The sequence below is a fragment of the Flaviaestuariibacter amylovorans genome, assembly GCF_039541815.1.
GTDB classification, from domain to species: domain Bacteria; phylum Bacteroidota; class Bacteroidia; order Chitinophagales; family Chitinophagaceae; genus Flavisolibacter; species Flavisolibacter amylovorans.
Genome location: NZ_BAABGY010000007.1, coordinates 858608 through 916278, shown reverse-complemented (window position 1 = coordinate 916278; position 57671 = coordinate 858608). Strand labels below are relative to the sequence as shown.

The following is a 57671-nucleotide window of genomic DNA, read 5'->3' as shown; positions in this document are numbered from 1 at the left end:
GCAGTACTCTGAGTGCCAGACCCCCGAGAACCAGAATGGCTGGGGCTGGAACGTACCGAGCCAGGACCTCGTGAGCGCCTTCACGCAGGCGGGCGACAACACCCGGATGAATGCGACGATCATTATGGTGCCGGAATCGGTAGGAGGGGACAACATCGTGCAAAACGGCAACAACAACAGCCGCTACAATCAAAAGAGCTATGTGCCCTCGAGCTACTACGTATCCGGTTATCCGCGGGGCTGTCAGAAGAACATCCTCGCCATCCGTTATGCCGACGTGCTCCTGATGCATGCGGAGGCGCTCAACGAGCTCGGGGAGGCCGCTGCGGCCGCATCCGCGTTGAACCAGGTCAGGGCGCGGGCCGGGCTCAACCCCACTACGGCCGCGGCACAGGAGCCCCTGCGCACGGCGATCTGGAACGAGCGAAGGCTGGAGCTCGCTATGGAGAACGACCGGTACTTCGACGTCATCCGGCAAGGTAGGGCGGCCACGGTGTTCGGTCCCAAAGGCTGGACCGCCAATAAAAACGAGCGCTGGCCGATACCCTATAACGAGGTCCTGCTGAGCGGCGGTAAGCTGGTTCAGAACCCGGGTTATAACTAAGCGTCGTCAGAAAGCCCGGACCGGTTCCAGTTGTGAAGCACGGGCAGGAGCCCGCTACGATCGGGCGCCTTTTTACCGGCCGGACGCTGCACCTGGAAAGGGAAACCGGTCAACGTCAAGCACCAGAAACACATTCACCATTCATTCAAATACATCCACTATGATGCACAATATGCTTACGCAATTTAAATCCGCCCGTTGGGTGCTGCTCGCCGCCATCCCGCTCGCGTCGTCCTGTCACAAGAAGTACGATGCGGGCGAATACGCTCCCCTGTATGTCCTGAACGGCTATTCTTCGGTCAGCGAGATCGCGCCGGATAATCTGATTGCCCATTGGGATTTCGAGAACGACCTGGTCGAGAACGTGTCCGGGACAGCCGCGGCCGGCACCAACACCGGCTTTGCCGACGGCTATGTGGGCAAGGCCCTGCAAGGATCCGCCAACGGGTTCGCCGTCGCGGACATTTCCAGCCAGATCGCCAAGGTGAACGGAAGCTTCTCGGTAAGTCTCTGGACCTACTACCCGCGTACCACCGGCACCGACGACAACTGGGTGAACATCGTCGCAATCACGAACCCTGCGCACTACCAGAGCTGGAATGCGCCCTTTTGCGGCAACTTCAACTTCCTGAAGTATCCCGGCTCCGACCGGACCAACGGCGCCCCTTCGCACTTCGGCTACCACGTCCGGAGTGTGTCCGGCACCGGCAACTGGTGGGATGGCCCCGAGCATTGGTTCAATAACCTCTGGACGGCTTCCGTGTACGACAATTGGGTGAACTGGACCTTTACCTACGATGCCGGCAACAAGCGATTCAATATTTATAAAGACGGCGCCCAGTGGAAGAGCGATGGCTGGCTGGACCCGGCCGGCGGCAATACCTACCCGCAGGTGCTGGGCAACTTCTCCAACCTCCAATTCAACGACCCGCCGACCAAGATCATCTTCGGCGGAAACACCGACACCGGCGTCACTTCGGACCTCACCTGGGGTAAGTCGAACAAGGGATACGACGGGAAGCTGGACGAAGTGCGCATCTACAATACGGCGCTGACACAGCCGCAGATACAGGCGATGATCGGGCTGCAAGGCAAGGGTAAGCTGTAATGGGATTGCACGTGCACAACAAACAAACGAGGCCGGCCCTCTTCGGTATGCTCCTGCTGGCAGCGGCGCTTGGCTCGGGGCTGGCTTGCGCCAAACGCGTAAAGGACCTGCAGCGCGCGCCGGCGGCCTCAGGCGGGCTAAGCATCGTACAGCAGCAGCTGAACGATCGCCCGGTCAGTACCGCCCCGGTGCAGCTGACCGCCAACGTGGCCGTACTTCGGCTCCGCTTTTCCGACAAGGTAGACCGGTCCACGGTGGGCGCTGCGCTGTCGTGGAAGGCGACGGCCACTTCGTCGGATGTGCCCGTCGGGGTGGGCTATGCCGATGGCGACTCCACGTTGATCCTTACGCCCGGTACGCCCCTGGCGTACCTGAGCGGCTATTCAGTGCGCCTGTCAAACAGGCTCCGGGCGGCCGGCTCCGGAATGCCCGCTTCGGCTTTCACCCTGAGCATCCGAACCGGCATCGACCCGGCAGACAAGTTCCCGGTGATCCCGGACGAAGCCTTACTTGATTCGGTTCAGAAGAGAACGTTCCGGTATTTCTGGGATTATGGTCATCCGCTGTCGGGGCTTGCCCGCGACAAGACGCAAACGACCGACCTGGACGATTGCTCGGTGGGTGGAACCGGGTTCGGAATTCTTTGCCTGCCGGTGGCCGTGCACCGGGGGTTGATAACGCGGGAAGCGGCCCTTGCGCGGCTCCGGAAGATCGTGGACTTCCTCACGGTGAAGGCGCAGCGCTATCACGGCGCATTCCCGCACCGGATCAACGGCACTACGGGTGCTACCATCGTATGGCATCCGAAAGACGATGGCGCCGACCTGGTGGAAACCTCCTTCCTGATGATGGGGCTGCTCACGGCCCGGCAGTTTTTCGATGGTGCCGGCGACGCGGAAGGCGCGCTGCGCAGCGGGATCAACACCCTGTTCCGGGAGGTAAACTGGCAACGCTTCCGCAAAGACGATGAGCAGGCCCTATACTGGTTGTGGAGCCCGAATCATGGATGGGACATCTCGTTCCGGGTACGTGGTTGGAACGAAACGCTCATCACCTACATCCTGGCGGCTGCGTCGCCCACCCATGGCATCGGGAAAGAGGCCTATGACCACGGTTTTGCCGATCGCGGCGCCCTGCGGAACGGGCAGCAATTTTACGGGATGACCCTGCCGCTGGGACCCGCGTTCGGAGGGCCGCTCTTCCTGTCGCAGTATTCGTTTCTCGCCCTGAACCCGATCGGGCTGAAAGACACTTATGCAGACTATGAAGTGCAGGCCAGGAATCATGCGCTCATCAACCGCGCCTATTGCATCGAGAACCCGAAAAGCTACCTGGGTTATTCCGACTCGGGCTGGGGCCTCACAGCCAGCTCCACCCACGCGGGGTATACGCCCTGCTCGCCCACCTCGGACGTGGGGGTGATCGCCCCGACGGCAGCCCTGGCCTCGTTCGGCGTTACGCCTCATGAATCGTTGGCCGCGCTCCGGTATTTCTACTACCGGCTGGGCGACCGCCTCTGGAAAGACTACGGCTTTGTCGATGCGTTCAACCTGAATACCGACCCGGTCTGGATCGCGCCGCAGGAGCTGGTGTATAACCAGTTGCCGGTCATGATCGCAATCGAGAACCACCGCTCTGGGCTCGTGTGGCGCCTGTTTACTTCCTGCCCGGAGGTGAAAGCCGCACTACGCCGCCTGGGCTTCACCGCTCCCTATCTGTGAGCATTTTTTAACCTGATCCCGAACCGGGTGGGCGCTCCGGCTTGCTCCTGCATGGTCGACGCAGCGCGCCGTGCAGGAGGGCAGCTCCCTGCGCGCTTTCCAACCCGGATCACCAGCTAAAGCAATAACTCTATGAGCAGTGTACGATCTGTACTTATGTTTCTCGGATGTATGTGTATGCTTCTTGAGGCAGGCGCACAAAAGGCCGCGCCCCGGGGATCAGGAGGGGGGCTTCCTTTCTTGCGCGCCCGGGCCACCCACACCGAGCTCGTGGTGGACGGCAAGCCCTTCCTGATGGTGGCCGGCGAGCTGCACAACTCCACCTCGTCGGCTCCGGCGTATTTCCGCGAGGCCATGCAGCATGCGAAAAGCATGAACGTCAATACCGTGATCGCGTCTGTGGCCTGGGAGCAGTTTGAGCCGCAGGAGGGGAGGTTCGATTACTCCTTCATCGATTTCATCCTCAAAAGCGCCCGGGAGCAACAACTAAAGATCGTGCTGATCTGGTTCGCCACCTGGAAGAACGGGGAATCATCGTACGCGCCGCTATGGGTCAAAGCGGATACGAAGCGCTTCTTCCGGATCCGGAACCGGTCGGGCGAAACCATGAGCGCCATCTCACCGTTCTGCACGGCAGCGATGGAGGCGGACGCCAAAGCCTTCGCCGCGCTGATGGCCTATATCAAGGCAAAGGACACGCACCACGACATCATCATGATGCAACCCGAAAATGAGGCCGGCGCCTTTTCCGAAATGGATTACAACGAGGTGGCCCTGAAGAAATACGGGGAGGCCGTTCCGCAGCAGCTGGTCGACTACCTCGTAGCCAACCGCGACGGGCTGGAGCCCGAGCTGAAAGCTGCCTGGAACCAAAACGGGGCCAGGCGGCAGGGGACCTGGGCGGAGCTCTTTGGCGGGCAGCACTACGACGCGCAGAACTTTTTCATGACCTGGCAATACGCCACATTCATGAACGAGGTATGCCGGAGGGGCAAGCAGGTACTGCCGCTTCCAATGTATGTGAATGCCTGGCTCGTGCAGTTTCCCGGCGAGCTGCCCGGCAAGTACCCGAACGGCGGACCCGTGTCGCGCGTGCTCGACATCTACCGGGCGGCGGCTCCGGCCATCGACTTCCTGGCCCCGGACATCTACCTGCCGAATTTCAGGGAGGTGTGCCGGATGTACTCCCGGCCGTCGAAAAAGAATCCCCTGTTCATTCCCGAGTGCGAGCGCACCAACCCGGGCAAGGCCTATTATGCGCTCGCGGAGCACGATGCGCTCGGCTTCGGCCCCTTTGGTATCGAGTCGCTGGCTTCCGACGATGCCTACGCCCTGAGCTTCCGCATACTGAGGGATGAATTGCTCCCGCAAATCCAGGCCCACCGCGGCACCGGGAAGATGCGGGCCATCCTCAAAGAAGGCAACGAGGACACTGCGAGCGTGACCATCGGCTCCAGCCGGCTTGCCATCGAATACCTCGACAAAGGGAAGAACGCCTATGGTATCATCATCCAGACCGGCAACGACGAGTTCCTGGTCGCCGGCATCAATTTCAGGGTCGCCTTTGGGTCCACGACCGGGAAGAAAGTGGTCATCGGGGAAGTGCAGGAAGGCGGTTTCGAGCAGGGGCGTTGGGTGGTGCACCGGTACCTGAACGGTGATGAAACGTACCACAATACATTCCTCTTTGCACGCGGCCGCAGCTATTCCGTACGTGCATCGGGAGGGAGCCGGGTGGCTACGCGCAAAATGGTACCGTTACCCGTGCTCCACCAGCACCTGGAAGCGGGCCTCGTGCAGCAGCAAACGGAAGGGCCGGGGATTTACCGGGTAAAGATCTATGAGCTGAGGCAGTAGCCTGTTGCCGGGGGGGAAAAAGTCGTAGAAGGGCAGAGCCGTAGGGGGCGGTGGCTGAGCTTACGTGCGTGTCTCTGCCGGCGCCGGCAGCCCGCATTTCTACAAACCTAGGGACGGTTCGGAAAACAGGTGGGCGGGCGACCAGCAGGACAAGCCGTCGGGAGCAAGGAGGCGGGCTGCAGCCTGCGCTGCCGGACGATCGGTGCCGGGTCGGTGTTTCTGGCCTATATTCGGTGCGCGTCGTTTTTTGAACCGTCCGCTAAAGTTCTTCTTTTGTGACAAAACCTTCCAGGCAATCCGCGACTCCGGACGAAGCTTTTGCTTTGCTGCGGATGCTTGGTGCCGTTGCTCCGGTCAATAAAGCGTTGGCGAGCTTCGTGCTGAAGAGCTCCTTTCCCGTTTCGTTGGCAAAAGGAAAACTGTTGTTGAAAGCCGGCGATACCTGCACGCATATCTATTTTATCCGGAAAGGCGTGTTGCGTGGCTATATCCGGGACGGCCAGACCGACACCACAACCTGGATCACCACCGAGCACCAGATGGCCGCTTCGATCAGCAGCTTTGTACGGCAAGAGCCGGCACCCGATTACATACAGGCGCTGGAGGATTGCGAGCTCCTCGCCATTGCCTATACCGATATGGAGGCTGCCTACGTCCGGTTTCCCACGTTCAATCTGATCGCGCGCAAGATCTACGAAACCTACTATGTGGATGCGGAAAACCGCGCCCTTCTCGTGCGGCTCAAGAGCGCCGATGCGAAGTATGCCAACCTCCTGCGCACCCAGCCCGAACTGGCCAACCGCGTCTCTCTCAAATACATCGCCTCTTACCTGGACATCACCCTCGAGACCCTGAGCCGGGTGCGGCGGCGACTGGCGCAACCGCCGCTCTCCGACCCGTTATAAGGCCCGCGTGCTGCCGGGACCGCTCGTCGCGCGTGCGTCGCGCAAGGGCAGCGAAGAAGCGGTGCCCTCCGGCAGGCGAAGTGCACAGGGAGGCTGAAGGGAAAGCAGCACTTTAGCCTGGAGCTGATGGACCAGTTGGCCCGGACGGCTGTGTCCGGCAAATACCATGACCTGGTGATCTCGGCGGGTTATTATTTCCGGTTTTAAACGGGAGCCGCGGCCTGCTCCGTCCTGCTTGATGGACCTGGCGCGACGGCACGTCGGCGCTCCCAAAGCTTCGGGAGCGCCGACGTGCATGGAGGCCGCTTGCGGCCGACTATTTCCCTGTTTTCTGCGGCTCATGTAAATCAAACAGCCTCTGAGCGCGATCGCTTCCATGGCATCCTATAACGGAACGCTTATATCGTGCTTGATCGTATCGAGCACGATGATGCTTTGCAGCTTGGCAATATTGGGTACCTCGCCCAGCTGCTCCACGAAAAAGCGACGGTATTGTGCCATGTCGCGCACGATCACTTTGATCATGAAGTCGTGTTCGCCACCGATGGTATAGCATTCGACTATTTCCGGGAAAGCGGTGATCCTGCTGATGAAGGCCGCGCCAAGTTGGGTTGAATGTTCCTTCAGGTTTATGTTTACATAGAACAGGATGAACTGCTCAAGTTTGCTCCTGTCTACGATCGCCGCATAATGGCTGATGACACCGGCGGTTTCAAGGCGCTTGATCCGGTCATGAACCGGGGTTGCCGACAGGTTCACCTTTGCGGCAAGCTCCCTGACGGTCCATTTACCATTTTGCTGGAGGAGCTTCAAGAGCTGGATATCCGTCTTGTCGAGGGTAATCTGATCGTTGGGTGCTTGTTCTTTTTTCATAAGCGGAAGGGCTCCGGAAAGTGCTATCGTCTTGTTTGAATGATGAGAAAATGGCTGTTTGTTCTTTTTTGTGTGCAGGTGTCAGAACAGGGGTGATATCGGGTAAGTTACGGATAAATGCTGCGTCCGCCGGCACTCCAACTTACTAAAAGCACGTTATGTTACCGATTGAAACCGATCACATCCATGGATTCATTTACGAAGTAGGACAGTTGCGATTCGAGACCAGGCATGGCTGGCTGCGCCTGTTGCGCCCCTACGATAATGTGGCGGAGTATACGTTCCGAACTTCGGTGATTGCCTACGTACTTGCCCTGATGGAAGGGTACCCGCACCCCGAGCAGGTCGTTACGATGGCCGTTTTTCATGACCTGTACGAAGTGCGCACCGGGGATACCGATCCGTACCAGAAGCGCTACCTCCGGATAGATGAAGAGAAGGCAATCCGGGAACAGGTGGGCGCGCTCTCCTTTATTGGGGAAAAGATACAGGCGATCTGGACGGAGCTGCATCATCAGGAAACGCAGGCAGCAAAGATCGCCAAGGATGCCGATCTGCTCGAATGTGCGTACAGTGCCAGCGAGCTTGCCTGGAAAGGGATACCCGAAGCGAAGAAATGGCTCCCGCCCTTAGCAGAAAGGCTGCAAACCGAATCCGCAAAGACATTGATCGGGACGGTACTTGACGTAAGCCCTACTCGCTGGTGGGAGCACCTAAGTAGCCTGGTGTGCGGTGATCGGGGAGGGGGCCGGTAGCAGGCGGGCCAGCGTGCGCGTCTCCGGAATTAGAAAGCTACAGTTCGTCCGGGCCTTCGCACGGGAGCGTGCATGCACCAATCCTTTCCGGCCACTGTGCAAGCTGCGCCACCCTTGCCGACTCCATTCCCGGGCTTTGGCAAGCATCAGCCCGCTGTTCCAGGATTCGTACCGCTATTTTAATATGAACGTCGAAGACGCAGCCTTCGACCGTCTGAACCCACGTTCACTGATCGTGGCGGTGCCGGGTCCACGCAACGGAATTATGAAAGAAAAGAAGGCGACGATTGAAACTGACGCTCCGATGGAAATGTGCCTGATGCGATCGCCGTGCCGTCAGGGCATTCACCAGCTACCCGGCAACGCCGTTGAATATTAATCCCGACATCCCCAACTCACCTTCGGGTATCCGGAGAAATGGTTTCCTGCAAAGAGGTGGAGGTAGGCTGCTATCCGTGTTGGAAAGCAACGTCTGTATTGATGTTTCGGACAATGGAAGCGGGTTTGACCCGAAGTGCACGGAAGCGATCTTCCGGATTCCTGAAAAGCTCCATTTCATTGAGGATTATCCCGGCACTGGTATCTGCCTCGCCACGGTAAGAAAGATCATGCGTCGTTATGGATGGTTTTTGCTGGCCGCCGCTGCCGCTGGCGTAGGGCTACTTTCCGGCTTTCTTTCCCGGACCGCGGGAGATTACCGGGCGGCGCAGTGGGAACCGGCGCGTTGGTATTTGATGGATGAAAACAAAGGCTCTTAGCTACCGGGGCAACGGGGTTGCCACCGATCGTTAAGAGCCTTCGAAGAGGATACCGTAATTGTACGGGAGTCGATTAGCCGGATGCATTCATTGAGCCGGCAGGGTAGGATTCGTCAGGGTAGTTCGGACGAATCCGCATCGGGTCAATTTCTTCCGTCTTTTTTGTCCTGGGCATTTCCGATCACGGCGCCGGTGCCGGCTCCCAAGAGTCCGCCCACAACGGCACCTGCTACACGGTTCTTTTTATTGATGATCGCACCGCCTGCCGCTCCGGCTACGCCGCCGATGATCGCTCCTTTGGCGGTACTGCTGATTCCTCTTTTAGCAGGAGTTCCCGTGGTGCCTGTGCCGCTGCCGTTACTGGCGCCGGTGCTGCCGGTTGCTGCGGCCGCCGGCCTGGGACTGGACACATAACGCACCTGCTGCGGGGCTACCGGCTTTTTCCCGGTAGTCTGCGCGGTTGAATCGAGCTCGCTTAGGTTCATGGAGGCTCTTGCTTGCGCAAGCTGATAGGCAGAAAGACCGGTCGTGTCGGGGATCTGGGTCTGCGCCGGCGCGGTCGGATTGGAATTGCAGGCAGAGAGGGTCATAAAGGCGCAAAGCGCCAGGGTAATTTGCTTCATAAATTGTCGGGGGAGATTAAGAGGGGATGAGGGTAGGATACTCAATAGATGGGAATACCGTGCCACGAATGATCCATTCCACCGGTAATCCATATTAATGGCCGATTGTGCATAAGTAAGTGCTTCCCCCGGTTACCGGAGGGATTTAAATAATCATTGCGACTTACCGGATTGCTATCATCCATGAAATTGAATGTGCGCGTCCGTCTTCACCTGCATCGGCGGATGATCGATCCTTCCGTGAAATTATTTGGCGGCGGGCGCTTCTTCCGGTACCACTGGATGTTATCGATTGTTTCCCTCAAGGCTTCCCTGCTGTTCTCGTTTACGAAAAAGCGGTTCACAGACTTACTGCTGGTGTCGATCACGATCGGTTGCGACACGGGTGTGGTAATAGAGTGCAGGGGATGCATTTCACCTGCGGCCTGCCGTCTCCGTTACCTTGTTGCGGAGGGTAAAACAACCCGGCTTGGACCTAATTAAATTCCGGCAATTGATCGACGGACAGGGGAAGACCCGGTTGGAGCCGGACATCGATCCCGCTCACGGCAGCATCCACTTCATGCGCCGGCCGATCGTCAAAAGGTTGGATCGCGCTACCAACTACAAATCATTTCGTTTATGCTGAAAGAAAAGGAGCTGGCGGTGCCTGGCCATGGCGCCGTGCCGTTCTCGTTACCGGCTGCCTTCTTCGCCGATCCTTCGGCTCCCGGATCGTATCGGGGTATTCCCGCGTCAGAAAAAATGACGGTCAGGCACAAAAAAAGGGGATACATCTCTGTATCCCCTTCGTTCATCGTGCCCAAGACTGGATTCGAACCAGCACACCGTTACCGGCGCTACCACCTCAAGGTAGTGCGTCTACCAATTTCGCCACCTGGGCATCGTTTGTAAGAACTGTTTTCCCGTTTCGGGAGTGCAAATATAATCACTTCTTCAATACAATGCGAAAAGTTGTTCCTTTTTGCGGCTCAGAATTTTTTACGAAGAGGGTACCGCGGTGGTATTGCTCCACGATCCGCTTCGAGAGTGAAAGCCCGAGGCCCCAGCCGCGCTTCTTCGTGGTGAAGCCCGGCTTGAACACCTTGGCGATATTGGCCTTGCTGATGCCCTTGCCGCTGTCAGTCACGTCGATCTGCACCGCACTGTCCGTCTCCTGGATATCGACAGCGATGCTGCCTGTGCCGTCCATCGCGTCGAGCGCATTCTTGAGGAGGTTCTCGATCACCCAGTCGAACAACGGGCCGGAGAGCGGCGCCACGATCGATTCCCGTCCATGCGTCTCGAGCGAGAAGCGCACCTTGCCCGAAGCCCGCTTCCGCACGTAGTCCATCATTTGCCGTACCTGATCCACCACGTCGCGGGGCTCCAGTTTCGGCGTGGAGCCGATCTTGCCGAAGCGGTCCGACACCAGCCGCAGCCGGCTCACGTCTTTTTCCAGCTCGGCAACGAAGGGCTCATGGCCGTGGGTTTCCTTCAGCAGCTCGATCCAGCCTTCGAGCGACGACACCGGCGTGCCGAGCTGGTGGGCCGTTTCCTTGGCCATGCCTGCCCACACCTGGTTCTGCGTGGAGCGGTAGGAGGAGCGGAGGGAGAGGAGAGTGAGGGTGATGAAGAGACCCACGATCACGAGCTGCACCATCGGATAGTAGCGCACCTCGGATAGCAGGCGGCTGTTGCCGAAGTAATATTTATTAATACGCGTCGAGTCGAAAGGGTCGAAGTAGGTGATGGGCGCGCGGGCCTTACGGAAGGAGCGGAGCTGCTCCTGCAGGTAACCCGATGTCTTGTCCTCGGCCTGTGCCGAGTCGAGGTTTTTATAGCCGAAGACGGAGTCGCGCTCGTTGGTCCAGATGATCGGGATGTCGTCGTTGTCCTGCGTGATCTTGAAGGCGAGGCGGGTATCCGTGTTGGTCGGGCTCAGCAGGGCATTGCTAGCCTCTACCCATTGCTCCACTTTCTGCCGTTCCTCGCGCTCGATCTTGGCCGCCAGATAGGAGGAGTACCAGATGGTGCCGCTGACGATCAGGATGGCGACCAGTGCCAGCAGCGAGCGCACGTTGAGCAGAGAGCGGATCATGCCGCCGAAATTAGGAAAACGGCCCCGGACCCTTATTTTTGGGCAAATTTTTCTCCCGCCTTGACTGCTGCGCCCCTTGTTGCGATCGTGATCCTGAACTGGAACGGGAAACATTACCTGGAGCAATTCCTGCCCTCGGTGCTGGCCACGCAATACGCTAATTATAAAGTGGTCGTGGCCGACAACGCCTCTTCCGACGACTCGCTCGCCTTCCTGCGTGCCCGGTACCCGCAGGTGGAGCTCGTGGTGCTCCCGCAGAACTACGGCTTTGCCCGCGGCTACAACGAGGCCCTCCGCCAGGTGACCGCCGATTATTACGTGCTCCTCAACTCCGACGTGGAGGTAACACCCGGCTGGGTAACGCCCATCATCCGGCTGCTCGAGAGCGATGCGCGCGCCGCGGCCTGCCAGCCCAAGCTGCTCGCCTTTCACCACAAGCACCTGTTCGAATATGCCGGTGGCGCCGGGGGCTGGCTCGACCACTTCGGCTACCCCTTCTCGCGGGGCCGCATCTTCGACGTGTGCGAGGAAGACAGCGGGCAGTTCGAGGAAACGCAGGAAGTGTTCTGGGCCAGTGGGGCGGCGCTCTTCATCAAGGCTTCTATCTTCCACGAGCTCTCCGGCTTCGATGATTTCTTTTTTGCACACCAGGAAGAAATTGACCTGTGCTGGCGCCTGCAGCGTGCGGGCTACCGGGTGTATTGCTGCCCGGAGTCGGTGGTGTACCACGTGGGTGGCGGCACGCTGCCGAAAGGCAACTCGCGCAAGACCTTTCTCAACTTCCGCAACAACCACATCATGCTGGCCAAGAACCTGCCGGCAGGAGAAAAGTGGTGGAAGATCCCGTACCGCCTGCTGCTCGACCAGGTAGCTGCGTTCAAAGGCGCGCTTGGCGGCGACAGCGGCTATTTTGTGGCCATCAACCGCGCGCACATCGCCTACTATAAATGGCTCTTCTCCAAACGAAAGAAGGACGGACTGCCCAAGCCGCCACTGCGCCGGCTTGCCGGGGTATACCCGGGCAACCTGATCTGGGAGCATTTTGTGAAAGGAAAGAAGTCGTTCCGTGAGATCGTAAAGAGGAAGTAGTGCGAAGTTGTCTTGACTGGCACCCTTGTTTCTATAGTTTGCAATCGAGCCTGGCGTGATCCTTTATACAGGTTTGTACGGTGAAGTTTCCCGTACGATCAGCATGTCCTGCGACGGCTTACGGCCGCCGTTATTGCTTCGCTGCGCTCGCAATGACCTGGTTGCAGAACACCGTGCGCATGTGTCGCATATACCGCTGCCGGAATGGACAACCGAAGACATCAAAACAACCGGCAAACTTTTTTCCACATTGCCGATTTTTTCCTTGGTGATTACAGTACGCCCCCCTTATTTTTGCACCACAATTTTTGCACATGGATCATCAGCAAGAATATCAGGAAGAACTGCAGAAGGTACAGGATCGTGACTTCACCCACAGCTGGGTTTCGTCGTCGGCCTTCCTGTTCTATCTCTCTGTTTTCTGCCTGCTTGCTTTCTTCTTCGGTAGCTGCTATAAACTGTATACGAAGCGGTACGAAAAGAACCGCATCGAGGCCGTGCAGACGCCGAGCACGCAGTATACCCCGCAGTATAAGTAAGGCCCCGCCGCCAAAAAAAATCTAAAAAAGTTTTGGCGGTAAAAAAGAAAAGCCCTTATATTTGCAACCCGAAGTTCTTAACAAATTCAGTGATAACAAACTGATAATCAAGCGGAAGTAGCTCATTTGGTAGAGCACGACCTTGCCAAGGTCGGGGTGGCCGGTTCGAGCCCGGTCTTCCGCTCCAGACAAAAAGCCCGCTCGCAAGAGCGGGCTTTTTTATGCTCGGCACAACGGGCTCCAACGATGTGCCGGAGGCCCCGGTGGTGAAACTGGTAGACACGCCGGACTTAAAATCCTGTTCTCCGCAAGGGGAGTGCCGGTTCGATTCCGGCCCGGGGCACGCACCAAGCACAACGCCTTAACTCAAAAAGTTAAGGCTTCTTTTTGCCCAACCGGCAACAGGGCGATCCGCGCTACCTTTAGTGCCTATGGCCCCCGATGATTTCCAGAACGTAATCACCACCGCCGACGAGCTCCGAGCCCTCGTGGGCACCCCCAGCGAACTCGTGCAACATAAGGCGATCACGCACCTCGACGCGCACTGCACCGATTTCATCGGCCGCTCCCCACTGCTCTTCATTTCCTCCGCCGATGCCTCGGGCCGCTGCGACGTGTCGCCGCGCGGCGATGCACCCGGCTTCGTACAGGTGTTATCCCCGCAACGCCTCCTCATCCCCGAGCGGCCGGGCAACAAGCGCCTCGATACGCTCCGCAATATCCTGGAGCACCCGGGCGTCGGGCTCGTGTTCCTGATCCCCGGGCTCGGAGAGGCGCTGCGGGTAAACGGCACGGCCAAGCTGGTGCGCGATGAAGCCTTGCTGCGGCGCATGGAGGCGCAGGGAAAGGTTCCGCTGCTTGCGATCACCGTGGAGGTGGAGGAGTGCTACCTGCATTGCGGAAAGGCCTTTAAGCGCGCACAGCTCTGGTCGCCGGAAAGCTGGCCCGATCCTGCCACCTTGCCCCGGGCAGCCGCCATCCTGAGCGATCATGCAAGCACCGTCCGGATGACGGAGCCGGAGGTAGCGCTGCTGCTGCAGGAAAGCTATACGAAGCGCCTGTACTGAGCGGCCCCGTATTCCTGCAAGGCAGGTCCGGTTGCGTGGTGTGCCGTGTCGCTTCCAGCGCTTTTTGCTGGCAGGGACCACCATCATGCTGAACCCGGCCGTCGCGGAACCTTCTTCCCTCGTTGCCAGGCGGTCTCCCGCTCGCCCGGGTCGCCTTTTCCCCCGGGGGCACGACTTATTAAGAAGATAAGAATTTAATAATGTGTAAGTGCCTGTTTCTTTTGAACTGGCGCGCGTTGCCGCGATGTGGAAGAATTTTACCGTCCGTTTGCATGCGATCCTGCACAAGTTTTTCTTAGTTTCGTCGCCCGCGCCACCATGAAAGATCTAAACAAAAAAACGCCCCCGACCGCAGCCCCGCAGATCATGATCGTGCCAGCTGAAATGCGCGCCCATCCTGCATTGCTACGCCTCAAGGAAAAGCTGAAGTCCGACCTCGCGCGGAAAGACGGTCGACTGCCTGCCTGAGCCTTTTCCTCATCCGGTACCGGCACCCTGCTTGCGCAGGAGCCGGCCCAATACCACCATCTTCCGCCCGTCTTCCAGCTGCACCAGCATTGAGCCGTTGCGTCCACGGATGCACTTGCCGTCGGCGCGCCGCACAGCCGTGCATAGCGCGCCCTTCAGGGCCGGGTCGGTATGCCGGTCGCCGAGATACCGGTAGGTTGGATATTCCGTGTTCCTCATTGAAAAAGAAGAACCGCCTCGTCGGCGGTTCGTTAAGATCCGGTCAGGCGCCGGTAGTGTATTGATATTCCACTTTACCGGCAAGCCGCTTGTTGCGGTCGAACAGGGCCTCGCGCACTTTAAGCCCGCGGTTGTCGTATTGATAGCGCCAGATGCTGTAGTTGGAGTTGTTGGCCGGCACCGTGATGCGCTGGATCACCTGGCCCGCGTCGGAATACTCGAACATGTATTCGGGCAACAGTCGCTTTGCCCGCTCGTTGAAGCGAACGATATCCGTCAGGAAACCCTTGTCGTTGTAATAATAGTACACCACGTCCGCCGGCGCGCCCGCCCGCTGGCTCTGCTCCTCAGCCACCTGGCCGCGCTCGTCGAGCTTGAAGGTGACCACCGTGGTATCGGTACCGTTCTTGATGCGCAGCATGCGGCTCACATTTCCGTTGCTATACGTCCATTGGTGCTCCTCGGTCTGCCGGAAGCGCCCGCTCGAGTCGGTCGATACACTGAAGACGCGCTCGAGTTGCCCGTCTTTATTAAAAGTATAGTCCGTGGTGCTCACGTTCGCGCTATTGGTATCGACGGTGCGCACCACGCGCCCCTGCGCGTCGGTCCAGGAATGCAGCACGGAGGGGTCGGCGTCGCCGATCTGCGTGCTCGTGCTCAGGTGGCGTTCGGTAAGGTTGAACGATTGGTCTACGCGAAGTTCCTCGCTCTTGTTGCCGTCGGCGTTGTAGCTGGTGAGCGTAACTGCCGTAACGCGGTTGTCGAGGAAACGCTTCATCTGCTCGTTGGTCTCGCGGGTGCCCACAATGTCCTTGTAATAATATTGCGCAAAAGCGGTGGGCGCGGAGGACAGGAGCAAGATGGAGAGCAGGAATTTCATCCGGATGTTGTTTGTTCCCAAAAATACACCTTGCTTTGCGAAGGCTTCTCTAACGAACTGTTGAAGCCCTTTCATTATCCTTATTTTTAAGAAAAAATTGACGTGTCTCACCAACCCGAACGTGCCGAGAAAGACTGCCTCAATTGCGGATCCCTCGTGCACGGCCGATTCTGCCACCAGTGCGGGCAGGAGAACATCGTGACCCACCAGAATTTCTTCTCGCTCGTCCAGCATTTCATCTTCGACCTGTTCCACTTCGACGGCAAGTTTTTCGACACGGTCCGCTACCTGCTCTTTAAGCCGGGTTTTGTACCGAAAGAATATGTCGCCGGCAAGCGAATGAGCTACCTGGACCCGATCCGGATGTACCTCTTTACCTCCGCCCTGTTCTTTCTCGTCTTCTTCGCCATCAGCAAGATCGATCTGGGTAGCCAGGACCCTACGACGCGGGCGTTATCGAAGGCCGAACGCTATGAGGTGGCAGCAGGTCTGAACCCTCCGAAAGACAGTTTTCAGGTGCATGCCCTTGCGCGGGTGCTCGATACCACGCGGTTGCTGTACATCGACGACGCGCGGCATCCGGATTCGGTGGTCACCCTGCATGGACAGAAGTATTACCTGGAGCCTGACGAGCCGGTGGATACGAGCAAGAAGGAACCCGATGAGGATGATTCCTGGCTGGAACGTACCATAGAGAGTCGCTTTACGCAGCTGGAGAAACGCGAGGACGATAACGCAGGAACGACCCAGCAACTGGTATTCGACGGCTTCATGCACCGGCTTCCCTACCTGCTGTTCGTATCGCTGCCCTTCTTTGCACTGTTGCTGAAGCTGCTGTATGTCCGAAGAAAGATGTTCTACAGCGACCATATGGTGTTCACCCTGTACCACTACATTTTCAGCTTCCTGATGCTCCTGTTCGTCATCGGCTTCCGGAAGCTGAAGGCACTGAGCGGCTGGGACATCTTCGACTGGATCAACCTGGGGCTGCTGCTGTATAGCATTATCTATCTCTATAAAGGGATGCGCCGCTTTTATGGCCAGCGCCGCGCCAGGACCTTGGGCAAATTCGTATTGCTCAACATCCTGGCCTCATTCATCGTGATCCTGCTGCTCTTCACCTTCCTGCTCATCACCGCCGCTCAACTCTGACCTTATGACGCCCGCACAAATCGCCTTCGATCGCCTCGTGACCATCATGGACGAACTCCGCGAGCAATGCCCCTGGGACCGCAAGCAAACCATCCAGACGTTGCGCCAGATGACGCTCGAGGAAACCTACGAGCTCACCGACGCCATTACCGCCGAGGACTGGAAGGGCATCCGGGAAGAACTGGGCGACCTGCTGCTGCACATCCTCTTTTACTCCCGCATCGGCCGCGAGCAGCAACAGTTCACGCTCGAGGAGGTGATCAACGGCATCTGCGACAAGCTCGTGACGCGGCATCCGCATATTTATGGCGATGTCAAGGTGGAGAACGACGAGGACGTGAAACGAAACTGGGAACAGATCAAGCTGAAGGAGGGCAAAAAGTCGGTGCTCTCCGGTGTGCCCAAAACCTTGCCTGCCCTCGTAAAGGCGATGCGGCTGCAGGAGAAGGCAAAGCAGGTAGGCTTCGAGTGGGAGAACGCCGACCAGGTCTGGGTGAAGGTGGAGGAGGAGCTCGGCGAGCTGAAGGAAGCCCGGAGCGGTGGCGACCCGAAAAAGATCGAGGAGGAGTTCGGCGATGTGCTGTTCTCCCTGGTGAATTTCGCACGGTTTTTGAGCGTGGACGCCGAGAATGCGCTCGCCGTCACGAACAACAAATTTACCCATCGCTTTACCCGTATGGAAGAAAAAGCCGGCGCCGAAGGCCGTAACCTGAACGACATGACCCTCGAAGAAATGGACGCGCTCTGGAACGAAATCAAAAAAGAGCGGTCGTGAACCGGTGGCGCATCGATAGCCGCCTGCCCCGGCGTACCCTGTTGTTCACGGCGGGCGCGTTGCTGCTGCTCTCGTTCTTTACCTCCCTGTATTTTCACGAGGTGCCTTCGCTGGAGCGCGAGCAGCGCCATATCGAAGAGCACCTGCACAGCGCCGAGGCCGACTTCGCCGCCGTGATCGCCGAACGCGGGCTCGTGCAGCGCCTCGCCCTGCGCCAGGAGACCGAGGCCGAGTTCAACAGCCTGCAGCAGAAGAAGTACGGCCTGTATCTCTACGACGCCGCGGGCACGCTGCTGTACTGGAACAACCAGCGCTCGCTGCCCACCGCCAAAGACATCCGCCGCCACGACGGGCACTATGCCGAATCGCTGCCCAACGGCTTCTATATCATCCTGAAGCGATCGGTGCCGATCCCCGCCGCCAACCGGAGCATCACGGCCATCGCCATGGTGCCCATTCTGTACACCTTCGACTACCAGCATTCGAGCTACCTGCGCACCAGCTTTGCCCACGATGCCGACGCGGTGCGCAAGATCCGTATCGCCGCCACCCGCACGCCTTACGCCATCCGCGACCGCAGCACGCTCACGCTGTTTCACATCGAGGCCAAGCCCCACTCGCCCGATGCGCGCGTCGACGCCGTATCGGCCATCTTACGCATCATGGCCTTCCTGCTGCTGCTGGCCTTTATTCATTTCCTGGCCGAAGACGTCACGCGGAAGCGGGGCGCCTTGCGGGGCATCGCCTTCCTGCTGGTGGTGCTGGTAGCCGTACGCGTGCTGCTGCTTTTTGTGCCGGCGCTCTTTTCGTTTCGCCAATTCACGCTCTTCGACCCGGCCGTTTACAGCAACTACCACAACCCGCTTTTCCGCTCCCTTGGCGACCTGCTCATCTCCACGCTGTTTGCCTGCTGGCTGATCGCGTTCACCTGGTGGCAGATGGGGCCGCAGGGACGGTTACCCAGGGTCGTGCAGGGCCGGTACAAGCTCTGGGCAGGGGTGATCGCTTTGTTCGTGCTCATGTTCACGACGTTCCAGTTCGCCAACGTGGTGCGCTCGCTCGTGGCCGATTCCAGCATCTCCTTCAACGTTACCTACTTCTTCAGCCTCGACGTGTTCACGGTGGTGGGCTTTGTCGAGCTCGCGCTGCTCACCGTATCGTATTACTACTTTACCCGGGTGCTCTACCGGTTCATCTTCCCCGCCTTTGCCGGCCGCATGCTGCTGCTCTATTTCGGGCTCGCCGGCATCGGCCTCCTCTTCCTGACCCTGCGGAGCGGCAATGCCATCGTACTGTTTCACCTGCCGGTGTTGCTGTGGCTGCTCTGCTACACGCTGCTCGTGAGCCGAGAGCAGTTCCTCGTGAACCGCTTCCGCATTACGATGGCGGGTGTGCTGTTCTGGATCTTCGTGTTCTCGATCTCGCTGGCCATCATCATCCTCGGCGAGAACCGGGAGAAGGAGCTCCGGATGCGCAAGGCCATCGCCGAAAAGTACCACGAGCTCACCGAGCCTACCGGCGAGCGCACGCTCAGCATCGCGCTGGCCTATCTCGACAACGACTTCCTGCGGGGCAACTTCAGGCGCTTTTTCCGCCCCACCGAAAGCAACCTGCTCCGCGACTCCATCATCAGTGAGAATATCACGGGCTACCTCAACAAGTACCAGACGCGCATCTTCGTGTTCGATGGCGCCAACAACCCGGTCAACAACCCCGACCCGGTCACCTACGGGGAACTCAACAACCTGTTCACGGTACAAAGCAAGCCCACCGGCGTTCCCGACCTCTCGTACTTTGAGACCTCCTTCGACCAGTTTACCTATATCACGAAGCGCAACGTGACCGACTCGCTGGGCGTGATCGGTACGTTCTTCATCGTGAGCACACCGCGTAAATACAACTCCGAGGCCCTGTATCCCGAGCTGTTCCGGCGGATCAACGAGTCGGACGAGGAGCGCTCACCGATCTATGCCATCTACAAGAACCGGCTCCTGGTGGGCTCGAGCAGCAAATACTCGTTCAAGATCAACCTTACGGGCGCCGACATCCCCCTGACCGAGTTCGAGCGGCGCATCACCCCCGACTACGACGAGCTCTGGTACCGTGCCAGCAGCAGCAAGGTGGTGGTGATCGCCAAGAAGCGCGATACGCTGATCGAGAGCATTACGCTGTTCTCGTACCTGTTCTGCGCCTTCCTGTTCCTGGTGTCGGTGCTGCGGCTCGTGACGCTGCTGCTGCGCCACAGCGAAAATTGGCGCGGGCTTCCGTTCTGGCAGCTCAACATCCGCACGCAGGTGCACGGCACCATTATCTTCATCTCGATCTTTTCCTTCCTGGTGATCGGCGTCGCCACCATCTCCTTCTTCATCGCGCGCTACCAGCGCAATAACATCGACCGCCTCAGCCGCACCGCCGGCATCGTGGTGCGCGAGATGCAGCAGCGGGTGCTCACCGGCACCAGCCTCATGGATGGGGTGCAGGCCGTGGATTCGACCGGGAGCCTCAGCCTGCAGCGCCTCATCAACGAGATCGCGGAGATCCACAACGTGGACGTAAACCTGTACGATCCTTCGGGCGACCTGCGGGTATCGTCGGAGCCCGAGGTATACAAGCGCGGACTGCTCAGCACCCGGATGCACCCGGTGGCCTACCACCACCTCAACCGGCTGCGCGAGGTGCAATATGTGCAGGAAGAGCGCCTCAGTTCGCTGCGCTACCTCAGCATCTACGCCGCCATCCGCAACGAGAAAGGAGAGGTGTATGCCTACCTCAACATCCCGTACTTCCTCTCGCAGATCGACGTGAACCAGGAGATCTCCAACTTTCTCGTCACGATCATCAACCTCAACGCCTTCATCTTCCTCATTGCAGGTATCATCGCGCTCATCATCACCAACCGCATCACGCGCTCCTTTTCGCTGATCGGGGAGAAGATGCGCGACATCTCGCTCGGCCGACGCAACGAGGAGATCGAGTGGCACCGCAACGATGAGATCGGTGAGCTGGTGCAGCAATACAACAAGATGGTGCGGCAGCTCGAGGAAAGCGCCGATGCCCTGGCCCGGAGCGAGCGCGAGGGCGCCTGGCGCGAGATGGCCCGGCAGGTGGCGCACGAGATCAAGAACCCGCTTACGCCGATGAAGCTGAGCATCCAGTACCTGCAACGCGCCGTAGCCACGCAGCAGCCCAACGTGGAGGCCCTGACCACGAGCGTCACGAAAACGCTGATCGAGCAGATCGACCACCTCGCCAAGATCTCGTCCGACTTCGCGCGCTTCGCCAATATCGGCAACCGCAACCTCGAGGAATTCGACCTGCACGAGGTGCTGATGGGCCTTCAGGACCTGCACGCCACCAACCCGAAGATCACCCTCACCTGGAACCGCGCCGACGGCCCGGCGCGCATCGTGGCCGACAAGACGCATATGAACCGCCTCTTCACCAACCTGCTGACGAATGCGGTGGAGGCCTGCAGCGCGCAGAACGAATGCCGCCTGGAGCTGAACGAGGTGCGCACGGAAACCACCATCCGGGTGGAGGTGCGCGACAACGGCGAGGGCATCCCGGAAGAGATGCAGGGCCGGATCTTCACGCCGAACTTCACCACCAAGTCGTCGGGCACGGGCCTCGGCCTCGCCATGAGCAAAAGCATTGTGGAGCAGGCCGGCGGCCGCATCTGGTTCGAGACCGAGCGCGGCAAAGGCACCAGCTTTTTCGTGGAGCTGCCGCTGAAGGAATAATGGGGTAATGGGGTAATGGGGTAATGGGGTGATGCGTGGGTATCTTATGTACCGGCAAATCATAAGAACGTTACGAAGCGCAGCTCCGACCTGACGTACACGCCGCGCTCATCGTACCCAATCCGTACCATCCGCGTTCTTTCTCTCCGGTGTTCCCGGTAAAATCAGTCCGACATCAGCATAATCTGGTTCGGTTATTCATCGCGCTTACTTCGCTCCGGTCTTTTTTGTTTTGAGCCGGATGCCGGTGCTCACAATTGTGAGCTCGTACGTGCTCGTGGTTGCATTCCAGGTGTAATAGTAGCCGTCCTTCGAATGCGGATCTTCGAAGAAGGACGTGTCGCTGTCGGCTTTCAGCCGCTCCTTGCTCCCGGCACTGTCCTGTACCCACAGCGCGCCATCAGAGGCCGTGAACGTGAGTGCTTGCTTTTCGTCGGCTTCCAGCACGTATACACCGGTGTAGCGGTTTAAGATGGAATCGGGCAACGCGATTTCCTTCCGGTCAATGGGCGCCGGAACCGAATAGGGCTTCCCGGCAAGGAGGTTCACCAGGTCGGCGGTCATTTCCTGGATGGGGATGTCGGTGTAGTTGCAGGTAAACAGGATGGTGACGCCTGTGTTCAGGTTCTTGTAGAAATACGCACGGTAGCCAGAGCGCCCGCCTGCCTGTACGAGGAGCGAGTCGCCCGCAAACAGGCTGCGGGCGCGGCTTTCGCGCACCAGGCCTCCCTTTGGGAGCTGGCAGCTGAAGGCATACAGATCGTCGATAGTTGAATAGTAGTTGCCGGTTTCAAAACGCCCGATGCTTTTGGGTGGGGTAGCGGTGATCGTTCCTTGTTGATTATCGAAGCCCCAGGCAAAGTGCGGCACCTTCTTACTCCCGTTGTATTCGCCGGTAGCCGGTAAGCCCAGCCTGCGGAGCATTCTTTGTATGTACGCTGCGTATCCACCGGGCGCCGCCCTGTCGATGATGTAGTGCAGCAGGCTGAAGCCGATATTGGAATAGTGGGTTTGGGTGCCCGGCGCGAACAGCAGTTGCTCTTTGGCTGCGAGCCGCGCCACCTGCCGCAGCGAAGGCGAATCGAAGCGCTCATGGCCGGCAAGCTCGCGCGGCAGTCCCGAGCGGTGCTCCATGAGGTGGCCGATGCTGATCCGGTTGCCCTTTGGAAAATCCGGAATATAGCGCGCCAGCTTGTCGCTTCGTCTGAGTCGTCCTTCCTCCTCGAGCAGCAGGATGGCGTACTTCACGAATACCTTCGACACGGACGCGATGATAAAGCGGCTGTCGGGTTGCACGGAAAGGCTGTCGCGGCCGGGCGCCAGGTTGAACGAGGCGCGCAGCAGCACTTCGTTCGAGTCGGCGATCAGCACATTCCCGTTGAACTGGCGCAACGCGGTCAATGCGGTGAAGTACTCGCGGAGTCGTCGTTCTGCTGTGTCGCGGTGCAGTTGCGCAAAGCCAGGAAGGCAACCCATCAGTGCAAGCCACAGTAATGCGCTCTTTTTCATAGATGCAAAGCTGCGGCGTGTAGCCCGTCCCGAATTGTATTTTTCGGCCAATCACTCGAGCACCCGCATCAGCACCTGTCCATCGGCGGCCGCACGGATCGTCTTGAAGAAGTACGCCGGGCGCATCCCGGTCAGCTCGTGGTAGTCGCCGATCAGGTGGCTCTGGTCGTAGTAGCTTCCCCGGTGCGCCACGTCGGTAAGTGAGCTTTGCCCGGGCGCCTGCCGCAAGGCCATCGTGCGCCGGAAGCGGGCGATCTTGCGCACCTGCACCGGTGAAGCCGAAAGCCAGGATTGAAAGAGGCGGCTGAGGGTGCGCTCGCTGACCGCACAGGCTGCTGCCACCTGTGCCACGCTGCGCTCGTCGTCAAAATCCGTCAGCAGTGCCATGGCCTGCCGCAGCACGTCGGCCCGGGGCAACGGCCGGTAGCGGCACAGCAGGAAGACTTCCAGCAGCTTCAACTGCTCCCTGTGCGTTGACCCGTCGAAAAAGGCTTCCAGGAAGGCGTCGTAGGCCTGGCCATCCCAACCGGTGAAGGGCTGGATGCTGCGGCCGATCAGGGAGTTGTAGGGAGCTTCGATGAAGTGGTTGATCCCGAGAGGCTGGAATACGACGGTGACCCGGTTTTGCAGGCCGCTGATGCTGGCCTCGAGCGGGCCCCGGAGCAGGCCGTTGCACAGGGTAAGGTGCCGTTGCGCTGTGCTTCCCCGCACGTGGGCCGTTTTACCGGTGTGCGCGAATTCCGCAAAGCGATGGATCGTGACCGGCACCTGCAGCTGCGGGTATACGTGAAAGTGGATATGATAATCCGGCCCATCCGTCGACAGGAAATAGTAGTAGGCCACGTGCTGTTGCAGCAGCTCGTTTTGCGGGTAATACGTGTCGATCGTTTCGGGCATAGGAGGGCTGCTGGTTAGCGACGCTTCGTTATACCGAGGCGCCGCGGCGGGCCGCTTTGTGTTGCTGCAGGAAGGCTTCGAACTCAGCGCGCGAAAAGGAGCTCAGGTTGCGCGCGGGCGTCAGTCCGCTTTTTTGCGCCACCTTGACGCCGTACTTCAGGTTGTGAAAGTCCTCGAAGCTGTGGGCGTCGGGGTTGATGGAGAGCAGGACACCGCGGTCGAGGGCAGCGTCGATAAAGCGCCAGTCCATGTCCAGGCGCGACGGGCTCGAGTTGATCTCGATAACGACGTTATGTCGGGCGCAGGCTTCGATGATGGCTTCGTGGTCCACGGGATAGCCTTTGCGGCGTGCCAGGAGCCGGCCCGTGAGGTGGCCCATGATGGTAACATACGGATTCGTGATGGCGCCCATCAGGCGCATCATGGCCTTCTCCGGGGTCATATCCAGGTTGCTGTGTATGGAGGCGATCACGAGGTCGAAGGAGGCCAGCACTTCGTCGGAGTAGTCCATGGTGCCGTCGCCGAGGATATCGCACTCGATGCTCTTGTAGATCTTAAAAGGTGCCAGCTTCCCGTTGAGCGCATCGATCTCGGCGTGCTGCCGGCGGATGCGCTCCTCGTCGAGCCCGTTGGCGTAATACGCCGCTTTCGAGTGGTCGGAAAGCACGAGGTACTCGAAGCCGAGGCCGATCAGCTCACGCGCCATCTCCTCGATCGTATGTGCGCCGTCGCTCCAGTTACTGTGCGAGTGGATCAGCCCACGGATGTCGGAAACCCCGATCGGGGCGGGAACGCCGGCCCGCTGCACGCGCTCCAGGACGTCGGCTTTTTCACGCAGGTAAGGCGGGACGTAGGGGAGGCCGGCCGCTGCGAAGACCGCTTCCTCGCTATCGCCCGCGGTGCTCTTGCCCGCGCTTTGCCATGACTGCAAAAAGGCATCGCTGCCGTTGTTCCGGAACAGGGTGTCGATGAAGGCGGCGTCGTTGGAAAGGTGAAAGCGAAGCAGGAGTCCTTCGGCGCTCCTGAACTCCATCATGTGTTCGGCAGTGGCGGTGCGGGTGAGTGCCTCTTCACCCAGGAAGCTTTCCAGCTGTGCGGCGGGGATCGTAGTCACCCAGTCGAGTGCATTCATCACTTCGCACTGGCGGCGAAACGGACCGGTGAGCTCGGTGCGGCTGCCGGGGAATTGTGCCTGTAGTTTTTGCGTGAGCGCTTCTGCCAACGGCTCGAGTTGCGCGTAGAGGAAGTTACCGGCGTTTTGCCGGTGGAACTGGATGCCCTCGATGATCTTTTCGGCGGTCTTGTCGCCGAAGCCTTTGGTGGCGGCGATGCGTCCTTCGTGGCAGGCGGCGGAGAGCTCGTCGAGCGTATCGATACCGAGCTCCTTCCAGAGCGTGTGGATCTTTTTGGGTCCGAGTCCTTTGATGGCCATCATCTCGAGCACGCCCGGTGGTGTGCGTTCGGTGAGTTCCTGCAGCACGCCGAGGGAGCCGGTCTGGAGCAACTCGGTGACCTTGCTGCCGGCACTTGCGCCGATGCCTTTGATGGCATGGATTTTTTCTGCCGGCAGCTCCGCCACATTCTGAGGATACTTTTCCAGCGCGAAAGCGGCCGACGCGTAGCTTTTGCTTTTGAACGGATTCTCTCCGTGGATGTCCATCAGGCGGGCCAGCAGCGAGAATTGCTCGGCGAGTTCGTAGTTATCCATGCGTGCAAGATAGGAGAGAGCGTTTATTAGTCTATTGGTCTATTTGTTTATTGGTAAGGGTCGTTTCGATGCGGGCAGTCTTCACGACGCGACGCGGCTTACGTTCGACAAGGCAACAGCGCTGACAAACATGAAATTTCGGGGGCAAAGGGTGATCTGTTGGTAGCAATTACCCATAGACCAATAAACAAAAAACCCGCTCGGAGAGCGGGTTTTGTATACAATTTCAGAAGTAGCTTACTTCTTAGAAGCGGCTTTCTTAGCCGTTGCGCCACCGCTGGACTTTTTAGCTGCGGCCTTCTTGGGGGCTGCGGCTTTCTTAGCGGGAGCAGCCTTCTTAGCAGCGGCAGCTTTTTTCGGAGCTGCAGCTTTCTTAGCGGGGGCTGCTTTTTTAGCGGCTGCTTTTTTCGGAGCTGCTGCTTTTTTGGCGGAAGCGGCCTTCTTGGGTGCGGCTGCTTTTTTAGCGGCAGCTTTTTTCGGAGCTGCTTTTTTTGCTGTTGCCATGTTTGTAGAATTTAATGGTTAGTGAATAAAACTATCGGTAGTAAAATTAATGCCAAAATTTTAACTACCCAACCAATTTTTACTAACCACTAATCCACAAAATCAGGCCTGTGCTTCCGTAACGGAAACCATCGTACGATCGTTGCGACCCTTCCGGAATTCTACAACACCGTCGGTAAGCGCGAACAGCGTCCAGTCTTTACCAACGCCTACGTTCTTACCGGGATGGTAAACCGTACCGCGCTGACGTACGATGATGTTGCCGGAGATGGCGGGCTGACCACCGAAGATCTTTACGCCCAGGCGCTTGCTCTGGGAGTCGCGGCCGTTCTTTACGGAACCTTCACCTTTCTTATGTGCCATGATGAATTAGATTTGAAATTTGAGAGTTTAGATTTCAGGTTTGAGCGATGCAGCACTTACGCGATATCGGCGATGCGGATCTTCGTGTAGTGCGTGCGGTGACCGTGCTTCTTGCGGAAGCCCTTGCGGCGCTTCTGCTTGTACGCAATCACCTTGTCGCCCTTCACGTGGTCGATGATCTCGGCCTGCACTTTCACGGTTACGGACTTGGCAAAAGAGAGGTTGCCATTGTTGTCGGCCATGATAACATCACCGAACTCTACTTTATCACCAGCATTACCCGCGATATGGGGAACATACAGCGTCTGGTCTTTCTCGACCTTGAATTGCTTGCCGGCTATGGATACAATTGCGAACATAACGGTTCAAAAATTAGGTGGGCAAAGGTAGGGAATAAAGTCAGAAGTAAAAAGTAAAAAGTCGAAATTCCGCCTTCCAGAGCGCCATTTGGCCGCATTTAACGCCTCTTTTTGCCTTTCTGCTACCGAATTTTGCCTTGCATACCACCTGACGCGCCGGACCGGCCCTTGTTTAAAAGCTATATTTGCCGCCAGCCGCTTGCCTTCCCCAGCGACCGTTCCGGCGGCGGCAATAACCCATTCAGCTCCCATGAAGCTCAAATCCTTACTGGCCAAGCCGTTCGCTTCCTATATCCAAAGCCGCATCCGGAAGGGGATGACCACCGCCCTGGCCGACCAGGACGCGGTCTTCAAAAGCCTGATCCGCACTGCCCGCAGCACCGACTTCGGGCGCGACCACAAGCTGCTCGAGGTCAACGACCCGGCCTCCTTCCGCCAGGCGGTGCCGATCCGCGATTACGAGGCCTTCCGCCCGTATATCGAAAAGATCAAGGCGGGCCGCCACAACGTACTTTGGAAAGGACAGCCCATATACTTCGCCAAGACCTCCGGCACCACCTCCGGCGTCAAGTATATCCCGATCACCCACGAGTCGATCCCGAACCATATCAATACGGCCCGCAACGCCCTCCTTGTGTATATGGCCGAAACCGGGAATACCGCCTTTGCCGACGGCAAGCTGATCTTCCTCTCCGGCTCCCCCGAACTGGAGCGCGTGGGCGGCATCCCCACCGGGCGCCTCTCCGGCATCGTGAACCACCACGTTCCGAAATACCTGCGCACCAACCAGCTTCCGGGCTATGAGACGAACTGCATCGAAGACTGGGAAACGAAGCTGTCGGCCATCGTGAAGGAAACGATCCAGCAGGACATGCGTCTTATCTCCGGCATCCCGCCGTGGATGCAGATGTATTTCGACCGGCTCCGCGCCGAGAGCGGCAAGCCGATCCGCGAGCTGTTCCCGAATTTCTCGGTGCTCGTGCACGGCGGCGTCAACTTCGAGCCCTATAAAGCGAAGCTGTTTGAGTCGATCGGCGGTCCCGTACACAGCATCGAGACCTTCCCGGCCTCCGAGGGATTCTTCGCCTTCCAGGATTCGCAGAATGCCGAGGGACTGCTGCTGAACACCGACAGCGGAATTTTTTTCGAGTTCGTGCCGGCCGGCGAGATCTTCGACGAGCACCCGACGCGCCTCACGCTCCGCGACGTGGAAGTGGGCGTCAACTATGCCCTGATCATCAGCAACAACGCGGGTTTGTGGGCCTACAACATCGGCGACACCATCAAGTTCGTAAGCCTGAATCCGTACCGCATCGTGGTCACCGGGCGCACCAAGCATTACATATCGGCTTTTGGCGAGCACGTCATCGGAGAAGAAGTGGAACAGAGTTTGCTGAAGGCGGCGCAGGAAGACGGCGTGCGCATCACCGAGTTCACCGTGGCGCCCATGGTGCAGCAGGGCGAGGGAAGGAGCTACCACGAATGGTTCGTTGAATTTGAGCAGGCACCATCCGACATGGAAGCCTTCGCGATCAAGGTGGACGAAAACCTGCGCACGAAGAACATCTATTACGACGACCTGGTCCGCGGCGCCATCCTCCAGCCCCTGCGCATCACGGCACTCAGGAAGAATGGATTTATCGAATACATGCGCTCCATCGGCAAGCTGGGTGGTCAGAACAAGGTGCCCCGCCTCTCCAACGACCGCAAGATCGCCGACGAGTTAGTGAAGTGGAAGGTGTAGCCCTGCGGGCTGTTTATTGGTATTGTTTATTGGTACCTCCTTTCGGGAGCACCAATCCGAACCACTGCTACCCGTAAGCGACCTAGCTCTGTAGTTCATGACTAATAAACCAATAGACAAATAAACCAATAGACCTAATCTCCCTACTTTTGACCACCGTCCAACAATGAATACCCCTCCCGTTAAACGCATTGCTATATACGGCTCCACCGGCTCCATCGGCACCCAGGCCCTGGAGGTGATCGCCGCCCATCCCGACCTGTTCTCGGTGGAAGTGCTCACCTGCAACGGCAACGACGAACTGCTCGTGGAGCAGGCCCTGAAGTTTTGCCCCAACATCGTGGTCATCACCGACGACAGCAAGTACATGAAGGTGAAGGATGCCCTCGCGGCCACCGACACCAAGGTGTTTGCCGGGGCGGCGGCCCTCGAGGAGGTGGCGGCCATGGATGTATACGACCTCATGCTCGCGGCCATCGTGGGCTATGCCGGACTGAAGCCGACGCTCGCCGCCATCCGCGCCGGCAAGGCCATCGCGCTGGCAAATAAAGAAACGTTGGTGGTGGCCGGCGACATCGTGATGCAGGCCGCCCTCGAGCACCGCGTGCCGGTCATCCCCGTCGACTCCGAGCACTCGGCCATCTTCCAGTGCCTGGTAGGAGAGGCCCGCAACCCGATCGAGAAGGTCATTCTCACGGCGTCGGGCGGTCCCTTCCTCGGGCGCAAGACCAACTACCTCGTGAACGTAAAGCGTGAGCACGCCCTGCAGCACCCCAACTGGAACATGGGCGCCAAGATCTCGGTGGACTCGGCTACGCTCATGAACAAGGGCCTCGAGATGATCGAGGCGAAGTGGCTCTTCAACCTGAAGCCGGAACAGATCCAGGTACTCATTCACCCGCAAAGCGTGGTGCATTCGATGGTGCAGTTCGAGGACGGCTCCATCAAGGCGCAGATGGGCCTGCCCGACATGAAGCTCCCGATCCAGTATGCGCTCGCCTTCCCGAACCGCGTGCGCAACGCCTTCCCGCGCTGCGACTTCCGCAAGTTCAACACGCTCAATTTCGACGAGCCCGACTACCGCACCTTCCGCAACCTCACGCTCGCCATCGACGCCCTGAAGAAAGGCGGCAACCTGCCCTGCGTGCTCAACGCGGCCAACGAGATCGCCGTGTGGGCCTTCCTGAAGAACAAGCTGGGCTTCCTGGAAATGACCGACGTAATCGAGGAAACGATGCAGAAAGTGCCCTTCATCGAGCGTCCCAACATCGAGGAATATTACGCCTCCGACGGCGAAGCGCGTCACCTCGCCGCCGACCTGATCAAGCTGTGAGCAATGTGCTAATGGGTTAATGTGCTAATGGGGTAATGGGTATATGTGCGGCTGTCCTGTCCTGCTGCGGACCTGCACCTTTCGCGTGCATTCAGAATAGTTGGGTCAGTAGGTCTTGCTAGACCTATGAAATCATGTAAACCGCCTGCAACGGATGCACCTTGGTGCCCCCTGAATTCACGCTGATTTTTCATCTTTGGGAACCCAAGCTCCCCTTCCTTTTGGGAAGGGGCTGGGGGATGGGCCGGGGATGGGCTGTTATTCTTTACCTATTTTACTCCGGCGGTTGGCCTTCGGCACCCAATAATCAGGATATTTGTCGCCCTGACTTAAACCCGCATAATTAACGGATGCTTACTTTACTTGCTTTCGTATGGCCGCCCATCCTCGTCAAGGCCGGGCAGCTGATCCTTTCCTTCTCCATCCTGGTGGTGCTGCACGAGCTTGGGCATTTTCTGCCGGCGAAGTGGTTCGGCTGCCGCGTGGAGAAGTTCTACCTGTTCTTCAATCCCTGGTTCTCCCTCTTCAAGAAAAAAGTGGGTGAGACGGAGTACGGACTTGGCTGGGTGCCCTTCGGCGGCTACGTCAAGATCTCCGGGATGATCGACGAGAGCATGGACAAGGAGCAGATGGGCAAGCCCGCCGAGCCCTGGGAGTTCCGCTCCAAGCCGGCCTGGCAGCGCCTCATCATCATGCTGGGCGGCGTTACCGTCAACGTGATCCTCGCCATTATCATCTTTATCGGCATTACCTGGAAGTGGGGCGACGAGTACCTGCCGCCGCAGAACGCCCGCTACGGCCTCGCCGTGGATTCCTTGGGCCGCGCCGTTGGCCTGCAGGACGGCGACATCGTAACGAAGATCAACGGCAACCCCGTGAAGGACGAGATGAAGGTGCCCATGCAGATCGCCACGCAGGAAGCGAAGCACATCACCGTGCTGCGCAACGGCGCCGAGCAGCAGCTGCCCATCCCGGAAAGCCTCATCCCGGCCCTCAACTCGAGCCGCGGCGGCGACTTCGCCTTCGTGCGCGTGCCGGGCTATGTAGACGAACTCTCCTCCGAAAAGGAATACAGCGCCGAAAAGGCCGGTCTCCGCAAGGGCGACCGCATTGTGGGCATCGATACCGTGGAGACCCCGTACTACCAGGACTTCATGCGCACGATCGTCAACTACAAGGGCCGCACGGTGCCGCTCCGCATTGAGCGGGCCGGCCAGCCGATGACGCTGCAGATGCCCGTGAACAAGGACGGCCGCATCGGCATCAAGGTGGTGACCGATATGGAGAAGCTGGGCTTTAAAACCGAAGTGAAGGAGTACACCTTCGCGGAGTCGATCCCCATGGGCTTTACCCGCTGCTGGAACACCCTGAAGATGTATATGACCGGGCTCCGCCAGCTGTTTACCGGCAAGGCTAAGGTGCAGGACTCGCTCGGCTCCATTTTCTCCTTCGGCTCCGTGTTCCCGGGCCAATGGGACTGGCAGAGCTTCTGGACGCTGACGGCCTTCTTCTCGATCATCCTCGCCTTCATGAATATCCTGCCGATTCCCGCGCTCGACGGTGGGCACGCGCTGTTCACGCTCTACGAGATGATCACCGGCCGGAAGCCCGGGGAGAAGTTCATGGAGTACGCGCAGATCGTGGGCATGGTGCTGCTCCTGGGCCTGATGGCCCTCGCGCTGGGGCTGGATGTGTGGCGGTATTTCTTTAAGAAATAGATGCGGCAATCGGCAATCGGGAATCGGCAATCGGGAATCGGCAATCGGGAATCGGCAATAGCTGACGCCGATAACAGAGCAACGGATGCCTTTGGCATCCGTTGTTTTTTCCGCGCATCGCGGATTGCCGATTGCCGATTCCCGCCAAGAAACTTTACAAAGCATTAAGATCGATTGTCGTAGGTTTGTACCTGCTGTACACAGCAACCCAAAACGGGGGTGTTTGGTTTTGACAGCAGCGATCTTTGAAAGTGTAAGCATGCCGGGCGTTGTGTAATTAGCCCGATAATCTGAATACTCAAACCATAAATGGCAATACTCAGTATGCCATGGCTGCCTAATCAGTGATTTAGCAGTCATTAGGGCCGTCGCACGGGTTCGCCTCTTACCAAGTGCCACCGCCGACTCAAAAGAAATGGAGGATGCTGCTGCCACAGGCTGTGCCGGTAGCTTAAGATCATCCAGCTAAGGTGTGTGTTGGTTCGTCCTGGTCCTGCACATACCCGACAAATAATCCGAGGAATAAGCATGTAGAAAGCTTTTGGAAATCCTGTTTGGACACCGGTTCGATCCCGGTCACCTCCACTATTAGGCCGCCTTCGGGCGGCTTTTTTGTGCCCATCCGGGCGAGGCCGGCCGCAATCGCTGCATCATTGGGGAGCGTCCGGGCGGAATCGAACCGCCGCGTGGAAGTTTTGCAAACTTCTGCGGTACCGCTTGGCTACGGACGCAAAGGCACGGGTTGCAGGATTCGAACCTGCACGGGCAGTTTTGGAGACTGCTGTGCTACCGTTACACTAAACCCGCGTGTTGCTTGCACGAAGCTGCCGCTACGCAGCGTTGCAAGCTGGGTGGGAGCGGGAGGAATCGAACCTCCGACCGCTGTGGGTTACCGGATTTACAGTCCGGCGCCTGACCATTCGAGCATCACTCCCGGTGATGGTGGTGCCCCGCGGTATCGAGCCGCGATCTCCGGTTTTTCAAACCGGCGCATAGACCATCTTTGCTAGGGCACCAAACAAAAAAAAGCCCCGACGATACCGTCGGGGCTCAATGTCTTTATGAGGGTTCACCTATACACACATAGCTCCGACCGGGTACCTGCGATACCAGAAACAGAACGATGTATAGAGATTGTGCTTCACGGGGCAAATATAAAAGCATCCGGTGCGCACCAGCAAAAAAATAACTGCAACGATGCTGCCGATCGTAGAAATACGGGAGTGTTTCCCTTGCTCGTTGTCGCGACGATCTTTTTTAAATCGGAAGCAGTCCATTGTTTTCGCCAAGCGCGCGTGCGATGCCCAGCTCAAGGCCCCGCAGCTCGGCAAGCCCGCGCAGGCGCCCGATGGCGCTGTAGCCCGGGTAGGTCTTTTTCTTCAGGTCGTCGAGCATCTGGTGCCCGTGGTCGGGACGCATCGGGAGGGACACGCGCCGGCGCTGCATGAGGTGTACCAGCTCTTTTACCACGGCATACATATCGGCGTCGCCCCCGAGGTGATCGGCCTCGTAAAAATTACCCTCCGGGTCGCGCTTCGTGTTGCGCAGGTGCAGGAAATGGATGCGGTTGCCGAGGCGCTGCACCATGCCCGCAAGGTCGTTGTCGGGGCGCGCACCGAAGGAGCCGGTGCAGAAGCACAGCCCATTGGCGGCTGCCGGCACGGCATCGAAGAGCGCTTGCACATCGGCCTCGGTGCTCACGATTCGCGGCAGCCCGAGGATTCCGTACGGCGGGTCGTCGGGGTGAATGGCGAGTTTCAGGCCGGCTTCATCGGCCACCGGTGCCACTTCCCGCAGGAAGCTGATCAGGTGTTCCCGCAGGCGCGCTGCGTCGATACCCTCGTAGGTGCGGAGCGCCGCCAGGATCTGCTCCTCGGTAAAGCGCTCCTCCGATCCCGGCAGCCCCAGCAGCGCATTGCGGTACAGCGTCTCTTTTTCCGTGTCGCTCATCACCGCAAAACGGCGGCGCGCGCTTTCCCGTTCCGCTTCGGTATAATCGGATTCGGCACCGGGACGCTTCAGCAGGAAGAGGTCGAACGCAATAAAAGCTGCCTTCTCGAAGTAGAGCGCGCGGCTCCCGTCAGGCATTTCAAAGGAGACGTCGGTCCGCATCCAGTCGAGGATGGGCATGAAGTTGTAAGTGACCACTTTTAGTCCTTCGGCGGCAACGTTGCGCAGGCTGATCTTGTAGTGCTCGATATGCGCTAAATAGTCGCCAGAGCGTTTCTTGATGTCCTCGCTCACGGGCAGGCTTTCGATGACGGTCCACGTCAGGCCGGCTGCTTCCACTTCCGCTTTGCGCTTCCGTATTTCCTCGGTTGGCCAGACGTCGCCCACAGGAATATGGTGCAGGGCCGTCACCACTCCGGTGCAGCCTGCCTGGCGGATGTCCCACAGGCTTACCGGGTCGTTGGGACCGAACCAGCGCATCGTTTGCTCCATCCGGTAAGCGGAAAGGTAATAGTCGGTCATAGGGCCGGGTTTGTCGTTCAAACTTAATGGGTCTGTTGATAAAGTCCGCGCATCCACTCCAGGCAAAGTGTCGTCCACCCTTCGGCCGCGCCTTTGCCGGTACCCATTCCGAAGCCGTGCCCGCCCTTTGGGAACACGTGCAACTCGCCGCTCACGCCATTGTCTTTAAGCGCGGTGAAAAACAGGAGGCTGTTTTCCATCGGCACGCTCTTGTCGTCCAAGGCATGTACCAGGAAGACGGGAGGCGTTTCTCTGGTCACCTGCAGCTCGCTGGAGTAGCGCAGCGTCAGGGCCGTGTCGGTGGGAGTGCCCAGGAGGTTATCGCGCGAGCCTTTGTGCAGCACCGGCTTACTCAGGGTGATCACCGGATACACCAGCACGCCGAAGTCGGGGCGCGCGCTTTGGCGCGCAACGCTATCCCCGGAAGCCACATCGCCCGCATCGAAGCGGGTGAGGGCCGTGGAAGCGAGATGGCCGCCGGCGGAGAAGCCCATGATGCCGATACGGTCGGGGCGGATGTTCCAACGTGCCGCGTTGGCCCGCACGAGGCGGATGGCCCGCTGCGCATCGAGCAGGGGCGTTTCGTGGCGTACGGTAACGCTTTTCGAATTGGGCAGCCGGTACTTGAGCACGATGGCGGCAATGCCGCGGGAGGCGAAGAAGCGCGCCGGATCCGTTCCTTCCCAGCTGTAGGCAAGGCGGCCGTAGCCGCCGCCGGGGCAGATGATGACGGCCGTGCCGGTGGCACTGCGCTTGGAAGGAAGATATACCGCGACTTCGGGTGTTTGCACCAGCGACACGTAGTGGATGTCGCTGCTGTCGCGGCGCTCGCGCTCGCCGCTGGCCACGTAGTTTGGTACCGCGCCGGAAGGGTAGAGCGGCACCGTGAGGTCCTGTGCGGCAAGAACATGTACGAAGAGCAGGGCCGAGGCGGAAAGCAGCAGTCGTTTCATTAGCCGGTTATTGTGCACTAATGTACAGCCGCACCATCGCTTCCCGGCACCTGGAGGCACTGTTGGCTGGAGTCCGACCTGTTTCACCACCACACTGCACCCAATGACCCCCGGTTGGCACCCGAAGAATCGATAATTTGCTTCCGGCACTGGCACTTTCCGCTAGTGATGCAAACAGGTTTGGATCCTCAAAACATACACGCAATGAATCTTTCCGGAAAGGTGATCGTAGTGACCGGCGGCACCGGCGTACTCGGGTATAGCTTTAATAAGGCCATCGTGGCTGCCGGCGGCTCGGTATGCATTCTGGGCCGCAAGGGCGACACCGCGGAGGCCCGCGCCGCAGAACTCACCGCGGAAGGCGGCAGGGCCATCGGCATCGCCTGCGACGTGCTCAACGAGTCCGACCTGCGCCGCGCCAACGAGCGCATTCTCTCCGAATTCGGGAAGATCGATGGGCTCGTGAACGCGGCGGGCGGCAACCAGCCCGGGGCCGTGGTGCAGCCGGAAGGCGACCTGTTTGCCCTCGACATGGGCGCCCTCGAAGCGGTGCTGCAACTGAACCTGTTCGGGTCGCTGCTGCCGACACAGGTATTTGGTCAGAGCATGCGGGATACTTCGGAAGCGGCCAGCATCGTCAACATCTCCTCCGTTTCGGCCAGGACGGCCGTGACGAAAGTGCTCGGTTACAGCATGGCAAAGGCGGCTATCGAATCGTATACGAAATGGATGGCCGTGGAACTCGGGCGGCGCTTCGGCGGCCGCATCCGGATCAACGCGATCATGCCCGGCTTTTTCCTCACGGAGCAGAACCGGAGCCTGCTGACGCAGCCCGATGGCAGCCTTACCGACCGCGGGCAGAAGGTAGTGGGTAAGACGCCCCTGAACCGCTTCGGACGACCCGAGGAACTCTCCGCCGCGCTGGTATACCTGCTCAGCGATGCTTCCTCCTTCGTGATGGGCTCCTCCCTCGAGGTCGATGGCGGCTTCACCATGTTCAGCGGGGTATAACAACGAGGCGCCTGCTGACACTTTTTTCTTTTTTGGAAAGCTTTGAAATAGTCGGCCGCAAGCGGCCTTGGCACGCGACGCCGCAACGACGCAACGGCGCGACGATGAAACACTTTGAAGAATTCTCAGCAGATTGCAGCTTCGCAGCGCCGCCACCCGCTGCGTCGCTGCGTGAAATAGGCCGCATGCGGCCGACCTATCCACACCCTCCGAAAGGCTCATTGAATTAAACAGCCTTTGAGAAGCCTTCGTCCTGTATTTCGACACCGGACTTTGACTAAGTTTAGGGCTCCTTCCGCATGAATCTTACCGACGATCAGATACTGGGCCTCGCGCCCGACGAAGCCTCCCGGAAAGCCGGACAGGGCCTCGCGGGCCCGCAGAAATGGGTGACCCTCGGCGCGTCCGAAGCGGCCGTCTGGGGCGAATGCCAGGGCAGCGGCAGCAAGCCTTACCAGGCTGCGATCGACCTTGGCTCCACCGCTTTCAAATGCTCCTGCCCGAGCCGGAAATTTCCCTGCAAGCACGGCATCGGCCTCGGCCTGCTCCACGCGCGTCAGCCGGCCCTGTTCGCGGCAACCGAAGCACCCGCCTGGGTGCAGGAATGGATCGGGCGGCGGGCCCGTAAAGAAGAAGAAAAGACCGGGCAAAAGGAAACGGCGGTGGACACTGCGGCCCAGCAGAAACGCCAGGAGGCACGGGCGGGCAAGGTGGCAGATGGCATCGCCGAGCTGCTTTCGTGGATACAGGACATCATCCGCGGCGGGCTGATGCAACTGCCCGACAAGCCACCGGCCTTCTGGGAAGACGCCGCACGCCGCCTCGTGGACGCGCAGGCGCCCGGGCTCGCCGGCATGGTACGCGGGCTCGGCGAAACGGCCTTCTACAAAGACGGCTGGCAAACCGGCTTCCTCGAGCGCCTGCTCGATCTGTACCTCGTTGGCAAAGGCTTTCAGGGTGCTACGGAACTCGGCGAGGATACCGTGCAGGACCTGCGCGCCCGCATCGGCTTCCCCGTGAGCCAGGAAACGCTCAAGGAGCAGACCGGCATCACCGACACCTGGATCGTGCTCGGCCGGCGCACCTTTGTGGAAGACAACCTCACTACCGAACGATACTGGCTCTGGGGTCTCCGCAGCGACCGCTATGCGCTGCTGCTGCAGTTCCTGGTAAGGGGGCAGCCACCGACGTTGCTGATGCAGCCCGGGATGCACCTGGAGGCCGAGCTCGTTTTTTATCCCGGCTCCCACCCGTTGCGGACGATCATCAAGCGACAGCTGCCCGCGGCGCCGGCTCGGCCGGAGGCAGGGCACGACTCGTGGCGATCGGTTGTAGCAATACAGGCGGCCGCGTCGGCGGCCTTCCCGGTGCAGCCGGAGCGACCCTTCGTGGTGCGCGGGCTCACTCCGGTGCCTGCCGAAGGTGGCTGGTGGCTCCGCGACGGCGCCGGCGACCGCATGGCACTCCCGGCCGGCTACCCGGGACTCTGGAAGCTGCTGGCCTGGAGCGGCGGCGCCCCCCTCGACCTCGCCCTGGTGGGCAAGGGCCAAATCTATGAACCCCTGGGCCTCTGGAGCCAGAATCAATACCACGTACTTTGATGGAACCCTGGAACGCCCTGATCGATACCGCCCTGCTGGGCACATCGCGCCGGCCGCTGAGCCCGGAGGCGCTGCCGCCGGCGCTGCGTACCGCCCTGGCAATGGCGCCGCAAGCCACTGCGGAGGAATCCTTCCTGCAGGCGGCCGCGCTGCTGTATAATTACCGCCAGTGCGGCCTGCTCCCGCTGCGCGACCCGGAAGCGCAACTTGCCCCCGCAAATCCGGAGGAACTACCCTATATCGGTGATGCTGCACGAAAGCTGTTGCATGCGGTGCTTGAAACCGGCAGCGCGGCGCTGTTGCACCTCTTCCTGGACCGGTGCTCCGCGGCTGGCCAGATCGTAGGGCCGGACGTCATCCCGGTGCTCCTGGATGCGGCGCTGAAAGATCGTTCGCTGCGCCCGCCGGTGTTTGCTTGTTGCGGCGCGCGGGGCGCCTGGCTCCGGAGCCTGAACCCGGAGTGGAAAAAGATGGGCGAGCCGGTAGAGGAGGAGGATCCCTGGGAAACCGGGAGCCTCGACCAGCGGCGCGAATGGCTCCGGAACCTGCGGGCTACCGACCCCGCCGCGGCCCGTACCCACTTGCAGGCCGCCTGGCCGCAAGAGAACGCCGCTGCCCGTGCCGCGCTGCTCTCAGCTCTTGCTATCAATATCGGCGACGACGACCTACCCTGGCTGACCGGGCTAGCCGGCGACAAGAGTGTGAAGGTGCGCGACGAAGTATTAGCGCTTCTGAAACTCGTTTCCGGCTCTGAGCTCGTACAACGCTACCGCGCCGTGCTCTCCCGATCCGTACAAATACAGGTGTCACGCGGCGTACTCGGTATCGGCGGAAAAACTACGGTGTCGCTGCAGCTGACAGGCATGGAGGAAGAACTTTACAAAACAGGGATCGAATCGCTGTCCGGCACGAGGGACACCTCCGACGAGCAGTTTGTACTCTATCAGCTGGCGGCGTCGGTGCCCCCCTCGTTCTGGGCGGAGCAACTGGAGCGCCCGGCGGAAGAAGCAATAGCCTTGCTGGCAAAAGAAAAGGCAACAGCCTTCCTGCTGCCGGCAATTGCCACCGCGGCTCTTCGTTTCCGCGATGCAGACTGGTTGCGCCCTGTGCTCGCCCAGGACCAGAAGTCGCTCTACTCGGACGCCTGGTTGCTGCTGCCGCAGCCGGAGGCCGAGCACTATTCGACGCCCCGTATGAAAGGACCACCCGGAGCGGAGTTGCTCCAGGCCGCGCTTGCCCATAGCCGGCAGGAGTGGGGCCTTCCCTTTGCCACCGCGGTGCTCCGGACGCTGTCGGCCGACCCGTATAATTACGGAAAACCCTTTTACAGCGGGCTGCTGCCCTTTCTTCCGGCTGCGGCGGCGCCTGTGCTGCAGGCGCTGCGGCAGGACACCGCCAGGCATCCCTATTCCGCCGGCGCGCAACAGGAGTACCTGCTGCACCTCCTCGGGCTCAAAGAGCAAATTCAACAACACTTCAACGCATAAACCAACGCTATGGCCCACATCTTACGGGAACACGCAGAGCATCTATACGCACAGGAGCTGGAAGAGCTCCGCAAGTCCGACAGCGGAAAGCGCCCGGCCAACTGGACGATGACGCCGCAGTCGGTGGTGACCTACTTGCTAGGCGGGCGCCTGCCCAACGGCTTCGAGGTGTCGCCCAAGTACATCGGCAACCGGCGCCTCATGGAGATCGCCGTGGCGACCCTCACCACCGATCGCGCGCTGCTGCTGTATGGCCTGCCCGGCACCGCCAAGAGCTGGGTGAGCGAGCACCTGGCCGCCGCCATCTCGGGCGACTCCACCCTGATCGTACAGGGTACTGCCGGTACCGGCGAGGAAGCCATCCGCTATGGCTGGAACTATGCCCGCCTGCTGGCCGAAGGGCCGAGCGAGAAGGCCCTCGTGGAAACACCGGTGGTGCGTGCCATGAAAGACGGCAAGATCGCCCGCATCGAGGAGCTGACCCGTATCGGCGCCGACGTGCAGGACACGCTCATCACCATCCTTTCGGAGAAAGCGTTGCCCATCCCCGAGCTCAATACCGAGGTGCAGGCGACGCGCGGCTTCAACATCATTGCCACCGCCAACAACCGCGACAAGGGCGTCAACGACCTGTCGAGCGCGCTGAAGCGCCGCTTCAATACCGTAATTCTACCGGTGCCGGCTTCGATGGAGGAGGAGATCGACATTGTGCAGCGCCGCGTGGAGAGCTTCGAAAAGGTGATGGAGCTACCCGCTGAAAAGCCGGCCCTCGAAGAGATCCGGCGCATCGTGACCATATTCCGGGAGCTGCGTGCCGGCCTGACCCTCGACGGCAAGTCGAAGCTCAAGGTGCCGAGCGGCACCCTCAGCACGGCAGAAGCCATTTCGGTCATGAACAGCGGGCTGGCCATGGCCGCTTACTTTGGCGACGGCCGCCTTACCGCCGCCGACCTCGCCGCGGGCGTGGTGGGCGCCGTGGTAAAGGACCCCGTCCAGGACAAGGTGGTGTGGCAGGAATACCTGGAGACGGTAGTGAAGACCCGCGAAGACTGGAAAGACATTTACAGGGCCTGCCGTGATCTGGGAATATGAGTGTGCACCTGTTCGGAATACGACACCATGGCCCCGGCTCTGCGCGCAACGTGCGGGAATACCTGGAGGCGCTCCGGCCCGACATCGTACTGGTGGAAGGTCCGCCCGAGGCCGATGCGCTGCTACAGTGGGCGGCCGATGAAGCCATGAAGCCGCCGGTGGCGCTCCTGTGCTACCGACCCGACCGGCCGCAGCAGTCCATTTTTTATCCCTTTGCCGAATTTTCACCGGAGTGGCAGGCCATAACTTATGCGCGTCGCCACGCGATACCGGTCCGCTTCTTTGACCTGCCCGTTGCCCATATGTTCGGGATTGAAGAGGAGGCGCAACGGCGTGATGAGCAAACCAAAACGGACCCGAGTACACCCGAAGCGGAACCGGATGCAATCGAAGCCGGAGGGCCCGCCCCGCAGGGCACAGACGTGAAGGTGGCGGAAGAGGCCCGGCGCGACCCGATCGGCTGGCTGGCCGAGGCGGCAGGCTACGCCGACGGCGAAGAGTGGTGGGAGCAGATGTTCGAGTACCGGCAGGAGGCAGGCGAAGTGTTCGAGGCGATCGGGGAGGCCATGGGCGCTTTGCGCAGCACCCTGCCGCAACGCGCCGACCACCGCGAGGCGCTTCGCGAGGCCCATATGCGCCGCGCCATCCGGCAGGCGGAGAAAGAGCTGTACACGACCGTGGCCGTGATTTGCGGCGCCTGGCACGTGCCAGGACTCAAGGAGCCGGTAAAGGCAAAGGACGACAACGAGCTGCTGAAGGGGCTGCCTAAAGTAAAGGTGGAATGCACCTGGATCCCCTGGACCTACGATCGGCTCAGCCTGCGCAGCGGCTATGGCGCGGGCATCGGCTCGCCGGGCTGGTACGGGCACCTCTGGCAGCACCCGAACGACGATGGAACGCGCTGGATGAGTCGCGTGGCGGCCTTGTTCCGCGGGAAAGGCATGGACACCTCCGTAGCGCACGTGATCGAGGCCGTGCGGCTGGCCACGGCGCTTTCCTCGCTGCGCGGACTCCCGCGCGTGGGGCTCGCCGAGTTGGAGGAAGCCACGCGCAGCGTGCTGTGTGGTGGCGAAGACCTCCTGATGCAGCTGCTGCACGACGAGCTTATCGTGGGTCATGTGATCGGCGAAGTGCCCGAAGTGGTGCCCCGCCCGCCGCTGCAGGTCGATATCGAGAAAACGCAGAAAACCCTGCGCCTGCCCGCAACGGCCGATTTCAAAGACTATACGCTCGACCTCCGCAAAGACACCGACCTGGCCCGGAGCGTCTTCCTGCACCGGCTGCGCCTGCTGGGGATTGGCTGGGGCGAGCAGACGGCAACCAGCGGCAAAGGCACCTTCAAGGAGCAGTGGCGCCTGCAGTGGACGCCTTCCTTTGCCGTGGACGTGATCGAAAAAGGCAACTGGGGAAATACGGTGGCCGAGGCTGCCAACAACTTTATCCGGCACGAGGCCCGCAAGGGCGGCTCGGTACCCTCGATCGCGCGCCTGCTCGTGAACGCGCTGCCCGCCGACCTGAACGAGGCGGTGAACGAGCTGCTGCCTGCGCTCAACAACGCGGCCGCCGCGAGTACCGACGTGGTGCAGCTGATGGAATCCCTCGAGCCGCTCGTGCGCGTGGCCCGGTATGGCAACGTACGGCGTACCGACGCGGAGCTCGTACTGCGCATCGTGGATACGATGGTGACGCGGATCTGCATCGGGCTGCCCAACGCCGTTTCGGGGATCGCCGACGAGGCCGCCCAGGAATTGCTCGACCAGATGCGGCTCGTGCACGAGGCCCTCGCTTTGCTGCAGCAGGCCTCAATGGACGAGGCCTGGATAGGCGCGCTCCGTTCGGTACTGGCCAACAGCCGCTCGGCGCCGGTGCTACGGGGCTATGCTGCACGCCTGCTCTACGACCGCAAGGAGCTGCAGGGCGAGGAGCTGGAGCGCCGGTTCCGAACCGAGGTATCGCTGGCCGCCGGCCCCGACCGCAGTGCAGCCTGGCTCGAGGGCTTTCTGCGGGGTTCCGGCACGCTGCTGTTGTTGGATACCGACCTCTGGTCGCTCGTGGACGAATGGGTGGCGACGCTCGACCCCTCCGTATTTATACAGGTGCTGCCCCTTCTCCGGCGCACCTTCTCGCTCTTCACCCGGCCGGAGCGCCGGCAGTTGGGCGAGAAGGCCCGCTCCGGCAACAGTGGCCACCGGGTGGCAAACGCGCCGTCAACCGGTTTGGATCCCGCACGTGCCGCCACCGGTATCCCCATCGTGCTGCGCCTGCTGGGCATTCCTCTCACCGATCAAACAAACCCGATATGAGCGATACGGAACGACTCCGCCGCTGGCGACTGGTGCTGGGCAGCGCGGAAAACGACGGCACCGGCATGCCGCTTTCCGGCACCGACGTGCAGCTGGATGGTTCCCTGAACGCCCTCTACGACTCCGACCGCAAGGGTGGCCTCGGCGCATCGTCGCCCAATGTGGCGCGCTGGCTTGGTGATATCCGGACCTTCTTCCCTTCGAGCGTGGTGCAGGTGATGCAGCAGGATGCCCTGAAGCGCCTCAACCTGACGCAGATGTTGCTCGAGAAGGAGATGCTGGAGAATGTGGAGCCGGACGTGCACCTCGTGGCTACCCTTATGAGCCTGGGCCGCGTTATCCCCGACAAAACGAAGGACACGGCACGGCTGGTGGTGCGCCGGGTGGTGGAAGAGCTGATGCGCCGCCTGGCGCAACCGACGCAGCAGGCCATCGCCGGCGCCCTCAACCGCAGCGTGCGCAACAGGAGGCCCCGCTATAACGAGATCAACTGGCATGCAACGATTCAAAAGAATCTGAAACATTACCAGCCTGACCACCGCACCATCATCCCCGAAACGCGCATCGGCCACGGGCGCAAGCGCAGCGCGCTCAAAGACGTGGTGCTTTGCCTCGACCAGAGCGGATCAATGGGCGCTTCGGTCGTGTACTCCGGTATTTTCGGCGCCGTGATGGCGTCGATCCCGGCCGTGAACCTCCGGATGATCGTGTTCGACACGGCAGTAGCCGACCTTACCGAGCAGGTGACCGACCCTGTAGAACTACTGTTCGGCGTGCAACTCGGCGGCGGCACCGACATCCACCTGGCGCTGCGCTATTGCGGCGGTGTCATCACGCGTCCGGCAGACACCGTACTTGTTTTGATCACCGACCTTTACGAAGGCGGCGATGAGGGCAAGATGCGCGTAAAGGCGGCGGAGCTCGTGGCGGCCGGCGTGCAATTGATTGTGCTGCTCGCGCTCGACGACTCGGGGGCTCCGTCGTATGACAACGGCAATGCCGAGTATTTCGCATCCCTTGGCGTTCCCGTATTTGCGTGCACACCCGACAAATTTCCCGAGCTCATGGCCGCCGCCCTCTCCAAGCAGGATATCGCGCAATGGGCGGCGCGTGAAGACCTCGTTCTGAAAAAATAACCTTGTTCCACCATGTTTTTTACTCAAGAAGAACTGAAGCCTTTCTTTTTCGATACGAACAACGACCAGCCTTACGGACATTCGCCAGAGTCAAGGGAGAACTACGCGCTGATACGGAGTTACCTCCTGGGTGAGCGCCCCGACCTCAGCGGCCTGCATCCCACGTACGAATACTACCAGCTGCTTGGGCTTGCCTACCTGCTCGGGTCGCCGGCTGCGCCCACGGCCCACACTACCCGCCTGCTCGACCTATTCTTTCATCCCGATGTACTTCCGGGGGTTACGCACTACCTGCCCGCGGTGTTCGGGCACCTAGCGCTGCAGGCCGCCGATGTGCCCGCCGTGCATGCCTGGGTCTCCCTGATGCACCGGTTGGGCCTGTCCGACACCGACATCTTCATGCTCCTGCTCAACCAGCTGAACCGGGGCGCTGAGGGAGGCGACTTCCTGGCCACCGATCCGCCCGTGAAGCAATGGATGCAGCGGCACCTGCCGCCGGCCGGCCGGGTTCAGCGCAGCGCTCACAGCTGGGGCGATGACCAGTGGAGCTATCCGTACTTCGTGGTGGTAGAAGCAGGACGGCCGGCGGACGCGCTGCAGGAACTGTTCGTGGGACTGTCGCTCGCCAGCGAATGGACCTCCGACCTGCTGCGTCACGCCGATGGTCACTACCTGCCGCAGATCACCGCCTGGATCCGGGGCGAGCACGGGCACCTGCACGAGGTAGTCCCCCGTTTTTATACGGCCGCTGAACTTTATGAATGGAAAGGAGAGGAAGTGGCGGAGTTGCTCCTGCACAGCGCGCGCCTATACCTGTCCTGGTACCGGCAGCGCAGTAAAGCCGAATACCACGAACCGTATTTCTCCGGAAAGAAACTGAACGGATACTACAGCACTGTTGCCCTGTCGCGCATCTTCAACGACGCACCCGGTGAGGCAGTGAAGCTGTTGGAAGAATGGTTCCGCGACGGCGTTCCGGTATCGCTGGCCATCCATACTTACTTGAAGAAGGCCCATCCGGCGGAAGCTTTGCCTTTTCTGCGCGAAGGATTGCTGGGCAAAGGGCAGCCTACACACATCGAGCACAGCCGCGGTCTGTTGGAGTTCCTACAACAAGGCTATCCGCAAGCTGATTACCTCGACACCGTTTGGAAGCTGGCGGCAACGAAGTCGAAACCCCTCCGCACGCTTGTGGCCGACATGGTGCTGAAGCGTGATCCGGATGCCGAGCAAAAGGCCATCGCCCTGCTGAAAAGCAAAAGCAGCGAGGCACGCCAGACCGGGGCCATCATCCTGTCGGCCTTTTCTTCGGATAGTGCCCGCGCCGCGGTAGGCACATTGCTCGACGCCGAAGCCAACGATAATGCCCGCGACCTGTTCCTGCAGATCGCACAGGACGGGTTCCCGCCGGCCGCCGACACGGACTTCCTGGAGCGTACGATCGCGGCGGCGCGGGGCCGCGGCAAGCTCGATAAGCCCGTGGAGTCCTGGCTCGACGAGGCAACGCTGCCGCCGCTGTACGACCAGTCGGGTGCTGCGCTTCCGCCTGATACGGTCCGCTTCCTGCTCTACCGCATGCGGCGGGTAAAGGCGATGGAGGCCGACCCGGAGGCACGCTTCGTGCTGGCGCAGGTCGACAAGGAACGCTCCGGCCCCTTCGCCGGGGAGCTGCTCCGTATTTTTACGGATAAGCAGGGAAAGCCTGAATACAAGTACCTGCTTGCCCTCGCGGCACTGGTGGGAAACGAGGCTATCACCGACAAGGTGTGCACGCTGATCAACGAGTGGATCGACAGCAACCGCGGTAAGATGGCTGAGTACGGCATCGGGGCGCTCGCGCTGCAGGGCTCCGACAAGGCGCTGCGCATCGTGGAAGCCTACAGCCGGAAATTCCAGAACAAGAAGCAGAACATCGGCGCCGCAGCCTTGCAGGCGCTCGAGGATGCAGCGTCGGCACTCGGCATCACGGTGCACGAGCTAGGCGACCGTGTGCTGCCCGACCTGGGCTTCGAGGGGGTGTACAAGGAGTTCTCCGTTGGCGACGCTGGCTACCGGGCCTTTATCGACAGCAACTTCAAGCTTGTCTATTACGACGAGGACAACAAGAAGCTGAAGGCGCTTCCCGCCGCTGCTGGTCCTGAGATCAAAGCCTATTTCAAGGACGTGGCCAAAGAAGTGCGCGACGTAGTGAAGGCACAGTCGGGCCGGATGGAGTACTTCCTGGTGGTGCAGCGCCGCTGGACGCCGGAGGCCTGGCAAGCGCTCTTCCTGGGCAATCCCATCATGTTCATCTATGCGACGAAGCTGCTTTGGGGCCTGTTTGACGAAGCGGGTGCGCTGCGGCAATGCTTTCTTTGCCTCGACGACGGAAGCCTCGTCGATGAAGGGCAGGAGGAGCTCGAATTGCCGGAGGGCAGCTTTGTGGGGATGGTGCATCCCCTACAGCTGGAGCCCGCGGCGCTGGATCGCTGGAAGCGGCAGTTCTTCGACGCGGGCATCGCTCCCGTATTTCCACAACTCGACCGCGCTGCCCATGCGCCTGCCGACCCCGGGCGAAGGATCGTTACCGACTATGCCGGCCGGCCGGCGGAACAGGGGGCGGTGCTGGGCACCCTCGAGCGGGCCGGCTGGCGCAAGGGCCCTTCCGGCGACGGCGGCTTCCTCGACCACTTCAGCTTTCGCGAGCCGGCACACGGCATCGAGGCGATCCTCCAGGTCGAAGGCGTATTTGCCGGTGGCTTCGGCTACGACTATGAGCCGAAGCTCGGGCGTCTGTATTTCCTGAAGGACAATGGGCCGCGGAAAGGATGGTTCCGGCCACCCGCAGACGAGTCGGACGAGCGTCTGCTCCTGCTGGCCGACGTGCCGCCGATCTTTTATTCCGAAGTGATCGCCTCCGTGGAGCGGGTGCGGACGGGTAAGGCTGCAGCGGCAACCCCGTAGTGTTCGTGAGGCGAGCAGTGTGAGGCGTCGTGCCCGATAGTGGTTTTTCGTTATGATTGCGTTCGGGTGGGTATGGCTCGCGGCTCACGATCCTCCCTTCAGCTTACCGGATCACATCGTAGCGGATCCAGAGAAAGTCGTCGAAGATCTTCTTCACCGACTTGAGCCGGAAGCGCGTGGCGGTGCGCTTGCCGAAGCCTTTCTCCGCTTCGAAGAGGGTAGGGGCGCCGATAGTGCCGTCGGCCACGGGCGCCAGCACGAGGCTGAACTCGTCGATGAGCCCCGCTTTCAAAAAAGATCCGTTGACATGGCCGCCGCCGTCGATGCGAACGCGCTTGATGCCGAAATGCCGGTTCAGCTTCTCGAGCACGAGCGCCAGGTCGAGTTCCGTTTTGCCGCCAAAAAGGTAAGAGACGTTCTTCGCCCGCAAGTGCTCCAGGTAGCCGCTCGATACTTTCTCGGTCAGCACCTCGATGACGTGCTCGGTAGACACCATGTTCTTGTCCCAATGGCATTTGCCCGAGGGATCGATCACCACGGCATAGGTCTTCGCGTCGTGCGTGCCGACAAAGTCTTCTTTCGGGATGCGCACGGTGCTTTTCATGGCCGGGCGCGGCTTCTTGCTCGAGAACTCCTGCATCGTTACCCGGCCCACGAGCCAAGCGTCTGCCTTGATCTTCGATGCGGGCTCCTCGAAATATTTGGCGGGATCTTTATAACCCCAGATGTCCTGCTTGATGCGTCCGTCGACGGAGCCCAGCATATGGCAAATCACGTGTGGTTTCATGTGTTTCGGAGTTTGGAGGAGTGTCAAAGGTGCGGGCAGGCCAGCCGGGAAGCAAGCGCGGCCACGGGTTAGGGCGATTGTTAATTTCGCTCCGGATCGATGACCGGGCGGCCCCGAAGCATTTTACGCAGTATTTTCCGATGCGGCTACGTCAGCCGGCAATCACCATGCTTGAACTGCACGATTTCAAAAAATCCTACGACGGACGGCTTGTGCTGCAGGTGCCCGACCTCGCTCTGGCCGAAGGCGTCTACTGGATCCAGGGCCCCAACGGGGCCGGCAAGAGCTCGCTACTCCGCGCCATCGCGGGGCTCACGCCCTATAGCGGGCGCATCGTAGCCGGAGGTATCGACGCGCGCTGCAACAAGAAGGCCTATTGCCGCATCGTGAACTGGGCCGAGGCCGAGCCCGTTTATCCCGGCTTCCTGACAGGTCGCGACCTGCTGCAGTTTTACCTCGATACGAAGGGCGGATCGGCCCCGGCTACCGCAGCACTGCTGGAGGCCTTTGGGATGAACAGCTACCTGGAGCAAAACCTGGGCACGTGGTCGAGCGGGATGACCAAGAAGCTCTCGCTGGTGCTGGCCTTCGTCGGCAACCCGAAATGGATCCTGCTCGACGAGCCGCTGATCACGCTCGATACGGCCGCGCAGGCAACCTGCCTCCGGCTCGTGGGCGAGTATGCGGCCACCGGCTGCTCGTTCTTACTGAGCTCCCACCAGCCGCTGGATGGAGCAGCCTTCGCCTTCGAAACGCTCCTCGTCTGCAACCAAACCCTCGAGCGCCAGTTATGACGGGCCTTTTCCTGCGGTTGTTCACCGGGCCTTTTTACCGCCGCCACACCGGCTTCTTCGCCGGGTGCTTTATCGCCTTTTTCGGGGCGGTGCAGCCGCACACACTGGGGCTGTATCACCGCGCGCTGATGCAGACCTTCCTTTCGTCGCCCGCGCTGCTGGCGCTGCTCCTGCTGGCCTGGTCGGTATATGGGCTGCGCGTCTTCGGTTGCTGCCGGGGCCTGTTGCTGGGCGCGGAGGGCCGCTTCCTGTTCGAGACGCGGGCGCTGGGCGGCACGCGCCAGGTGCTTCCGTTCGCCGTCGCCGTGGGGGCGATCTATCTTCCGCTCCTGGTCTATGCCGCACTGATGGCTGCCTTTGCCGTGCTGAGCGGAAAGGGAGGCAGCGCGGTCGTCATTGCCGTATACGTGCTACTCCTGTATGCGGGTACCGTTGCCGGACTACTGGCCGGGATCAATCGCGCCGACCGGCCCGGCTGGGGCGCCTTCCGTCCGCGCCGTGTGCGTAAGGCGGTGCCGTTCCGGCACTGGCTGCTGCAGTATACGTGGAAGGAGCTCCGCTTTTCCTTCGTGCTGCTGAAGGCCTTTTCGCTGCTGTTGTTGTACATCCCGCTCGTCTGGAACGGCGACCGTTACGACCATGATTCGATCGTGCTTTTCCTGGTAGTGCTGGTGGCGGCGCACAGCTTCCTGGCCTTCCGCTTCGTCGGCTTCCTGGAGGGGCCGCTGTCGTGCTACCGCAACCTGCCGGTCGGCCGGGGCCGGCTCCTGCTGTTCTTTTATGTCACCTACCTAGTGCTGCTGCTGCCGGAGGGACTGTATTTATACGGTGTGGGCCGCCACCTTATCGCTTGGCCCGACCTGGTCGCCATCTGGCTCGTGCCGGTGCACACGCTGCTGTTCCTGACGGCAGTGCAATACGGCGGCGCGCCGGAAAAGACCGAGTACATGAAGGTGCTGGCCGGCCTGTCCTTTGTCTCCATCTTCTTTTTCAACGGCGAGTGGTACGGGCGGTGGATGCTGGGGCTGGGCGCGCTCGGGGCTTTTCTCTTCTTTGTAGGGCAGCCCACTTTCGAGAAGGGCAAGGAGGAGTGATGCGCCGCTTCTGTGGCACACGGGTAGGACTCCCGGCATTATTCTTTCTGCACGATCCTTAAACGCCCGGCCATGTATTACTTTCCCGACTCTCCCCGGCAACAGAAGCAGCGGCGAACCCTGGTGGCGGAGATCCGCCGGAAGGGCATTGCCGACGAGCGGGTGCTGGAGGCCATCGGCCGGGTGCCGCGACACCTGTTCATGAGCGCCGGCTACTCCGAAGACGCGTATGTTGACAGCGCATTCCCGATCGGAGAGGGGCAGACCATCTCGCAACCCTATACGGTGGCGTACCAGACCGCGCTGCTACAGGTAGAGCCCGGCCAGCGGGTGCTGGAGATCGGCAGCGGCAGCGGCTACCAGGCGGCCGTGCTGGGCGCGATGGGCGCTGCTGTGTACTCGGTGGAGCGCATTGCTGCACTGTACCACCGGCTTGCCACGCAACCCTGGCGGCCGCTGTACCCGGATGTTCATTTCTACTATGGCGATGGCAACGAGGGCCTGCCGCAGGAGGCACCCTTCGACCGGGTGCTCATTACCGCGGCGGCGCCCGATTGGTCGGACGTGTTGTTGGAGCAGCTCCTCCCGGGCGGCTGCCTGGTGTTGCCCTTCGATAACGGTGGGGCCCACCAGCAGATGCTTCGGCTCTGGAAAGAGGAGGGCGGTGTGCGGCGCGAAGCGTTCGGCTTTTTTTCCTTCGTGCCGTTGCGGCGGGGAGTCGAGTAAGGACAAAAAAAATCCGCTGTAGAAACAGCGGACGTAACGATTGCTTGCTATATGAAAAGTTTGAGTTCGATTTCTGGATCCCGGCGCGGCTCCGGGGGCTTTGTTGGTACAAAATTACCTGCTACGGAGCGGCCTGCCGAGATGAGGTTGCGGGAGTGCTACGATGCCTAGGGTCTTAAAAAAATGTTACATCCCTTTACAGGTAAGGGTTTGGCGGAGTTTGGCGCTTGATGCCCAAGAAGTTTTGAGCAGGTGCGTGGGATGAAAAAATGTTGTTTGGACATTGATTTAAGGGATATGTATTCGGCTTTATCCACGAATAAGAGCATAATTCGTATTTAAATGCGAAATTGCCCTATATTCGGTATTAAATACGTAATAGTCCCCATGCCCGCCGTACTCACTGCCGATGTCGTCAACTCTACGGATCTCCGGCCCCCGGACTTCCGGGATCTGATCGCTGCCCAGGAGGCGTTGCTTTCCGGACAGGACTTCGAGTTCTACCGGGGCGATTCGCTCCAGGCTTTCTTGCCCGACGCCAGGGCTGCGTTCCGGCTGGTGCTGTCTATCCGCACCGCCGCCCGCCGCTTCAACCAGCAATACGGCGAGGGTACGATCGATGTGCGCTGTGCGATCGGGATCGCGGCGGGCAGCGTACCCACGGACAACGTGCGCACGGCTACCGGCCCGGCCTTTCTGCTTTCGGGGCGTGCTTTCGACGCACTGGGCGAAGGAGCGCGGCTCACGATCCTGTCCGGGAACGAGGAAGCCAACTTCTCCCTGGGCCTCCTGGCGCGCTTTACCGATCACCTGCTCCACCAGTTGACGGGCCGGCAGGCAGCCGTTATCTTTGAGCTCCTCGGCAACCGGAGCCAGCAGGAAGTGGCCCGCGCCCTGGGAAAGTCGCCGGCCACCATCAGCCAGCACGTGCACTCCGGCGCCTGGCCCGAGCTGGAGCGGCTCCTCCGCGATTATACCACCCTCATCGAACGCTATGCTTTATCATGACGCCCTGCTCTGGATCGCCCGGGTGCTGCTCGCCCACCTCCTGACCGACTTCCTGCTGCAGGCCGGCTCCTGGGTGCGCGACCGAAAGGTGCGCCACTTCGCTTCGCCCTGGCTCTATGCGCACGGCGGCGTGACCCTGCTCGGCGCCTTGCTGCTCGGCGGCTTCGCACACTGGGGCGCGGCGCTGGTGGTCGGCGTCACGCACACGCTCATCGACGGGTGGAAGAGCTACCGCCGCGACAACTGGCAATACTTCCTGCTCGACCAGCTTTTGCACGTATCCGTAATCCTACTGGTCGGCTTCTGGCCCCTTCTCACTTTCGACGGCATCGGTGAGGAATGGAACACGATCCAAAGTTCGAAAATGCTCTGGCTGGCAGGAGCGGGGCTAATGCTCCAAACCGCCCCCGCTTCGATCTTCATCGGCCTCGTCACGCGCGACTGGCGCCGCCAGATCCCCGACGTGGACCAGGCCACGCTCGCACACGCCGGCAAGTACATCGGCATGATCGAGCGGGTGCTCATCTTCGTGCTGGTGCTGCGCGGCCAATTCGAGATCATCGGCTTTCTCATCGCGCTCAAGGGTATTCTTCGCTTTGCCGACGAGAAGCGCTCCGAAACGAAGACCGAGTACCTCCTCATCGGCACGCTCCTCAGCATCGGTATCGCCCTCCTCAGCGGGCTTGCCGTTGCGGCGCTTTTGAAATGACGATGCGGGTCCGCCCGGGAAATTATTGGCGGGTTGCGCCGGAATCCTTAATTTGAGCACATGCTGCCGCGGTACGCATATCCTCATTTGCGCATGACCCTTCCCGTGGAAGGGCCTGGCTTCCTGCTTTCGGCCACCGCCACCACCGGTACGACCACCACAACCCGAAAGGGTTGAGCACGCACATACCACCCCGGGCCGAATAGGCGCATTTCTACGGATACGATCTCTCCATTCCAAACTGATTTCTGATGCAAGTACTCAAATTCGGCGGCACGTCGATGGGCTCCGCCGACGCCATGCGGCAGGTAAAATACCTCCTCCTTGCCGCCGGGGAAAAAGACCGCTGCGTGGTCGTAGTATCGGCCATGAGCGGCGTCACCGACACACTGCTGCAGGCCGGCACGCTCGCCGCAACCCAGGACCCTCAATGGCCCGCGCTGGTAGAAGGGCTGAAGGCGCGGCACCTCGAAACGCTGGGCGCACTGGCGCCCGGCAGCGACAACGCGTTTATCGTGGAGGCCTGCACCGCGCTCAACACCTTATGCAGCGGCATCGCCGCCCTCGGCGAATGCTCCAACCGCACCCGCGACCGCCTGGCCGCTTTCGGTGAGCTGCTGTCGTCGCAACTCTTTACCGCCTACCTCCGTCACGAAGGCCTGGACGCCGCCTGGGTCGACAGCCGCAGGCTGATCCGCACCAACAGCATGTATACGCATGCGCAGGTGGAAGTAGAACCGACGGAGTCCGCTATCCGTTCTTACTTCGCCGGGGCCGAAGGCGTGCTCTTTGTGCTGCCGGGCTTCATTGCCGCCAGCGCGGAAGGCGATACCACCACGCTGGGTCGCGGCGGCTCCGATTATACGGCCGCTTTGCTCGGTGCCGCACTCGGCGTTCCCGTAGAAATATGGACCGACGTGCCGGGCATGATGACGGCCGATCCGCGCCTCGTACCCAATGCCCGCAGCATTGCCTCCCTAAGTTTTGAAGAGGCGATGGAGCTGTCGCACTTCGGCGCCAAGGTGCTGTACCCGCCTACCGTGCTGCCGCTCATGAAGCGCAACCTGTCCGTGCACATCCGCAACACCTTTGCGCCCGACGCGCCCGGCACGCGCATCCATGCGCAGGTAGCGCCCGGCGAAAGCATCATCCGCGGCCTTACCAGCATCACCGGCGTTGCCCTCATCTCGCTCGAAGGCAGCGGCATGGTAGGCATCCCCGGTTTCAGCGCCCGCCTCTTCGGCGCCCTCGCCCGCCAGTGCGTGAACGTCATCCTGATCACGCAGGCGTCTTCGGAGCACAGCATCTGCGTGGGCATCGAAGGAGCCGCGGTGGAAGCGGCACGCGCCGCGGTGCAGGAAGAATTCCGCAACGAGCTGCGCGACGGCTCCATCGATCCGCTGCAATGCGAGTCGGGACTGGCGATCGTGGCCCTCGTCGGCGACCGGATGAAGAGCCATTCCGGCATCAGCGGGCGCCTGTTCTCGGAGCTCGGTCGCAACGGCGTCAACATCCGCGCGATCGCGCAGGGCTCTTCGGAGCGCAACATCTCCACTGTGATCGCAGGCCGCGACGTGCGCAAGGCCATCAACGTATTGCACGAGGCCTTCTTCGAAACGAGCTACAAACAGGTGAACCTGTTCATCGCCGGCACCGGCAACGTGGGCAGGCGCCTGCTGGCGCAGCTCGCCCAGCAGGCGGCCTGGCTTGAGCAGCACCTCCGCCTGCAGGTGCGCGTCACCGGCCTTCTCAACAGCCGGCGCATGCTGCTGTCGGAGCAAGGCATTGCGCTGGCCAACTGGGAAGAACAGCTGATGGCCGCCGAAGCCGCCGACCCGGCGCGCTTTGCGCAGCGGATCGGGGAGCTCAACCTGCGCAACTCCGTGTTCGTGGACATGACCGCGCAGGAGGCCGTGGCCGGCCTGTATGAATCCCTGTTGCGCCGGAGCTGCCGCATCGTTGCCTGCAACAAGATCGCGGCATCATCCGCCTACGCGCACTACCGGATGCTGAAGGACCGGGCCCGGGAGTTCAATGCGCCCTTTCTCTTCGAGACCAATGTCGGCGCCGGCCTTCCCGTGATCAGCACCCTCGGCGACCTGATGAGCAGCGGCGACGAAGTGCAGCGCATCGAGGCCGTACTGAGCGGCACGCTCAACTTCGTGTTCAATCATTACGACGGCTCCGCGTCGTTCGCCTCCATAGTACGCGAAGCGCAGGCCCAGGGCTACACCGAGCCCGACCCGCGCCTCGACCTTAGCGGAACCGACGTGGCCCGCAAGATCCTGATCCTCGCCCGCGAGGGCGGTGCGTCGTTGGAGATGGCCTCCATCGCTAACGAGCCCTTCCTGCCGGCGTCCTGCCTTGAAGGGAGCATCGAGGACTTCTATGCCGAGATGGAGCGGCAGGAGCCGCATTTTCGATCCCTGCTCCACCGGGCGCAGGCTGCGGGCAGACGGCTTAAATACGTGGCGCGCTTCGACGGCGGGCGTGCCTCCGTAGGACTGGAATCCGTAGATCCACAACACGACTTCTATCATCTTTACGGTAAGGACAATGTGGTGCGGTTCTTTACCCAGCGCTATGCCGGCCAGCCGCTCGTAGTGAAGGGCGCAGGCGCGGGCGCCGAGGTAACCGCTTCCGGGGTTTTTGCCGACATCATCAAAACCGCCCGCTTATGAAGGAGGAAGTAACCGTACAGGCGCCGGGGTCGGTGTCGAACCTGGGCAGCGGATTCGATGTGCTGGGCTTCGCCCTCGGCGCACCGTATGATGTGCTCACGCTCCGGCGAACCGATACCCCCGGTGTGCGCCTCATTAACGATTCCCCGTTCGACCTTCCCGGCGACCCGGAAAAGAACGTGTCGGGGGTGGTGTTGCTGGCCGCCCTGCAGCGCGCAGGGGCTGCGCACGGCTTTGAGCTGCGCGTCGAGAAGCGGATCAAGCCCGGTAGCGGCATCGGCTCGAGCGCCGCCTCTGCGGCCGGCGCCGCGGTGGCCGCCAACGAGCTGCTCGGGAATATCTTCTCGAAGGAAGACCTGCTCGACCTCGCCATGGAAGGCGAGGCCCTGGCCTCGGGAAGCCGGCATGCCGACAACGTGGCACCGTGTATCTACGGGGGCGTCACGCTCGTGCGCTCGCTCGACCCGGTCGACATCATTGCCCTGCCGCCCGCCGATCTTTTTGTCACTATCGTGCACCCGCAGATCGAGGTGTCGACGGCCTACGCGCGCAGCATCCTGCCCAAAGAGCTCCCGATGCGGTCGGCGGTGCGGCAATGGGGCAACCTGGGGGCGCTCGTGGCCGGCTTTTACCGGAACGACCCCGAACTCATTGGCCGCTCGATGGAAGACGTGGTGGCCGAGCCGTATCGCAAGGCACTCATCCCGGGATTCGAGGCGGTACGTACCGCCAGCAGGCAGGCCGGTGCGCTGGGCGGCGGCATCTCGGGCTCGGGCCCTTCGCTGTTCCAGTTCAGCCGCACGGAAGCCACCGCTGAAGCCATTGCGGCCGCCATGCGCGACGTTTACACCGGACTCGGGATCGAGCACCGCACCTATGTGACCACGATCGATCCGCGGGGTGTAAGAGTAATGTGCTAATGGGGTAATGGGGTAATGGGGTAATGTGCTGATGGGGAATGGGATAATGTGCTAATGGGATAATCAATTGCGCAGCGACCACGATTGGCAACAGGTTTCGCTCGCACTAAATGAAGCAAACGATGAAGTATTATAGCCTCAACGGCACTGCGCCGGCAGTGGATTTCCGGACGGCCGTCATCAACGGGCAGGCGCCCGACAAGGGACTGTATTTCCCCGGTACGGTGCCGGTGCTGGACGCGGACTTCTGGGAGGGGATCGGGCGGTACGACGACCATGCCATCGCGCGGCGGATCATCCTCCCGTACGCAGGCGACTCGATCCCGGAGGCGGAGCTGGCGCGGATCGTTGAAGAGACCCTGTCGTTCCCCGTGCCGCTGCGGCCCGTGTCGGAATCAATGCACGTACTGGAGCTGTTTCATGGACCGACGCTGGCGTTCAAGGATGTGGGTGCGCGCTTCATGAGCCGCTGCCTTTCCTGGTTCGCGCGGGGCCTCGACGGGCGCGTGGTGGTGCTGGTGGCCACCTCGGGCGATACGGGCGGCGCCGTCGCTGCCGCTTTCCACGGCGTGCCGTATGTGGACGTGGTGGTGCTCTACCCGAAAGGGCGCGTAAGCCCCGTGCAGGAGGCGCAGATCGCCGGCGCCGGCGACAACGTGCATGCGCTCGAGGTGGCAGGTACTTTCGACGACTGCCAGGCCCTCGTGAAACAGGCCTTTGCCGATACCAACCTGCGCGAAGCGCTTTACCTGACGTCGGCCAATTCGATCAACGTGGCCCGCTGGCTGCCCCAGCAGTTCTACTATGCCCTTGCCTGGAAGCAGTGGCCGCGTAAGGACCGCCCGCCGGTGCTGAGCGTACCCAGCGGCAACTTCGGCAATATCGGTGCGGCACTGCTGCTGCATCGTTCCGGCCTGCCTGTGCAACAGTTCGTTGCGGCATGCAATGCCAACGACGGAGTGGCGCGCCTGCTGGCCGGCACTCCGGGCGAGCGGCGCGCGGCCATCGCTACCCTTTCCAACGCCATGGACGTGGCCGACCCCAGCAACTTCGTCCGTATCCTGGAGCTGTTCGGCGGCGATACGGCGGCCCTGCGGCAGATGCTCCGCGTGACTACTACGACAGACGATCAAACGCGGGAAGCGATCCGCGCCGTGTACGAGCGCTTTGGCTATGTACTCGATCCGCACAGCGCCGTAGCCTGGCATGGCTTGCAGCAGGGGTTGCCGCCGGGTGAGCACGGCATCCTGGTGGGCACGGCGCACCCGGTGAAGTTTCCCGGCGTGGTGGCCGAGGAAACGGGCGCCCCGGTTCCCTATCCGCCCGCGATAGCCGGGCTGATGGAGCGCCCGCTGCAGAAAGAGCCGCTTGCCGTTTCGTACGATGCGCTGCGGACGCGGCTGCTGGCGCTTCGCTGAACAGGGGCACCGAATTTGCAGGTGTGGAGTACGCGGCGTCTTTTGCCGCATCAACGGTTGGCTATGGCAAAGACAGGACCCATCATCATCATCGAGGACGACACAGAGGACCGCCACCTGATGGAGCTGGCGCTGAACGAGCTGCACCTGCCCCAGGAGCGCCGTTTTTTCGATAGTGCGCAGGAAGTGTTGTATTACCTGATGGATACCCAGGAGAAGCCCTTCCTGATCCTTTCTGATGTAGACCTGCCGGGCATGAGCGGCATTGAGCTGCGCCGGAAGATCAACGAGAGCTTTTTCCTGAGCCGCAAAAGCATTCCGTTCATCTTTTTCTCCAATTCCGCACGCAGTGAAGACGTGGATGACGCCTACAAGACCATGGTGCAGGGCTATTTCGTCAAGCCCTTTCACCTCGAGGAGCTCAAGGAGAAGCTGCGCATCATCTTCGACTATTGGTCTACGACGGAGCATCCGCATTCGATCTGAAACGTGAATCGTGAATCGTCAATAGTGAATGGGGGCGCCGTGAAGATCCGGGGCATCGTCTATGGATACGTGGGAAACAACGCAACGGGAATGCTTGATTACGTGTCCGATATGCCCGCGAGTGGATTAGTGAGCCGGATGACTGTCGCTTTTCCGATCAATGATTGCCAAGATCGATTCTTTTGAAAGCACGATGCAAGCACGCTACAGGTTCAAATTTGTCACCTGCGGCCAACATTCTTTCGGAGATCCATTCACGATTGTCGATTCACGATTCACGCCCCTCACTCGAACGACAACTTCAACTGCCCGGGCGTATCGGCTTCGTAATGCGCCCGCACGGTGGGACCTGCGCCTGCGGTGCTTACCTGGAAGAGGGGCGACTCGCTGTAGCGCGGGGCTACGAGCGTCTGTACACCGTCGGCATGGGCATCGAAGAGCGCCTGCACGAGCCGGACGTCGTTGTTGTTCTGCGAAAGGTGGGCAAGGAGCAGGTGCGTCATGAACGGGGGGCGATGCGCCCGGAACAGGTCGAGGGCCTGCCGGTTGGAGAGGTGCCCCTGCCCGCCGCGGATGCGCTGTTTCAGGATCCAGGGATACTTGCCGTGCTCCAGCATCTCCTCATCGTAATTCGATTCGAGGAAGGCGGCGTGGCACTGCCGGAAATGATGCACCAGGTTGGCACAGGGCACACCGAGATCG

The 57671-nt window shown here is 60.6% G+C and carries 49 protein-coding genes, 7 tRNA genes and 1 other RNA gene (2 of these 57 running past the window's edge); 37 read left to right on the top strand and 20 right to left on the bottom strand.

Going from position 1 to position 57671, the window contains the following annotated elements; genetic code table 11:
- The 5 genes from ABD937_RS12475 to ABD937_RS12455 all read left to right on the top strand — a co-directional run.
- A protein-coding gene (locus ABD937_RS12475) for a RagB/SusD family nutrient uptake outer membrane protein (protein ID WP_345256069.1) crosses the window boundary here: on the top strand, positions 1 to 604 show its 3' end. It extends 875 nt beyond the left edge of the window; the window shows 604 of its 1479 coding nt (coding positions 876-1479); its start codon lies off the left edge, out of view; it ends in the stop codon at positions 602 to 604.
- Between the two features lie 160 nt (positions 605 to 764).
- Positions 765 to 1712: a hypothetical protein gene (locus ABD937_RS12470; RefSeq protein WP_345256068.1), complete on the top strand. Its 948-nt coding sequence runs from the start codon at positions 765 to 767 to the stop codon at positions 1710 to 1712.
- Positions 1713 to 1723: 11 nt separating this feature from the next.
- On the top strand, positions 1724 to 3433 hold the full coding sequence (locus ABD937_RS12465) for a glucoamylase family protein (RefSeq protein WP_345256067.1): 1710 nt from the start codon (positions 1724 to 1726) through the stop codon (positions 3431 to 3433).
- Positions 3434 to 3604: 171 nt separating this feature from the next.
- Entirely contained in the window at positions 3605 to 5290 is a 1686-nt protein-coding gene (locus ABD937_RS12460) for a GH35 family beta-galactosidase (RefSeq protein ID WP_345256065.1), read from the top strand.
- Positions 5291 to 5622: 332 nt separating this feature from the next.
- A complete protein-coding gene (locus ABD937_RS12455) occupies positions 5623 to 6195 on the top strand; it encodes a Crp/Fnr family transcriptional regulator (RefSeq protein WP_345256311.1) in 573 nt (190 codons plus the stop codon).
- Between the two features lie 384 nt (positions 6196 to 6579).
- Here ABD937_RS12455 and ABD937_RS12450 read toward each other — a convergent pair whose 3' ends face one another.
- Complete coding sequence (locus ABD937_RS12450) at positions 6580 to 7068, bottom strand: Lrp/AsnC family transcriptional regulator (RefSeq protein ID WP_345256064.1); 489 nt, start codon at positions 7066 to 7068, stop codon at positions 6580 to 6582.
- Positions 7069 to 7226: 158 nt separating this feature from the next.
- On the opposite strand from ABD937_RS12450, the gene ABD937_RS12445 reads away from it, so the two are divergent.
- The 3 genes from ABD937_RS12445 (at position 7227) to ABD937_RS12435 (ending at position 8581) form a co-directional block, all read left to right on the top strand.
- Entirely contained in the window at positions 7227 to 7823 is a 597-nt protein-coding gene (locus ABD937_RS12445; RefSeq protein ID WP_345256062.1) for an HD domain-containing protein, read from the top strand.
- Between the two features lie 136 nt (positions 7824 to 7959).
- On the top strand, positions 7960 to 8202 hold the full coding sequence (locus ABD937_RS12440; RefSeq protein WP_345256061.1) for a hypothetical protein: 243 nt from the start codon (positions 7960 to 7962) through the stop codon (positions 8200 to 8202).
- On the top strand, positions 8192 to 8581 hold the full coding sequence (locus ABD937_RS12435; RefSeq protein ID WP_345256060.1) for a hypothetical protein: 390 nt from the start codon (positions 8192 to 8194) through the stop codon (positions 8579 to 8581). Before ABD937_RS12440 ends, ABD937_RS12435 begins: the two co-directional genes overlap by 11 nt.
- Positions 8582 to 8724: 143 nt before the next feature.
- Here the strand turns inward: ABD937_RS12435 and ABD937_RS12430 are convergent, their stop codons facing one another.
- The 3 genes from ABD937_RS12430 to ABD937_RS12420 form a co-directional block, all read right to left on the bottom strand.
- Entirely contained in the window at positions 8725 to 9204 is a 480-nt protein-coding gene (locus ABD937_RS12430) for a glycine zipper domain-containing protein (RefSeq protein ID WP_345256059.1), read from the bottom strand.
- A 799-nt stretch (positions 9205 to 10003) separates the two neighbouring features.
- Positions 10004 to 10087, bottom strand: a tRNA-Leu gene (locus tag ABD937_RS12425).
- A gap of 45 nt (positions 10088 to 10132) precedes the next feature.
- Positions 10133 to 11284, bottom strand: a complete 1152-nt coding sequence (locus ABD937_RS12420) for a sensor histidine kinase (protein WP_345256058.1) — start codon at positions 11282 to 11284, stop codon at positions 10133 to 10135.
- A 60-nt stretch (positions 11285 to 11344) separates the two neighbouring features.
- Here ABD937_RS12420 and ABD937_RS12415 point away from each other — a divergent pair, with 60 nt between their 5' ends.
- The 6 genes from ABD937_RS12415 to ABD937_RS12390 all read left to right on the top strand — a co-directional run bounded on the left by ABD937_RS12415 (position 11345) and on the right by ABD937_RS12390 (position 14447).
- Entirely contained in the window at positions 11345 to 12373 is a 1029-nt protein-coding gene (locus ABD937_RS12415) for a glycosyltransferase family 2 protein (protein WP_345256057.1), read from the top strand.
- A 314-nt stretch (positions 12374 to 12687) separates the two neighbouring features.
- Positions 12688 to 12912, top strand: coding sequence for a hypothetical protein (locus tag ABD937_RS12410; protein ID WP_345256056.1), 225 nt, complete (start codon positions 12688 to 12690; stop codon positions 12910 to 12912).
- Positions 12913 to 13023: 111 nt separating this feature from the next.
- Positions 13024 to 13099, top strand: a tRNA-Gly gene (locus tag ABD937_RS12405).
- A 70-nt stretch (positions 13100 to 13169) separates the two neighbouring features.
- Positions 13170 to 13255, top strand: a tRNA-Leu gene (locus ABD937_RS12400).
- A gap of 88 nt (positions 13256 to 13343) precedes the next feature.
- Positions 13344 to 13979 carry a pyridoxamine 5'-phosphate oxidase family protein gene (locus ABD937_RS12395; RefSeq protein ID WP_345256054.1) on the top strand — a complete coding sequence of 212 codons (636 nt, stop codon included), beginning with the start codon at positions 13344 to 13346 and terminating at the stop codon, positions 13977 to 13979.
- 246 nt (positions 13980 to 14225) lie between these two features.
- The gene (locus ABD937_RS12390; protein WP_345256052.1) at positions 14226 to 14447 is read left to right on the top strand and encodes a hypothetical protein; all 222 of its coding nucleotides are present in this window, start codon (positions 14226 to 14228) and stop codon (positions 14445 to 14447) included.
- A 9-nt stretch (positions 14448 to 14456) separates the two neighbouring features.
- Here ABD937_RS12390 and ABD937_RS12385 read toward each other — a convergent pair whose 3' ends face one another.
- Together ABD937_RS12385 and ABD937_RS12380 are read right to left on the bottom strand one after the other, a co-directional pair.
- The gene (locus ABD937_RS12385; protein WP_345256051.1) at positions 14457 to 14666 is read right to left on the bottom strand and encodes a hypothetical protein; all 210 of its coding nucleotides are present in this window, start codon (positions 14664 to 14666) and stop codon (positions 14457 to 14459) included.
- 43 nt (positions 14667 to 14709) lie between these two features.
- Entirely contained in the window at positions 14710 to 15546 is an 837-nt protein-coding gene (locus ABD937_RS12380; RefSeq protein WP_345256050.1) for a hypothetical protein, read from the bottom strand.
- Positions 15547 to 15648: 102 nt separating this feature from the next.
- On the opposite strand from ABD937_RS12380, the gene ABD937_RS12375 reads away from it, so the two are divergent.
- The 3 genes from ABD937_RS12375 to ABD937_RS12365 are packed head-to-tail and all read left to right on the top strand — an operon-like array spanning position 15649 to position 21213.
- Positions 15649 to 16698: a DUF3667 domain-containing protein gene (locus ABD937_RS12375; RefSeq protein ID WP_345256048.1), complete on the top strand. Its 1050-nt coding sequence runs from the start codon at positions 15649 to 15651 to the stop codon at positions 16696 to 16698.
- A gap of 4 nt (positions 16699 to 16702) precedes the next feature.
- Positions 16703 to 17473, top strand: coding sequence for a nucleoside triphosphate pyrophosphohydrolase (gene mazG / locus ABD937_RS12370; protein ID WP_345256047.1), 771 nt, complete (start codon positions 16703 to 16705; stop codon positions 17471 to 17473).
- Positions 17470 to 21213: a sensor histidine kinase gene (locus tag ABD937_RS12365; RefSeq protein WP_345256046.1), complete on the top strand. Its 3744-nt coding sequence runs from the start codon at positions 17470 to 17472 to the stop codon at positions 21211 to 21213. Before mazG ends, ABD937_RS12365 begins: the two co-directional genes overlap by 4 nt.
- A 207-nt stretch (positions 21214 to 21420) precedes the next feature.
- On the opposite strand, the gene ABD937_RS12360 is transcribed toward ABD937_RS12365, so the two are convergent.
- The 6 genes from ABD937_RS12360 to rplU all read right to left on the bottom strand — a co-directional run bounded on the left by ABD937_RS12360 (position 21421) and on the right by rplU (position 26553).
- On the bottom strand, positions 21421 to 22722 hold the full coding sequence (locus ABD937_RS12360; RefSeq protein WP_345256045.1) for a serine hydrolase domain-containing protein: 1302 nt from the start codon (positions 22720 to 22722) through the stop codon (positions 21421 to 21423).
- Positions 22723 to 22773: 51 nt separating this feature from the next.
- On the bottom strand, positions 22774 to 23619 hold the full coding sequence (locus ABD937_RS12355) for an AraC family transcriptional regulator (RefSeq protein WP_345256044.1): 846 nt from the start codon (positions 23617 to 23619) through the stop codon (positions 22774 to 22776).
- A 28-nt stretch (positions 23620 to 23647) separates the two neighbouring features.
- The gene (locus tag ABD937_RS12350) at positions 23648 to 25327 is read right to left on the bottom strand and encodes a helix-hairpin-helix domain-containing protein (protein WP_345256043.1); all 1680 of its coding nucleotides are present in this window, start codon (positions 25325 to 25327) and stop codon (positions 23648 to 23650) included.
- Between the two features lie 237 nt (positions 25328 to 25564).
- A complete protein-coding gene (locus ABD937_RS12345) occupies positions 25565 to 25831 on the bottom strand; it encodes a hypothetical protein (protein ID WP_345256042.1) in 267 nt (88 codons plus the stop codon).
- Positions 25832 to 25933: 102 nt separating this feature from the next.
- Complete coding sequence (rpmA, locus tag ABD937_RS12340; protein WP_345256041.1) at positions 25934 to 26194, bottom strand: 50S ribosomal protein L27; 261 nt, start codon at positions 26192 to 26194, stop codon at positions 25934 to 25936.
- A 56-nt stretch (positions 26195 to 26250) separates the two neighbouring features.
- Positions 26251 to 26553, bottom strand: a complete 303-nt coding sequence (rplU, locus tag ABD937_RS12335; RefSeq protein ID WP_345256040.1) for a 50S ribosomal protein L21 — start codon at positions 26551 to 26553, stop codon at positions 26251 to 26253.
- A 250-nt stretch (positions 26554 to 26803) separates the two neighbouring features.
- Here rplU and ABD937_RS12330 point away from each other — a divergent pair, with 250 nt between their 5' ends.
- From ABD937_RS12330 to ssrA, 4 genes are all read left to right on the top strand, one after another.
- Positions 26804 to 28297, top strand: a complete 1494-nt coding sequence (locus ABD937_RS12330) for a GH3 auxin-responsive promoter family protein (protein ID WP_345256039.1) — start codon at positions 26804 to 26806, stop codon at positions 28295 to 28297.
- Between the two features lie 166 nt (positions 28298 to 28463).
- Positions 28464 to 29630: a 1-deoxy-D-xylulose-5-phosphate reductoisomerase gene (locus ABD937_RS12325; RefSeq protein WP_345256038.1), complete on the top strand. Its 1167-nt coding sequence runs from the start codon at positions 28464 to 28466 to the stop codon at positions 29628 to 29630.
- A 350-nt stretch (positions 29631 to 29980) separates the two neighbouring features.
- Positions 29981 to 31348: an RIP metalloprotease RseP gene (gene rseP / locus ABD937_RS12320; RefSeq protein WP_345256037.1), complete on the top strand. Its 1368-nt coding sequence runs from the start codon at positions 29981 to 29983 to the stop codon at positions 31346 to 31348.
- Positions 31349 to 31563: 215 nt separating this feature from the next.
- Positions 31564 to 31936, top strand: a transfer-messenger RNA (tmRNA) gene (gene ssrA, locus ABD937_RS12315).
- A gap of 71 nt (positions 31937 to 32007) precedes the next feature.
- Here ssrA and ABD937_RS12310 read toward each other — a convergent pair.
- The 6 genes from ABD937_RS12310 to ABD937_RS12285 all read right to left on the bottom strand — a co-directional run bounded on the left by ABD937_RS12310 (position 32008) and on the right by ABD937_RS12285 (position 34773).
- Positions 32008 to 32079, bottom strand: a tRNA-Cys gene (locus ABD937_RS12310).
- A 5-nt stretch (positions 32080 to 32084) separates the two neighbouring features.
- Positions 32085 to 32155 (bottom strand) — tRNA-Trp (locus ABD937_RS12305).
- Positions 32156 to 32200: 45 nt separating this feature from the next.
- A tRNA-Tyr gene (locus ABD937_RS12300) sits at positions 32201 to 32283 on the bottom strand.
- Positions 32284 to 32288: 5 nt separating this feature from the next.
- A tRNA-Phe gene (locus ABD937_RS12295) sits at positions 32289 to 32364 on the bottom strand.
- 241 nt (positions 32365 to 32605) lie between these two features.
- Complete coding sequence (gene uxuA / locus ABD937_RS12290; RefSeq protein WP_345256035.1) at positions 32606 to 33820, bottom strand: mannonate dehydratase; 1215 nt, start codon at positions 33818 to 33820, stop codon at positions 32606 to 32608.
- 23 nt (positions 33821 to 33843) lie between these two features.
- Complete coding sequence (locus tag ABD937_RS12285) at positions 33844 to 34773, bottom strand: alpha/beta hydrolase (RefSeq protein WP_345256034.1); 930 nt, start codon at positions 34771 to 34773, stop codon at positions 33844 to 33846.
- 204 nt (positions 34774 to 34977) lie between these two features.
- On the opposite strand from ABD937_RS12285, the gene ABD937_RS12280 reads away from it, so the two are divergent.
- The 7 genes from ABD937_RS12280 to ABD937_RS12250 all read left to right on the top strand — a co-directional run bounded on the left by ABD937_RS12280 (position 34978) and on the right by ABD937_RS12250 (position 46346).
- Positions 34978 to 35784 carry an SDR family oxidoreductase gene (locus tag ABD937_RS12280; protein ID WP_345256033.1) on the top strand — a complete coding sequence of 269 codons (807 nt, stop codon included), beginning with the start codon at positions 34978 to 34980 and terminating at the stop codon, positions 35782 to 35784.
- 299 nt (positions 35785 to 36083) lie between these two features.
- On the top strand, positions 36084 to 37385 hold the full coding sequence (locus ABD937_RS12275; protein WP_345256032.1) for an SWIM zinc finger family protein: 1302 nt from the start codon (positions 36084 to 36086) through the stop codon (positions 37383 to 37385).
- Positions 37385 to 38872, top strand: coding sequence for a DUF5691 domain-containing protein (locus ABD937_RS12270; protein WP_345256031.1), 1488 nt, complete (start codon positions 37385 to 37387; stop codon positions 38870 to 38872). The genes ABD937_RS12275 and ABD937_RS12270 overlap by 1 nt, the downstream gene beginning before the upstream one ends.
- A 9-nt stretch (positions 38873 to 38881) precedes the next feature.
- On the top strand, positions 38882 to 39964 hold the full coding sequence (locus ABD937_RS12265; protein WP_345256030.1) for an ATP-binding protein: 1083 nt from the start codon (positions 38882 to 38884) through the stop codon (positions 39962 to 39964).
- Positions 39961 to 42267 (top strand): DUF5682 family protein, encoded by a 2307-nt coding sequence (locus ABD937_RS12260; protein WP_345256029.1) that lies wholly within the window; start codon positions 39961 to 39963, stop codon positions 42265 to 42267. Before ABD937_RS12265 ends, ABD937_RS12260 begins: the two co-directional genes overlap by 4 nt.
- The gene (locus ABD937_RS12255; protein ID WP_345256028.1) at positions 42264 to 43403 is read left to right on the top strand and encodes a VWA domain-containing protein; all 1140 of its coding nucleotides are present in this window, start codon (positions 42264 to 42266) and stop codon (positions 43401 to 43403) included. Before ABD937_RS12260 ends, ABD937_RS12255 begins: the two co-directional genes overlap by 4 nt.
- A gap of 12 nt (positions 43404 to 43415) precedes the next feature.
- Positions 43416 to 46346, top strand: a complete 2931-nt coding sequence (locus ABD937_RS12250) for a DUF4132 domain-containing protein (RefSeq protein WP_345256027.1) — start codon at positions 43416 to 43418, stop codon at positions 46344 to 46346.
- Between the two features lie 103 nt (positions 46347 to 46449).
- On the opposite strand, the gene ABD937_RS12245 is transcribed toward ABD937_RS12250, so the two are convergent.
- Positions 46450 to 47133 carry a RibD family protein gene (locus ABD937_RS12245; RefSeq protein ID WP_345256026.1) on the bottom strand — a complete coding sequence of 228 codons (684 nt, stop codon included), beginning with the start codon at positions 47131 to 47133 and terminating at the stop codon, positions 46450 to 46452.
- Between the two features lie 167 nt (positions 47134 to 47300).
- On the opposite strand from ABD937_RS12245, the gene ABD937_RS12240 reads away from it, so the two are divergent.
- The 9 genes from ABD937_RS12240 (at position 47301) to ABD937_RS12200 (ending at position 56969) form a co-directional block, all read left to right on the top strand.
- Complete coding sequence (locus ABD937_RS12240) at positions 47301 to 47927, top strand: ABC transporter ATP-binding protein (protein WP_345256025.1); 627 nt, start codon at positions 47301 to 47303, stop codon at positions 47925 to 47927.
- Positions 47924 to 49021 carry a hypothetical protein gene (locus ABD937_RS12235; RefSeq protein ID WP_345256024.1) on the top strand — a complete coding sequence of 366 codons (1098 nt, stop codon included), beginning with the start codon at positions 47924 to 47926 and terminating at the stop codon, positions 49019 to 49021. Before ABD937_RS12240 ends, ABD937_RS12235 begins: the two co-directional genes overlap by 4 nt.
- Positions 49022 to 49093: 72 nt before the next feature.
- Positions 49094 to 49747 (top strand): protein-L-isoaspartate(D-aspartate) O-methyltransferase, encoded by a 654-nt coding sequence (locus tag ABD937_RS12230; RefSeq protein ID WP_345256023.1) that lies wholly within the window; start codon positions 49094 to 49096, stop codon positions 49745 to 49747.
- 387 nt (positions 49748 to 50134) lie between these two features.
- Positions 50135 to 50755 carry a helix-turn-helix transcriptional regulator gene (locus ABD937_RS12225; RefSeq protein ID WP_345256021.1) on the top strand — a complete coding sequence of 207 codons (621 nt, stop codon included), beginning with the start codon at positions 50135 to 50137 and terminating at the stop codon, positions 50753 to 50755.
- On the top strand, positions 50742 to 51464 hold the full coding sequence (locus ABD937_RS12220) for a DUF3307 domain-containing protein (RefSeq protein WP_345256020.1): 723 nt from the start codon (positions 50742 to 50744) through the stop codon (positions 51462 to 51464). The genes ABD937_RS12225 and ABD937_RS12220 overlap by 14 nt, the downstream gene beginning before the upstream one ends.
- 251 nt (positions 51465 to 51715) lie before the next feature.
- Entirely contained in the window at positions 51716 to 54145 is a 2430-nt protein-coding gene (thrA, locus tag ABD937_RS12215; RefSeq protein ID WP_345256019.1) for a bifunctional aspartate kinase/homoserine dehydrogenase I, read from the top strand.
- Positions 54142 to 55065, top strand: a complete 924-nt coding sequence (locus ABD937_RS12210) for a homoserine kinase (protein ID WP_345256018.1) — start codon at positions 54142 to 54144, stop codon at positions 55063 to 55065. The genes thrA and ABD937_RS12210 overlap by 4 nt, the downstream gene beginning before the upstream one ends.
- Positions 55066 to 55187: 122 nt before the next feature.
- Positions 55188 to 56483, top strand: a complete 1296-nt coding sequence (gene thrC, locus ABD937_RS12205; RefSeq protein ID WP_345256016.1) for a threonine synthase — start codon at positions 55188 to 55190, stop codon at positions 56481 to 56483.
- Positions 56484 to 56546: 63 nt separating this feature from the next.
- The gene (locus ABD937_RS12200; protein ID WP_345256015.1) at positions 56547 to 56969 is read left to right on the top strand and encodes a response regulator; all 423 of its coding nucleotides are present in this window, start codon (positions 56547 to 56549) and stop codon (positions 56967 to 56969) included.
- 284 nt (positions 56970 to 57253) lie between these two features.
- On the opposite strand, the gene ABD937_RS12195 is transcribed toward ABD937_RS12200, so the two are convergent.
- Positions 57254 to 57671, bottom strand: the 3' end of a protein-coding gene (locus tag ABD937_RS12195) for an MBL fold metallo-hydrolase (RefSeq protein ID WP_345256013.1). 422 nt of this gene lie beyond the right edge of the window; only the last 418 of its 840 coding nucleotides appear in the window; the start codon falls outside the window, past its right edge; its stop codon occupies positions 57254 to 57256.

Coding starts and splice junctions, on each gene's coding strand:
- ABD937_RS12410 (WP_345256056.1), top strand. CDS start 12,688: ATGGATCATCAGCAAGAATATCAGGAAGAACTGCAGAAGGTACAGGAT.
- ABD937_RS12230 (WP_345256023.1), top strand. CDS start 49,094: ATGTATTACTTTCCCGACTCTCCCCGGCAACAGAAGCAGCGGCGAACC.
- ABD937_RS12355 (WP_345256044.1), bottom strand. CDS start 23,619: ATGCCCGAAACGATCGACACGTATTACCCGCAAAACGAGCTGCTGCAA.
- ABD937_RS12245 (WP_345256026.1), bottom strand. CDS start 47,133: ATGAAACCACACGTGATTTGCCATATGCTGGGCTCCGTCGACGGACGC.
- ABD937_RS12280 (WP_345256033.1), top strand. CDS start 34,978: ATGAATCTTTCCGGAAAGGTGATCGTAGTGACCGGCGGCACCGGCGTA.
- ABD937_RS12380 (WP_345256050.1), bottom strand. CDS start 15,546: ATGAAATTCCTGCTCTCCATCTTGCTCCTGTCCTCCGCGCCCACCGCT.
- ABD937_RS12325 (WP_345256038.1), top strand. CDS start 28,464: ATGAATACCCCTCCCGTTAAACGCATTGCTATATACGGCTCCACCGGC.
- ABD937_RS12225 (WP_345256021.1), top strand. CDS start 50,135: ATGCCCGCCGTACTCACTGCCGATGTCGTCAACTCTACGGATCTCCGG.
- mazG (WP_345256047.1), top strand. CDS start 16,703: ATGACGCCCGCACAAATCGCCTTCGATCGCCTCGTGACCATCATGGAC.
- ABD937_RS12470 (WP_345256068.1), top strand. CDS start 765: ATGATGCACAATATGCTTACGCAATTTAAATCCGCCCGTTGGGTGCTG.
- ABD937_RS12350 (WP_345256043.1), bottom strand. CDS start 25,327: ATGGATAACTACGAACTCGCCGAGCAATTCTCGCTGCTGGCCCGCCTG.
- ABD937_RS12275 (WP_345256032.1), top strand. CDS start 36,084: ATGAATCTTACCGACGATCAGATACTGGGCCTCGCGCCCGACGAAGCC.
- uxuA (WP_345256035.1), bottom strand. CDS start 33,820: ATGACCGACTATTACCTTTCCGCTTACCGGATGGAGCAAACGATGCGC.
- ABD937_RS12420 (WP_345256058.1), bottom strand. CDS start 11,284: ATGATCCGCTCTCTGCTCAACGTGCGCTCGCTGCTGGCACTGGTCGCC.
- ABD937_RS12360 (WP_345256045.1), bottom strand. CDS start 22,722: ATGAAAAAGAGCGCATTACTGTGGCTTGCACTGATGGGTTGCCTTCCT.
- rpmA (WP_345256041.1), bottom strand. CDS start 26,194: ATGGCACATAAGAAAGGTGAAGGTTCCGTAAAGAACGGCCGCGACTCC.
- ABD937_RS12345 (WP_345256042.1), bottom strand. CDS start 25,831: ATGGCAACAGCAAAAAAAGCAGCTCCGAAAAAAGCTGCCGCTAAAAAA.
- ABD937_RS12260 (WP_345256029.1), top strand. CDS start 39,961: ATGAGTGTGCACCTGTTCGGAATACGACACCATGGCCCCGGCTCTGCG.
- ABD937_RS12450 (WP_345256064.1), bottom strand. CDS start 7,068: ATGAAAAAAGAACAAGCACCCAACGATCAGATTACCCTCGACAAGACG.
- ABD937_RS12240 (WP_345256025.1), top strand. CDS start 47,301: ATGCTTGAACTGCACGATTTCAAAAAATCCTACGACGGACGGCTTGTG.
- ABD937_RS12445 (WP_345256062.1), top strand. CDS start 7,227: ATGTTACCGATTGAAACCGATCACATCCATGGATTCATTTACGAAGTA.
- ABD937_RS12200 (WP_345256015.1), top strand. CDS start 56,547: ATGGCAAAGACAGGACCCATCATCATCATCGAGGACGACACAGAGGAC.
- ABD937_RS12455 (WP_345256311.1), top strand. CDS start 5,623: ATGCTTGGTGCCGTTGCTCCGGTCAATAAAGCGTTGGCGAGCTTCGTG.
- ABD937_RS12395 (WP_345256054.1), top strand. CDS start 13,344: ATGGCCCCCGATGATTTCCAGAACGTAATCACCACCGCCGACGAGCTC.
- thrC (WP_345256016.1), top strand. CDS start 55,188: ATGAAGTATTATAGCCTCAACGGCACTGCGCCGGCAGTGGATTTCCGG.
- ABD937_RS12270 (WP_345256031.1), top strand. CDS start 37,385: ATGGAACCCTGGAACGCCCTGATCGATACCGCCCTGCTGGGCACATCG.
- ABD937_RS12210 (WP_345256018.1), top strand. CDS start 54,142: ATGAAGGAGGAAGTAACCGTACAGGCGCCGGGGTCGGTGTCGAACCTG.
- ABD937_RS12460 (WP_345256065.1), top strand. CDS start 3,605: ATGTGTATGCTTCTTGAGGCAGGCGCACAAAAGGCCGCGCCCCGGGGA.
- rplU (WP_345256040.1), bottom strand. CDS start 26,553: ATGTTCGCAATTGTATCCATAGCCGGCAAGCAATTCAAGGTCGAGAAA.
- ABD937_RS12285 (WP_345256034.1), bottom strand. CDS start 34,773: ATGAAACGACTGCTGCTTTCCGCCTCGGCCCTGCTCTTCGTACATGTT.
- ABD937_RS12430 (WP_345256059.1), bottom strand. CDS start 9,204: ATGAAGCAAATTACCCTGGCGCTTTGCGCCTTTATGACCCTCTCTGCC.
- ABD937_RS12220 (WP_345256020.1), top strand. CDS start 50,742: ATGCTTTATCATGACGCCCTGCTCTGGATCGCCCGGGTGCTGCTCGCC.
- ABD937_RS12330 (WP_345256039.1), top strand. CDS start 26,804: ATGAAGCTCAAATCCTTACTGGCCAAGCCGTTCGCTTCCTATATCCAA.
- ABD937_RS12250 (WP_345256027.1), top strand. CDS start 43,416: ATGTTTTTTACTCAAGAAGAACTGAAGCCTTTCTTTTTCGATACGAAC.
- thrA (WP_345256019.1), top strand. CDS start 51,716: ATGCAAGTACTCAAATTCGGCGGCACGTCGATGGGCTCCGCCGACGCC.
- ABD937_RS12255 (WP_345256028.1), top strand. CDS start 42,264: ATGAGCGATACGGAACGACTCCGCCGCTGGCGACTGGTGCTGGGCAGC.
- rseP (WP_345256037.1), top strand. CDS start 29,981: ATGCTTACTTTACTTGCTTTCGTATGGCCGCCCATCCTCGTCAAGGCC.
- ABD937_RS12385 (WP_345256051.1), bottom strand. CDS start 14,666: ATGAGGAACACGGAATATCCAACCTACCGGTATCTCGGCGACCGGCAT.
- ABD937_RS12265 (WP_345256030.1), top strand. CDS start 38,882: ATGGCCCACATCTTACGGGAACACGCAGAGCATCTATACGCACAGGAG.
- ABD937_RS12235 (WP_345256024.1), top strand. CDS start 47,924: ATGACGGGCCTTTTCCTGCGGTTGTTCACCGGGCCTTTTTACCGCCGC.